This window comes from Bacteroides caecigallinarum, from assembly GCF_021530995.1.
Lineage (GTDB): Bacteria > Bacteroidota > Bacteroidia > Bacteroidales > Bacteroidaceae > Phocaeicola > Phocaeicola faecigallinarum.
The window spans coordinates 1-48095 of record NZ_JADYTF010000012.1; the positions used below are offsets into that span (position 1 = coordinate 1).

At 41.1% G+C, this 48095-nt stretch carries 38 protein-coding genes, 3 pseudogenes and 1 riboswitch; of the genes and pseudogenes, 14 read left to right on the top strand and 27 right to left on the bottom strand.

Going from position 1 to position 48095, the window contains the following annotated elements; translation table 11 throughout:
* Positions 1-429 precede the first annotated feature (429 nt).
* From I6E24_RS03145 to queF, 3 genes are all read left to right on the top strand, one after another.
* Positions 430-1116 (top strand): queuosine precursor transporter, encoded by a 687-nt coding sequence (locus I6E24_RS03145; protein ID WP_235326149.1) that lies wholly within the window; start codon positions 430-432, stop codon positions 1114-1116.
* Between the two features lie 8 nt (positions 1117-1124).
* Entirely contained in the window at positions 1125-1802 is a 678-nt protein-coding gene (gene queC / locus I6E24_RS03150) for a 7-cyano-7-deazaguanine synthase QueC (protein WP_235326212.1), read from the top strand.
* A 157-nt stretch (positions 1803-1959) separates the two neighbouring features.
* Positions 1960-2415, top strand: a complete 456-nt coding sequence (gene queF, locus I6E24_RS03155) for a preQ(1) synthase (protein ID WP_235326151.1) — start codon at positions 1960-1962, stop codon at positions 2413-2415.
* Between the two features lie 115 nt (positions 2416-2530).
* Here the strand turns inward: queF and I6E24_RS03160 are convergent, their stop codons facing one another.
* Together I6E24_RS03160 and I6E24_RS03165 are read right to left on the bottom strand one after the other, a co-directional pair.
* Complete coding sequence (locus I6E24_RS03160) at positions 2531-3850, bottom strand: ATP-binding protein (protein ID WP_235326153.1); 1320 nt, start codon at positions 3848-3850, stop codon at positions 2531-2533.
* A gap of 102 nt (positions 3851-3952) precedes the next feature.
* Positions 3953-5791 carry a DNA polymerase III subunit gamma/tau gene (locus tag I6E24_RS03165; RefSeq protein ID WP_235326155.1) on the bottom strand — a complete coding sequence of 613 codons (1839 nt, stop codon included), beginning with the start codon at positions 5789-5791 and terminating at the stop codon, positions 3953-3955.
* A gap of 136 nt (positions 5792-5927) precedes the next feature.
* Here I6E24_RS03165 and I6E24_RS03170 point away from each other — a divergent pair, with 136 nt between their 5' ends.
* The gene (locus I6E24_RS03170) at positions 5928-6242 is read left to right on the top strand and encodes an FtsB family cell division protein (RefSeq protein WP_235326156.1); all 315 of its coding nucleotides are present in this window, start codon (positions 5928-5930) and stop codon (positions 6240-6242) included.
* Entirely contained in the window at positions 6235-6576 is a 342-nt protein-coding gene (locus I6E24_RS03175; protein WP_235326158.1) for a hypothetical protein, read from the top strand. Before I6E24_RS03170 ends, I6E24_RS03175 begins: the two co-directional genes overlap by 8 nt.
* Before the next feature lie 70 nt (positions 6577-6646).
* On the opposite strand, the gene I6E24_RS03180 is transcribed toward I6E24_RS03175, so the two are convergent.
* The 11 genes from I6E24_RS03180 to I6E24_RS03230 all read right to left on the bottom strand — a co-directional run bounded on the left by I6E24_RS03180 (position 6647) and on the right by I6E24_RS03230 (position 19139).
* Entirely contained in the window at positions 6647-8278 is a 1632-nt protein-coding gene (locus tag I6E24_RS03180; RefSeq protein ID WP_235326160.1) for a B12-binding domain-containing radical SAM protein, read from the bottom strand.
* A gap of 113 nt (positions 8279-8391) precedes the next feature.
* Positions 8392-9333 (bottom strand): ribose-phosphate pyrophosphokinase, encoded by a 942-nt coding sequence (locus I6E24_RS03185; protein ID WP_204402394.1) that lies wholly within the window; start codon positions 9331-9333, stop codon positions 8392-8394.
* A gap of 91 nt (positions 9334-9424) precedes the next feature.
* Complete coding sequence (locus I6E24_RS03190) at positions 9425-10033, bottom strand: thiamine phosphate synthase (protein WP_204402393.1); 609 nt, start codon at positions 10031-10033, stop codon at positions 9425-9427.
* 58 nt (positions 10034-10091) lie between these two features.
* Positions 10092-10784 (bottom strand): HesA/MoeB/ThiF family protein, encoded by a 693-nt coding sequence (locus tag I6E24_RS03195; protein WP_235326161.1) that lies wholly within the window; start codon positions 10782-10784, stop codon positions 10092-10094.
* A 75-nt stretch (positions 10785-10859) separates the two neighbouring features.
* Positions 10860-11996: a 2-iminoacetate synthase ThiH gene (thiH, locus tag I6E24_RS03200; RefSeq protein WP_235326163.1), complete on the bottom strand. Its 1137-nt coding sequence runs from the start codon at positions 11994-11996 to the stop codon at positions 10860-10862.
* Positions 11997-12007: 11 nt separating this feature from the next.
* Positions 12008-13699 (bottom strand): phosphomethylpyrimidine synthase ThiC, encoded by a 1692-nt coding sequence (thiC, locus tag I6E24_RS03205; RefSeq protein ID WP_235326165.1) that lies wholly within the window; start codon positions 13697-13699, stop codon positions 12008-12010.
* Positions 13700-13713: 14 nt separating this feature from the next.
* Complete coding sequence (locus I6E24_RS03210) at positions 13714-14490, bottom strand: thiazole synthase (RefSeq protein WP_235326167.1); 777 nt, start codon at positions 14488-14490, stop codon at positions 13714-13716.
* 102 nt (positions 14491-14592) lie between these two features.
* A complete protein-coding gene (locus I6E24_RS03215) occupies positions 14593-15231 on the bottom strand; it encodes a thiamine phosphate synthase (RefSeq protein WP_235326169.1) in 639 nt (212 codons plus the stop codon).
* 4 nt (positions 15232-15235) lie between these two features.
* Positions 15236-15436, bottom strand: a complete 201-nt coding sequence (gene thiS, locus I6E24_RS03220) for a sulfur carrier protein ThiS (protein ID WP_235326171.1) — start codon at positions 15434-15436, stop codon at positions 15236-15238.
* An 84-nt stretch (positions 15437-15520) separates the two neighbouring features.
* A riboswitch (TPP riboswitch) is annotated at positions 15521-15622 on the bottom strand.
* Positions 15623-15695: 73 nt separating this feature from the next.
* Positions 15696-18263 (bottom strand): carboxypeptidase-like regulatory domain-containing protein, encoded by a 2568-nt coding sequence (locus tag I6E24_RS03225; protein ID WP_235326173.1) that lies wholly within the window; start codon positions 18261-18263, stop codon positions 15696-15698.
* A gap of 60 nt (positions 18264-18323) precedes the next feature.
* Complete coding sequence (locus tag I6E24_RS03230; RefSeq protein WP_235326175.1) at positions 18324-19139, bottom strand: GLPGLI family protein; 816 nt, start codon at positions 19137-19139, stop codon at positions 18324-18326.
* 378 nt (positions 19140-19517) lie between these two features.
* Between I6E24_RS03230 and I6E24_RS03235 the strand changes: the two genes are divergently transcribed.
* From I6E24_RS03235 to I6E24_RS03250, 4 genes are all read left to right on the top strand, one after another.
* Complete coding sequence (locus I6E24_RS03235) at positions 19518-20222, top strand: hypothetical protein (RefSeq protein WP_235326176.1); 705 nt, start codon at positions 19518-19520, stop codon at positions 20220-20222.
* A 268-nt stretch (positions 20223-20490) separates the two neighbouring features.
* Positions 20491-22746, top strand: a complete 2256-nt coding sequence (locus I6E24_RS03240) for an aconitate hydratase (protein WP_235326178.1) — start codon at positions 20491-20493, stop codon at positions 22744-22746.
* 36 nt (positions 22747-22782) lie between these two features.
* Positions 22783-24042, top strand: a complete 1260-nt coding sequence (gene icd / locus I6E24_RS03245; protein ID WP_235326180.1) for an NADP-dependent isocitrate dehydrogenase — start codon at positions 22783-22785, stop codon at positions 24040-24042.
* Between the two features lie 21 nt (positions 24043-24063).
* Entirely contained in the window at positions 24064-25404 is a 1341-nt protein-coding gene (locus tag I6E24_RS03250) for a citrate/2-methylcitrate synthase (protein ID WP_235326182.1), read from the top strand.
* Positions 25405-25474: 70 nt separating this feature from the next.
* Here I6E24_RS03250 and I6E24_RS03255 read toward each other — a convergent pair whose 3' ends face one another.
* Both I6E24_RS03255 and I6E24_RS03260 read right to left on the bottom strand, forming a co-directional pair.
* Complete coding sequence (locus tag I6E24_RS03255; RefSeq protein WP_204402373.1) at positions 25475-26185, bottom strand: response regulator transcription factor; 711 nt, start codon at positions 26183-26185, stop codon at positions 25475-25477.
* A 3-nt stretch (positions 26186-26188) separates the two neighbouring features.
* Positions 26189-27526: a sensor histidine kinase gene (locus tag I6E24_RS03260; protein WP_235326184.1), complete on the bottom strand. Its 1338-nt coding sequence runs from the start codon at positions 27524-27526 to the stop codon at positions 26189-26191.
* Positions 27527-27676: 150 nt separating this feature from the next.
* On the opposite strand from I6E24_RS03260, the gene I6E24_RS03265 reads away from it, so the two are divergent.
* On the top strand, positions 27677-29962 hold the full coding sequence (locus tag I6E24_RS03265; RefSeq protein ID WP_235326186.1) for a TonB-dependent receptor domain-containing protein: 2286 nt from the start codon (positions 27677-27679) through the stop codon (positions 29960-29962).
* Between the two features lie 58 nt (positions 29963-30020).
* On the opposite strand, the gene I6E24_RS03270 is transcribed toward I6E24_RS03265, so the two are convergent.
* The 5 genes from I6E24_RS03270 to I6E24_RS03290 all read right to left on the bottom strand — a co-directional run bounded on the left by I6E24_RS03270 (position 30021) and on the right by I6E24_RS03290 (position 35338).
* Positions 30021-30578, bottom strand: coding sequence for a flavodoxin (locus I6E24_RS03270; RefSeq protein WP_235326188.1), 558 nt, complete (start codon positions 30576-30578; stop codon positions 30021-30023).
* Position 30579: 1 nt separating this feature from the next.
* Positions 30580-31410 (bottom strand): carboxymuconolactone decarboxylase family protein, encoded by an 831-nt coding sequence (locus I6E24_RS03275; RefSeq protein WP_235326190.1) that lies wholly within the window; start codon positions 31408-31410, stop codon positions 30580-30582.
* Positions 31411-31453: 43 nt separating this feature from the next.
* Positions 31454-32422 carry a DUF362 domain-containing protein gene (locus I6E24_RS03280; RefSeq protein WP_235326192.1) on the bottom strand — a complete coding sequence of 323 codons (969 nt, stop codon included), beginning with the start codon at positions 32420-32422 and terminating at the stop codon, positions 31454-31456.
* A 23-nt stretch (positions 32423-32445) separates the two neighbouring features.
* Complete coding sequence (locus I6E24_RS03285; RefSeq protein ID WP_235326194.1) at positions 32446-34353, bottom strand: TonB-dependent receptor; 1908 nt, start codon at positions 34351-34353, stop codon at positions 32446-32448.
* Between the two features lie 145 nt (positions 34354-34498).
* Positions 34499-35338: an aldo/keto reductase gene (locus I6E24_RS03290; RefSeq protein ID WP_235326196.1), complete on the bottom strand. Its 840-nt coding sequence runs from the start codon at positions 35336-35338 to the stop codon at positions 34499-34501.
* 135 nt (positions 35339-35473) lie between these two features.
* Between I6E24_RS03290 and I6E24_RS03295 the strand changes: the two genes are divergently transcribed.
* Positions 35474-36280 (top strand): AraC family transcriptional regulator, encoded by an 807-nt coding sequence (locus I6E24_RS03295; protein ID WP_204507697.1) that lies wholly within the window; start codon positions 35474-35476, stop codon positions 36278-36280.
* Positions 36281-36296: 16 nt separating this feature from the next.
* Here the strand turns inward: I6E24_RS03295 and I6E24_RS03300 are convergent, their stop codons facing one another.
* Positions 36297-37202 (bottom strand): helix-turn-helix domain-containing protein, encoded by a 906-nt coding sequence (locus I6E24_RS03300; protein WP_235326198.1) that lies wholly within the window; start codon positions 37200-37202, stop codon positions 36297-36299.
* A gap of 163 nt (positions 37203-37365) precedes the next feature.
* Between I6E24_RS03300 and I6E24_RS03305 the strand changes: the two genes are divergently transcribed.
* The 3 genes and pseudogenes from I6E24_RS03305 to I6E24_RS03315 form a co-directional block, all read left to right on the top strand.
* Positions 37366-37584 (top strand): hypothetical protein, encoded by a 219-nt coding sequence (locus tag I6E24_RS03305; RefSeq protein WP_235326200.1) that lies wholly within the window; start codon positions 37366-37368, stop codon positions 37582-37584.
* A 187-nt stretch (positions 37585-37771) separates the two neighbouring features.
* Complete coding sequence (locus I6E24_RS03310; protein WP_394800353.1) at positions 37772-38728, top strand: aldo/keto reductase; 957 nt, start codon at positions 37772-37774, stop codon at positions 38726-38728.
* A 195-nt stretch (positions 38729-38923) separates the two neighbouring features.
* Positions 38924-39277: pseudogene (locus I6E24_RS03315) on the top strand (putative quinol monooxygenase); the annotation flags it as partial.
* Here the strand turns inward: I6E24_RS03315 and I6E24_RS03320 are convergent.
* From I6E24_RS03320 to I6E24_RS03345, 6 genes and pseudogenes are all read right to left on the bottom strand, one after another.
* Positions 39274-40026, bottom strand: coding sequence for an SDR family oxidoreductase (locus I6E24_RS03320; RefSeq protein ID WP_235326204.1), 753 nt, complete (start codon positions 40024-40026; stop codon positions 39274-39276). The pseudogene I6E24_RS03315 and the gene I6E24_RS03320 sit on opposite strands and share 4 nt — an antisense overlap.
* Positions 40027-40041: 15 nt before the next feature.
* Positions 40042-40839 carry a hypothetical protein gene (locus I6E24_RS03325; RefSeq protein WP_235326206.1) on the bottom strand — a complete coding sequence of 266 codons (798 nt, stop codon included), beginning with the start codon at positions 40837-40839 and terminating at the stop codon, positions 40042-40044.
* Between the two features lie 262 nt (positions 40840-41101).
* Positions 41102-41806 (bottom strand): TapB family protein, encoded by a 705-nt coding sequence (locus tag I6E24_RS03330; protein WP_235326208.1) that lies wholly within the window; start codon positions 41804-41806, stop codon positions 41102-41104.
* 205 nt (positions 41807-42011) lie between these two features.
* Positions 42012-42191 (bottom strand): annotated as a pseudogene (locus tag I6E24_RS03335) (cell filamentation protein Fic); the annotation flags it as partial.
* Positions 42192-42232: 41 nt separating this feature from the next.
* Positions 42233-42528: pseudogene (gene rhuM, locus I6E24_RS03340) on the bottom strand (RhuM family protein); the annotation flags it as partial.
* Positions 42529-42565: 37 nt separating this feature from the next.
* Positions 42566-47863 carry a DUF4011 domain-containing protein gene (locus tag I6E24_RS03345; protein ID WP_235326210.1) on the bottom strand — a complete coding sequence of 1766 codons (5298 nt, stop codon included), beginning with the start codon at positions 47861-47863 and terminating at the stop codon, positions 42566-42568.
* Positions 47864-48095 lie beyond the last annotated feature (232 nt).

Consider the following 48095-nt stretch of genomic DNA (forward strand, 5'->3'; position numbering starts at 1 on the left):
ATAAACTTATAAAAAATTATTACCGACAACAATATGCTGCCGGTAAATATTTTATTGCCTTTATTCATATGAATATACCAATGGAAGCCTTTGGAATCATTCTACCGTAAATCATTTTAGAGGAAAGGTAATGATAAAACCGGATATTCTGTTAAAATCACTCCATTGATTTGATTACTATGTGTTTGTATCACGATATTTATCAAAATCTCCGGATTTCAAGATTACTATAGCCTAATGCGCATGATTCTGATACAGTTGTTCCCAGTTTTATACCCATATTCATTCACAAACATAACTTTTTCTTGCATATATCGTAAATACTCTGTACTTTTGCGCCCGAATTAAAAAAAGAAACAGAGATCATTAACATGCGATGCCGTGAATAGCGGCCGTGTATTCTAGAACACCACGTAAAAAACAGGAACGATGAAAAAAGAAAATCTCGTATCAGTACCTTTCATGGTCTTGGGTATTGTGTTTTGTGTCTGCCTCGTGGCAGCCAATCTTTTAGAGGCCAAAGTCGTACAATTCGGTCCGATTTCCGTAACTGCCGGACTGATAGTTTTTCCAATCTCTTACATTATCAATGACTGTATTGCCGAAGTCTGGGGCTTCCGCAAGGCGCGTCTTATCATCTGGATGGGTTTCCTTATGAACTTCATGGTCGTAGCCCTCGGTAAAGTGGCAGTGGCTCTTCCTGCGGCTCCTTTCTGGGAAGGCGAACAGGCATTCGATTTCGTGTTTGGTCTTGCTCCGCGTATCGCGGCTGCCAGCCTGACTGCTTTCCTTGTAGGCTCGTTCATCAACGCTTTCGTTATGAGTAAGATGAAGATTGCTTCGCACGGTAAGAATTTCTCTGCCCGTGCCATTGTTTCAACTTTGGCCGGTGAGGGTGCAGATTCAATCATTTTCTTCCCGTTGGCTTTCGGCGGACTGATGCCGGTGAACGAACTGCTGAAGATGATGGCGGTGCAGGTAGTCCTGAAAACGCTGTATGAAATCATCATTCTCCCTGTGACTATCAGGGTGGTGAACTACATCAAGCGTGTGGACGATTGTGATGTGTATGATGAGAATATCTCGTATAATGTACTGAAAATTAAGGAGATTTGATTATGACAATGAATAAGGAGGCCGCACTGGTAGTTTTCAGTGGCGGCCAGGATTCTACTACTTGCCTGTTCTGGGCAAAGAAACATTTCAAGGAAGTTTATGCGCTTAGTTTCATCTATGGTCAGAAACATGTGAAAGAGGTGGAACTGGCGAGAGGAATTGCCGAAAGGGCAGGGGTGCATTTTCACGCAATGGATGTATCGTTCATCGGTCATCTTGGCAAGAACTCTCTTACTGATACTTCAATAGTGATGGACGAGGAAAAACCGGAAGGCTCTTTCCCTAATACTTTCGTGCCGGGAAGAAATCTTTTCTTCCTCAGTATAGCTGCTGTTTATGCGCGCGAGCATGGCATCAGTCATCTGGTGACAGGAGTTTCGCAGACTGACTTCAGCGGTTATCCCGACTGCAGGGATTCGTTTATCAAATCGCTCAACGTTACTCTTAATCTTGCTATGGACGAGCAGTTCGTTATTCACACTCCGCTGATGTGGATAGACAAGGCACAGACATGGGCTTTGGCTGACGAGCTTGGAGTGCTTGACCTGATAAGAAACGAAACTCTGACATGCTATAACGGGGTGCAGGGCGACGGATGCGGACATTGCCCGGCGTGTAAGTTACGTCGCGAGGGACTTGAAAAGTATTTGAGCTCGAAAAATAAATTATCTGCTTTTTATTACTGATTTCCGATAAAGAATGTTTATCTCCACACGAACGTGATGAGATCTCCACACGGCCGTGTCGAGTTCTCCACACGAGCGTGTCGAGTGCTCCACACGAACGTGTGGAGATAATTGTTTGCGGACATTATATCGTATAAAAGGAAAAATTATATATAAAATGGAAAGAAAAGAAGAACTGACGCTGCTTGGCGGTAGCACTGTATATCGTCAGGACTATGCTCCGGAGGTACTTGAGGCTTTTGCAAACAAGCATCCGGAGAATGATTATTGGGTACGTTTCAACTGCCCTGAGTTTACAAGTCTTTGTCCTATCACCGGACAGCCTGACTTTGCTGAAATCCGTATAAGCTATCTGCCTGACGTGAAGATGGTGGAAAGCAAGAGTCTGAAACTCTATCTGTTCAGTTTCAGAAATCACGGAGATTTTCATGAGGACTGTGTGAATATAATCATGAAGGACCTTATCAAACTGATGGACCCTAAGTATATCGAAGTTACCGGTATATTCACTCCGCGCGGAGGTATATCTATTTATCCTTACTGCAACTACGGACGTCCGGGAACGAAGTATGAGGAACTGGCTGAGTACCGTATGCGCAATCACGATTTGTAATTTTATTGTTAGAAATTTCTTTAGAGGGTTTTATTAAATATCAATAAGCAGTATAAAAATCCGGTAAGAGAAGATTCTGTCTCCTCTTACCGGATTTTTTATACTGTATTCTTTATTACATATCTTCCATTGAGAGATCCTTGTAAGATATGTCATATCCCTTGAACTCGCCGGTGGCACGCAGGAAAGCTGCTGCCTTCTGTTTAAGCACCTCCATATCGATATTTGCGGATTTACGTTTTATTTCGAAGAATGTAGCTTTATTGTTTAGCTCATTTTCCGCCACGATGTCAATCTCATTTTCTCCTTTGCGGTCCCACCATCCTCCAATCCTTGTATATATCTGGTGTTCAATCAGTACTCGCCTGAAATAACGTTCAAGCATCAAACCGCTGAATGTTTCGTAGTCTCTGTTTATAATTGTTTTTAAGCTTTCGTAGTTTTCTATTTCCAGCATATAACTGTATTTGTAGATAAAGCGGAACCAGAACATAAAGAAATTGTCTTCTATAGTATAGCGGACATTTTTTGTGGAGCTTTTTTCAAACAGAGGTTGTTTTTTTGCAATTACCTCGTACTCGTTTTCAAGTTTGGTCAGATAACCGCCAATTTCTCTACCTACTACGTTTTCTATTTCTGAACGTGAAGTTTTTCCCCTTGCTATGGCTGATAGTATTGAAAAATAAATGCCATAGTCTTTACCGAATTCCTCTATAAGTATTGCTTTGCCTTCACCTAGAAAAATTGAATCACCCTTTACAATTTGATCCAACATTCTTTCTTTTGTTGTAGCTCCGGCATCTATAAGTAACTGTACATACTTTGCCACTCCTCCAGTGAAAGAATATAGAGCCAAGAGGTCTTCTGCAGTGTAACTGGTGTTATAGTCTGTTAAAATCTCCTTTAGAACTGCTGGTGTAAATGGCCGTAGAGTCATTAAACGTGTCTGTCTGTTATATAGTGGTTCCTTCCTGTCTTTGAAGATTTTTGTCATCATTGAATAAATAGACCCGCAGACAATCAGGTTTATATGGGCTTTCTGGCTGTACATATCCCAGATACGTTGCATGTCACTGTACACAGACTTGTTTACACGAAAGAATTCCTGAAACTCATCGATAAACAGCGTGATGGGACGTTCTATGGAGAGTTTCATCAGAAACTCAAATATATCTGCAAAATGCTCTGTGCGTCCGATAGTTGGGATTCCCAACTTGTTTTCAATTTCAAGCCGATAATCTTCACACAAGTCACTTTCAGCTTTGCGAGCAACGAAAAAATAGAGAATAGGTTCATCTTCATATGCTTTCCATATAAGGAATGTTTTACCGATACGGCGTCGCCCTGTTACAACCGTGAATTGTGCATTATTTTTTGCCATTTCACGAATCTCACGCAGAGATGCGATTTCTTTTGTTCTATCAAAAAATTTCATATCCTTATTTGTTTATTTTCTATTTCCGAAATGACCGTTTCCGAAACAGCCGTTTCGCTACTGCAAATATAACGTGTTTTAATTAGTCCGGAAATGAGATTTCTATGATAACTCCAGTCCGAACTCTTCTTTCAGTTTCAGCAGATTAGGATTTTTCTTGCTCATCATCTGGAAACGTTCCACATGGCTGTAGGCTCTGATATTCTCATCGGCTGCACTTACGCGGACGGTCATCCTGATTTTTCTGTTGTGAAGCTGTTCTCTCAAGTGATTCTCTATCTTCGGTGCCAGCTGCTGCATGTATTTCTGAACCATTTCGTTATCTACCGCCACTTCGAATGTAGTCTGGTCGTCAAGAAGTTTCGGCGACATGTTCATCATTCGTCCTGCATTAGCTTTTTCCTCTTTGGGAAGTCGGGTGGCAAACTCTCTCCAGTAGTAGTTCAGGTCTTTTTCATACACATCGTAGTCTTCCCATTCCTTTTCTGCCTGCTGGACTTGTGCTGCAGGTTTCTGCGCTACGGCCTCCTCCAGATGCTGTGGCCTTTTCTTTATTGACGGTCCGAGTATTCCCGCTTTTACTACAGGTATTTTCTTCTCCTGGGTAACTTTCAGTCCGTCGGGCAGCTTATGCATCTGCTGTTGGGCGGGGTTGTTGCCGTATTGTGGTTGAGGCTCTGAAGTGTTCTGCTGTACCGGTTGCTGCACGTTCTGTACATTAGCCGGTTGCTGAGTTATCGGTTGCTGCTGGGCTACGGGTTGTTGCTGTGTTGCTGCCGGAGCAGTCTGCTGGTTGAAGATAGGTTTTATCACTTTAGGGCTACGCCCATTGCCGGCATCATCTTCTTCGGATGTTATCTGTGCCAGCTGTATCAGTGTCAGCTCTACCAGAAGCCGTTTGTTCTTGCTCTGTCTGTAGTTCAGGTCGCAGTCGTTGCACAGTTTCATTGCCTTGTAAAGGAATTTCTGTTCGCATTTCTGTGCCTGAGCCTTGTATCTTTCTCTGATTGAGGCGCCTACTTCCAGAAGCTGGAGTGTCTGTTCGTCGCGGCTCACGAGGAGGTCTCGGAAGTGTGAACTCAATCCGGTGATGAAGTGATTGCCGTCGAAACCTTTCTTCAAGACCTCGTTGAACAGAAGCATACATTCCGATACCTTGTTTTCCAGAATATAGTCTGTCAGTTTGAAGTAATATTCGTAATCAAGTACGTTGAGGTTTTCGATGACACTCTTGTAAGTGATGTGCCCGTTGGAGAAACTTGTTACCTGGTCGAAGATTGACAAGGCATCACGCATACCACCGTCTGCCTTTTGTGCTATCACGGTCAGCGCTTCAGGTTCGACGTCTATACCTTCTTTCTGTGCCACTCCCTGAAGATGTTCCACTGTATCGGTCACACTGATACGACTGAAGTCGTATATCTGACATCGGCTCAGAATAGTAGGCAGGATCTTATGTTTCTCTGTTGTGGCAAGAATGAAGATGGCATGATGAGGCGGCTCTTCAAGGGTTTTCAGAAAAGCATTGAAGGCTGCTGTAGACAGCATGTGCACCTCGTCGATGATATATACCTTGTATTTGCCTATCTGTGGCGGGATGCGTACCTGCTCTATGAGCGAGCGTATGTCTTCCACAGAGTTGTTTGATGCGGCATCCAGCTCATGGATATTGTATGAACGCTGCTCGTTGAACGCCTTACATGATTCGCATTCGTTGCAAGCCTCTCCGTCAGGTTTCGGGGACAGACAGTTGATGGTTTTAGCAAAAATACGTGCGCATGTGGTTTTTCCTACTCCTCGCGGTCCGCAGAAAAGGTAGGCGTGGGCCAGCTTGTTGTTGGCAATGGCATTCTTCAGAGTCGTTGTGAGTGCACGCTGTCCTACTACGGTATCGAATGTGGCAGGGCGGTATTTACGTGCTGATACAATATAGTTGTCCATAATCAGGATTGGTTTTTCTTGTTTTGTTAAGTTATGACAAAGATAATTATTTCTGCCGACAATTCATTATGCTGTATGAAAGAATTGGGGCTTACAGCATTTATTCTTATATTTGCACCAATAAATATTCTTTATCATGAAAGAGAAGCTGGAAAATATATGGAATTTTGTGCGTCTTCACAAATATGGTGTCACATTGGCTGTATTTGTGCTGATAATTGGTGTTCTGGATGAGAACAGCTGGGTTCGCCGTTTGGAACATCGCGCTGAAATAAACAGACTGAATACAGAGATAAGGCATTACAGAAAGCAGTTTGAAGAGGACAGCAAGTTGCTGAAGGAAATCTCTACCAACCCGGAGGCACTGGAGAAAGTGGCGCGCGAAAAATACATGATGAAGAAGGAGAACGAGGATATATTTATATTTGAGCAGGATTTGGAAGATGAATAAGTTGGATAATATAATAGCAATATCAGGAGCGTTTGTGTTGTTTGTGGGACTGATGTTGCAGTTCGTAAAGTTTGAATACGCACCGTATATTTACATTGTCGGGGCACTGATGTTCGGGTGGATTCAGGCAAAGACAGGAAGATATTTTGGCAAGAACATAGTTCTCAGACGGTTGAAACGTCAGCAGTTGATAGGGGCTATGCTGCTTGTTATAGCAGGTGTGATGATGATTGTCTGGCATCATAACGAATGGATTTTATGCCTGAGTGTAGCAGCTGTGCTTGAACTATATACAGCTTATCGTATTCCGTACGAGGAGAAGAAAGAAGAATAAAATGACATTCAGAAAATATTAAAGAGCCGTTCTATGCAAGTATTGTGTAGAGCGGCTCTCAAATTTTATATCAGTTTGTTGCCTTGAATATAGGAATACCTCCCTGTTCGTCGGGATTGAAGGCATACCATATATAATGGTCGTTGTCATCGACAGGCAGTTTGCAGAGACGCAGACGTTCGTCGTATGTTCCGTAGGCGACTTCCCATGAATCTGGAGATGTGACATGTTTTGTCCTTATCGCTTCTGCAGGTTCTTTCTTGAGCGACATTCCTGCCTCTATCCATGCCTGAGTGGCGGACAGTGTGTATTGCGGATAATTACTCTTGCAGAACTTGTAAAGAATTATTCCTCTTCTTTCCAGTCCCATAGGCTGGTCTATTACTCCGATGTTTGTAAGATGTTCAAGGAAACGATACAGGAAGTCGTCGTTTTCCACTATCAGTCGTCGTGTCAGTTCCTGCCATGCCTTGGTATTGTAGAAACCGTCCAGAAGTCGGGACAAGAGTCTGGCTGTCTGCAGTTCGTCCGATGTAATATCGTTTGTCTCAAGCACCTCGTATGGAGGTAGGGGAGAATATCTTATTCCAAGCTTTTCCGCTCTTCTTCTCATTTCAGTTCCGGGAAGCAGTTTCAGTGATTCCAGTTGTATTTCTCCTGCATTAAGTCCGGCAAGAGTACGAACGTCTTCGAATATCTCGCTCAGATGATAGTGGGGCAGTCCTGCTATAAGGTCTGCATGTGTTTCCATATTCTCCAGTGAGCATAGGAACTTCAGCCCTTTCATCGCATCCTCAAGTTTTCCGGCGCGACGGCTTGTGGTCAGTACTATTTCTCTCAGGCTTTGTATTCCGGCCTCAAGATGCAGAAGTCCTTTGGGCATTGATCTCAATTCTGCTTTCAGTTCCTCTGAAAGTAATGCCGGATGTATTTCAAGATGGAAATTTATATCCGGGTATTCACGGAACAGGGATACCAATGCTTTTGCATAGCGGGTGTTGTAGTTGAAAGTACGGTCCAGCACTCTTATGTTCTTGATTCCGTGACTGTGAATGATTTCTATTCTTTCTCTGATGGTGTCTATACTTAGATTTCGTACGGGTTTGTCGCCACCGCTTACACAGAATGCACAGGTGTTGAAGCAGCCTCTTGTAGTCTCCAGTTGTACGAAAGGTTTGTCCCAGTTGAACAGTTCGCTTTTTTCAGGATATTTCAGGGCGGTAAAATCGCTCACTCTTGCCATACCGTTGTCGTGGTATTCTCCATTATCGTCAATATAGCAAAGTCCGTCAATGTTTTCCCATTCTTCCTTATTGTCGAAATGCTCCATCCATTGCTTGAAACCGGTTTCGCCTTCACCTCTGAAAACCGCTTCTATAAAATCATTCGTTGTAAGGAATTTTCTGTTATCTCCAAGAAATTCCGGACCTCCTAGGATTATCCTGCATTGTGGCAGCAGAGATTTTACGCGGCATGTTATATGCAATAGCGCTTCGTGGTTGAAGAGCCAGCATGTAGATGCTACAATATCAGGTTTGTGTTTATAGATTTGTTCTGCCACCATTCCCGGGTTCTCGTTGATGGTAGCCGAAACCTTTACCCACACAATGCTTTTGTCGTCTGCCATCTGTGCATGCAGAGCCGGAAGTGCAAGTGATGAATGTGCATACGAACTGTTTAAGTCCAACCAGAGTAATTTCATACTATAAAAGATGAGAGTAAACTATTATTACAAAAGAAAGCGAAGAACCACAATAAGCCGTCTGTATCAGGCTTTATGATTCTTCGCTTAATATTTTTATCGTGCGATGAATATTATTGAATCAGATACTGTGAACTGATTGATTCGTTAGTCATCACGCGGCGGATAGTTTCAGCGAACATATCTGCAATTGAAAGCTGTTTAACCTTAGCGCAACGGTTTGCATAAGGAATACTATCTGTGAATACAATTTCTTCCAATTGAGAGTTCTGTACACGTTCAGAAGCAGGACCTGACATTACGCAGTGTGAAGCAATAGCTCTTACTGAGTTTGCTCCGGCTTCTTTCATGATGTCGGCAGCCTTAGTGATTGTACCGGCTGTATCAACCATGTCGTCAATAAGAACAACATCTTTTCCTTTTACGTCACCGATAATCTGCATTGAAGCAACTACGTTAGCTTTTTCACGAGTCTTATGGCAAAGTACCAAAGGAACATCAAGGAACTTGGCATATGTGCTTGCACGCTTGGAACCACCAACGTCAGGAGTAGCGATTACAAGATTTTCCAGATTCAATGACTGAATGTATGGGGCAAATATTGTAGATGCATACAAGTGGTCAACAGGAATATTAAAGAAACCCTGAATCTGGTCAGCATGAAGATCCATTGTAATCAGACGGTCAATACCTGCTACACTTAATAAATCTGCTACTAATTTTGCGCCTATAGAAACACGCGGTTTGTCTTTACGGTCCTGACGAGCCCATCCGAAATAAGGGATTACAGCGATGATGCTTTTTGCTGAAGCGCGTTTGGCTGCATCAATCATAAGGAGCAATTCCATAAGATTGTCAGAATTTGGGAATGTAGACTGTACTATGAACACATGCTGACCACGGATTGACTCTTCGTAAGATACGGCGAACTCTCCGTCAGCAAAGTGAGTAATCTTCATGTTACCAAGTTCGCATCCTAAACTGTTGCAGATTTTTTCTGCCAAGTATCTCGAGTTTGTACCAGAGAATACTTTAAAAGGTGATTGTACGTTCATTGTAAATAGATATATTGCCTTGATTTGTTTGCAAAGTTATACCATTTATACAAGTATGTCAAACGTTTTGTCGGAAAATTACAATAAGTATTTAGTCGGCAAGTCGTTTTAACTTTCTGAAATGGTCTATAAGTTCTTGATAATTGTTGTCAAAACTATGGTTGAATTTGGACCAGAGCCCTCCCATAATGGCTGCGCCTCCGAATCCAAAATCCTTTACTCTAAGAATATTTTCTTCATCAATACCGCCTAAAGCAATTACCTTCTTGTCAATAATATCGGCTTTTACAGCTTCACGTATTGCTTCGGGAGTGAATTTTGAAGAATAACCCTCTTTGGAGATACTGTCGAATATCGGACTGAGAAAAACATAGTCGCAAGTCTTTTTGTCTTCCTGCACTTCTTCGAGTGTATGACAAGAAGCACTTATATGACCGGAGTAATTATCCGGAGCGATAGGATTGCGGCTGTTCAGATGGATACCTTTCAACTTATATTCATTGCATAAGTAGAAATGGTCGTGTATAACTATTTTCTTATGATATTTTTCCGGGATGAGTGTAAGCAGTCTTTCTGCGTAAACCGCTTCTGTTCCGGGTTTGCGAAGATGTAATATGTCTAACCCTTCTTCGAAGAGTGCATTTAGTATTTGGTCCTCCTCTACAAAATATTCTGGAGTTGTTATCAATATCAGTTTCATGTGTGTACCACTAAATCTGAGTGCAAAGTTAGTAACCAAATCGTAATATTCCTAATGTTTATAATAAAATCGTATTTGTTTGCAGTGTTTTCAGGTCTATATACCATAGTTTGCCTGAAAGAGTTTCGCCAAAACCGCAGATTATCTTGATTACTTCGTTTGCCTGCACACAACCTACCAGACCCGGCGTTACTCCGATCACTCCTTTTGGAGGGGCCGGCATTGACAGCATTTCTTCCTCATCGGGAAACAGGTCTCTATAGTTTCTTCCGCCCTGGTAGTTGAACACGGATACCTGCCCGTCAAAAGCTCTAATTGCACCATAGACATATGTTTTCCCCAGTTTGACACAGGTATCGTTTATGATGTAGCGTGTCATGAAATTATCGCAGCCGTCAACCACAATATCGTATTTGCCGATTATCTCTTCGGCATTTTCTTTTGTCAGGCGTGTGTTGTATGCGTCTATTTTAATCTGACTGTTCAGAGCATTCAGCCTTTTCTGGGCCTGAATGGCTTTCGGCATTCCTACTTCGGCTTCGGAATACAGGACTTGTCTTTGCAGGTTGCTCTCGCTTACCACATCATCGTCTATCAGACCTATGTTTCCCACTCCTGCACCTGTAAGATATAATGCTATAGGCGAACCAAGACCACCAACACCTACAATAAGTACCTTAGCATTTTTTAGTTTCTCTTGCCCGCTTTCTCCTAATTCCGGTAGAATGATTTGTCTGTTGTATCTTTCCATCTTTATATTAAAGTAAAAAAATACCGGCGGCATCGGATACATTATATCGAAGCCGTCGGTACTGAATTTGCGTAATCAGACAGCCTTTCCTGTCTTTATGCAGTCGAACGATGCATCCCAGTCTTTCCATACCGGTTCACGTCCCAATGCTTTTAAAGCTTTGTCTATTTCTACGGCTGTGCGTTCATCGCTTACATGGAATTGCTCAAGTGCCTGAGGATATGTGTAATAACCTCCAGGTTCAGTCTTGCTCTCAGCACTCATGGTTGTTACACCGAGTGAGGCCATGTGGTCGCGGATATATGCCGGTTCGCGTGTAGAGTAGGAGATATCTACATCGTGGTCGAATATACGCATGGCGAAAGTAACCTGTGCCAGTTCCTTGTCGCTCATGATGACATTGGGCTGGAAACCTTCATTCTCTGCCGGACGCATACGCGGGAAGTTAACACTGTATTTAGTCTTCCAGTAATGCTTCTGCAGATAGCGTAGATGGTATGCCATCATGGTTACGTCTGTACGCCAGTCTTCAAGTCCGATAAGTACCCCCATACCGATGGAGTGAACACCGGCCTGTCCCATACGGTCGAAACCGTTTACACGCCAGTCGAATTTAGACTTCATGCCTCTTGGGTGGTAGATGTTGTATCTGGCCTTGTTGTATGTTTCCTGGAAACAGATAACTCCGTTCAGTCCGTGTATCACCAGCTCGGCGTATTCCTCAGTCTTTAAAGGCATCACCTCAATCTTAAGATTTGAGAAGTAAGGCTTTGCCAAGTCAAGTGCTTTGGCTATGTATGGGACACCTGCCTTTGCCGGATTCTCACCTGTTACGATAAGCAGATTCTCGAACGGGCCAAGTTTCTTTATGGCTTTATATTCGTTCTCTATTTCCTCCGGTGTAAGTATTGTGCGTGCCATAGGGTTGCTGATGTGGAATCCGCAATACACGCATGAGTTTGTACATGAATTTGTTATATACAATGGTATAAACATAGACATTGTACGTCCGAAACGTTCTTCAGTATATTTCTTGCTGAGTCGCGCCATCGGTTCAAGATATTTTTCGGCAGCCGGCGAGATGAGTGCCATAAAGTCATCCACGTCGCAGCGGCTTTTACCGAGAGCACGTATAACGTCTGCCTCGGTCTTGGAGTAGATGGCTTTGGTTGTTTCCTCCCAGCTTATTTTTTCAAGTTCGTCACTAAACATGTTTCTTAGTTTTAAATATTCTTTAAATCGCGGCTAAGCTTCATCGCGCAGAAGTTAGGACCGCACATCGTACAGTATTCACCGTCTGTATGACGGCCTTCGTTGAAATATTCAAGGGCACGGTCCGGGTCCAGTGAAAGATGGAACTGGTCGCGCCAACGGAATTCATATCGGGCCTTGCTGAGTGCGTTGTCGCGAATCTGTGCTCCCGGATGTCCTTTTGCAAGGTCGGCAGCATGAGCGGCAATCTTGTATGTGATGACACCTGTACGAACATCCTCGCGGTTAGGCAAGCCGAGATGTTCCTTTGGAGTCACATAGCAAAGCATTGCAGTACCCAACCAACCAATCTGAGCAGCACCAATAGCTGATGTGATGTGGTCGTAACCAGGAGCGATATCTGTTACAAGCGGGCCGAGTGTATAGAACGGAGCATTGTGGCACGACTTGATCTGGCGTTCCATGTTCTCCTGTATCTTGTGCAAAGGTACATGTCCCGGTCCTTCGATGAATGCCTGTACGTTTTTGTTCCATGCGCGGAGTACAAGTTCACCCAATGTGTCGAGTTCTGCAAACTGAGCCTCGTCGTTGGCATCGTAGATTGAGCCGGGACGAAGACCGTCACCCAATGAAACTGCTACGTCATATTGAGCAAGGATATCGCAAATCTCGTCGAAATGTTCATAAAGGAAAGACTCCTTATTATATATCTTACACCACTTGCTCATGATACTTCCGCCACGGCTCACGATACCGCAAAGACGCTTGTCGGCAAGATGTACATTGTGCAGACGTATTCCGGCATGGATAGTGAAGTAGTCAACACCCTGCTCGCACTGTTCTATCAGTGTATCCTTGTAAATCTCCCAGTTGAGGTCTTCCACTTTACCGTTTACTTTCTCCAAAGCCTGATAGATAGGCACAGTACCTACCGGAACAGGACAGTTGCGTACAATCCATTCGCGGGTTTCGTGTATATTGGCGCCTGTAGAAAGGTCCATCAGTGTGTCGCCACCCCATTTGCAGCTCCATACAGCCTTGTCCACTTCTTCGTCGATGCTTGAAGTAGTGGCAGAGTTGCCGATGTTGGTATTTATCTTCACAAGGAAGTTGCGTCCTATAATCATAGGTTCCGCTTCAGGGTGATTGATATTTGCAGGCAATACGGCACGTCCGGCTGCAATCTCGTCACGTACAAATTCCGGAGTGATATATGTTTCGATACCAAGTTCGCGGCAGTTCATGTTCTCGCGGATGGCAACGTATTCCATCTCCGGAGTTACGATACCCTGCTTGGCATAGTACATCTGAGTACAGCACTTACCTTCCTTGGCACGGTATGGCAATGCGATATGTTCGAAACGGAGATGGTCTAGCGACTTGTCGTCACGGCGCATCTTTCCGTATTCTGAAGTGATTGAAGGCAACTGTTCCACATCGCCGCGTGATGTAATCCAGCTCTCACGCATACGTGGTAATCCTTTCTTCAGGTCTATCTCAATATTAGGATCGCTGAAAGGCCCGCTTGTATCATATATATATACAGGGGCATTCGGTGTCATCACTTTCTCGCCGTCAACGATGTTGACAGTAGGAGTGAGGTTTACTTTCTGCATACCTACTTTTATGAAAGGGAACATTGTACCTTGCATGTAGGCCTTTTCTGCATGGGCGTATGCTTTTTTATCTTTTTCGTTGTCCATGTAAATTGTAAAGTTTATTCGTTTAAGAATGAAGTTAAAGGAGATGAAGCAGAAGCTACGAGGTTGTCAGCCTGGATACCCAATCCTGCTTCGTAAGCGCGGCGACCGGCGATGACTGCTTCCTTGAATGCTATGGCCATTTCCACTGGATTACGTGCAACGGCGATTGCTGTGTTTACAAGGCAGGCTGCTGCACCCATTTCCATAGCTTCGGCAGCATGGCTAGGAGCACCTATACCGGCATCAACTACTACAGGAACGTTGCTCTGTTCTATGATGATGCGAAGGAAATCACGAGTCTGCAAACCTTTGTTAGTGCCTATTGGAGCGGCAAGAGGCATGACAGTAGCGGCACCTGCTTCTTCCAGACGTTTGCAGAGTGTAGGGTCGGCCTGGCAATAAGGAAGGACTACGAAACCGAGTTTCACCAGTTCTTCTGTTGCTTTAAGTGTTTCTGTTGAGTCCGGCAACAGGTAGCGAGGGTCCGGATGAATTTCCAGTTTCAGCCAGTTGGTTCCGAATGCCTCACGGGCCATCTGTGCCGCGAAGACAGCTTCTTCCGCTGTACGTACACCTGAAGTGTTTGGCAACAGCTGTATATGAGGATGAACGATATGGCGCAACATGTCGTCTTCCTTGTCTTCAAGTTCGATACGTTTCATGGCTACAGTAACCATTTCTGTGCCGGATGCCAGGATGGCTTCTTCCATCTGCTGGTTTGAGTTGAATTTTCCTGTTCCCAGGAAAAGGCGGGAATCGAATTCACGACCCGCAATAATAAGTTTTTCCATATATGTTATGAGTTTTTGAGTTCTTAAGTTTATGAGTTTTTAAGTTTGGAGGATGTCTGTGTGTTGATAAATTTATAGTTTCATATGTCTAACAACTAAAATCTAACAACCAATGACCATCTTCACAATCCTACCTGTCTCTTCCACCGGATTTTCAGCCCTGAGTATAGTTCCGCTCAGTGCGATGCCTGTCACACCGGTTTGCATTATTTCCGGAATGTCATCAATAGTGATTCCGCCTATTGCAACTATCGGGAGGTTGATACATTCGGCTTTCATCTGATTTGTTATGGAACGGTAGCCCTCAAGACCTAATATCGGACTTAATTTCTTCTTGGTAGTTGTGAAACGGAACGGACCGCATCCTATGTAGTCGGCTCCCGAAAGATAATGAGCCTTTACGTCGTCGAAAGTATTTGCTGTTCCACCTATAATGAAATCATTTCCCAATATCCTTCTTGCTTCAGCTATAGGCATGTCGTTCTTTCCAAGATGCACACCATCGGCTTTCAGCTTCTTGACGAGTTCCACACGGTCGTCTATAATGAAAGTCGCGTTATGCTGTCTGCACAACTCTTGAACCTTTACGGCAATGGCTTCCACCTCCTCGTCGGAAGCGTCCTTCATACGTAGCTGAACCCATCGGCAACCGCCTTCGAGAGCCATACGTGCAGAATCCAGATAAGAATACTGTTCGGTGAAATGAGTGATGAACTGAAGTTTGAATGCTTTAGTATCCATGTCATTATCCTCCGCAAGCTGCTTTTATGATGACAAGACTGTCGCCTTCCTTGATTTCCTGTTCAGCCCACTGGCTGCGAGGTATCATACGGTTGTTAAGAGCAACTGCCACTCCCTGCTCAGGAAGTTTAAGCTGTAGTGCAAGCGATGCAACATTATTGCCTTGAGTGAGTTCGGTCTCTTTGTTGTTTACTTGTATTTTCATAAATGACTTGTTTTAAAATGTTAGTCAAAGCAAACACAAAGAGAATGTAAGAATTACAGTTTGAGAGAATATCTTATGACGGATGTCTTTTTTGAGGACAATCCCTTCGTCGGTATTAACCGCATCAGGTTCATAGGGTATAATCTCAGCCCGGGTTTTATTCTTTGGGCACCCCTTTGTCTTTACTTCGGACGCAAAGTTAAACAAAAGATTCAAAAAGCGGACAATAATTTATATTTTTTACGATACCTCTTGATATTCAGAACGTAAATGATACACCTGCTAGGAATTCACGCGGACGAAGTGTGAAGCGATAATAATTCCGCTCGATAGAGGAGACAAACTCACGCTCGTAAACGGATTTTCCTAAAATGTTATTGGCTTTCAGTCGAAATTCCAGTCTTTTATAAGTATAACTGGCCGCAAAGTCAGTAAACCAGGAATTTTCGTTGGTTTCCAGTGATTGGTGACAGGCATTGGAAACACTGAACATCAGTTTCTCTGTAACAGGGAAATTAAGGTCTATGCTATGCTTCAGTTGGTTGACGCGTGAATCGGTAGAAGGTGAGTGCATGCGGTTCTGTTGCCATAAAGAACGCAACTCTACCGAAAACCATGATAGCGGACGGCCTGAATATGAAATGACTGCAGAATAGCTGTCCATGTCATAGTCTGTAAGCGTTCCGCCATAAAGTAGGGCATCCTGATTGCGCATGTATGTACCCGAAAGTGTCAGAAGACTCTTCCATGCACTGAATGATTTGCTGAGCCGTGAAGTAACCAGATACATATCGGCATGGTGAGGTGCAGCAGTCAGGCTACGTACCAGCACTTCATTACCTTCCGTCAGACGGCTTTCGTAGGCTGTTTTCTTTTGTGCTCTTCTGGCCGTTGCAGAGACAGAGAAGAACAGTCCCTTGATAGGGTGGCTGTACTGATAGTTCATCGTGACACGGTGATTGCTGTTGGCTTCCGGAGCATGTGTATTATCTACTATTGTGCGATAAGAGGTAAAAAGATATCCGGAATATAAATCCCTCAAATCTTCCAACTGCTTGCCGTATTGATAAGTCATACTTATAAAGGAAGTACCTGAAAACGTATATTTCAAGAACAGCTTCGCATCAGGATAGAACTCACCCTGGCGCAGTACGTCTTTCGGCTGTCGGAACCTTATATCCATTCGCTGGAGTTTGGCTTCAGCTTCCATCTTGAAGTCAGATGTCTGATAGTTCAATCCTAAACCTAAATGTGGAAGATAGCGGTTGAAGCGTTGTGACGGTAAAGTCTCACTATTGCCTACATGAGCTGAAAGTGATTGGAAAATACCCTGGAAACCAACCTCATAGTTGGCATACATACCGAAGAATCTGTGACGGAAGTCAGCAGTAGTATATGTCTGGAAAGATGTATAGTCCACACGCTGATTCTCACCGGAGTAAAGGGAAAGTTCCTGCGGGTGATAATTATATCCGTTTACTGAAGAAACAGACAGATACCTATCATTCGAAAGTGGGAGCTTTATATCGAGTATATCCGAAAAATACCTTCTGTCCGGAGAAGAAGAAAGTTGCAACCGGTTGTCATTCCATACTGTGTTGCTTCTTGAGTCCAGCCAGTCGAATGAAGCCTTACTTTCATTTTTCAGATAAAGTTCCTTGCGGTTGATTTCCACATTCAGACTTGCATCCAGCCTGTTTCTTCGTTCGTGAAGGGAATGACTTTCAATCAAGGCACCGGACGCATTTTCTGCCAGAAGATAGTTGGTCTCCACCCAGTTGTTACGTTCGGCTACATCATTGAAGTAGCTTACCTGGGCACGTAGCGTACTCTTTGGAGCAAGTTGGAAAAGATGGTTCGTTGCTACCAGATGCGAGCGGTTGAAACGGTATCTGTTCTGGTCTATGTCCGGCCTTTGTGTCGTGACAGAAGAAATCAAAGCATCCTCTTCCGTAGTACGTTTTTCCAACAGATCGGAAAGCCGTATCGGATTGATCTCGTTATACAGGTCGAGACCTGTGTTGTCGTTCTTGTAGAGTGAAAGAGTCTGGTATTTTTTCTTGAAGAGCATGGCAAGCAGACGATTGCTATATAGCATGTCATCGGCATTTGCTCCCAAACCTACATCGGCAGTGCCCACGAGATTCATCTTGCTGTCATCTTCCAGAATCAGGTTGATGGCAGCCTGCTCACTGAAAAGTTTTCCTTTCAAAAGTTCAATTGGTTGATGGTTTTGCAGTACTTCTACAGCTTTCACTCTCTTGCGTGATATGTTATTCGAAGCCAAAGCGTAACGGTCGTTCATCAAGTCCATACCTTCTATGTAAAACTTGTTGATGTTTTTCCCCTGGAAACTGATCATTCCGTCCGGTTTTACCTCTATACCTGGCATCTTGGCAAGAACGTCGGCGATGCTCCTGTCTTGAGGTTGGGCAAATCCTGCCACCGAATATACCAGTGTATCCTGTTTTTGCTGAATCCTCTGTGCAGATACTTTTACAGTTTGTAGCTGATAAACCTCTTCCTGAAGCAACACATTGTATTCAGACTGTCCCGGAACGATTTTCACTGTTTTTCTCTTGAACCCTAATGCCTGAAAAGAAAGTAAAGCAGGTTGCAGCTTTGTTTCCGGTACCTTGATTTCAAACCGTCCTTTCTGGTCGGTAATGGCATAACTGATAATCAGACTGTCGGAAGATAGCACGCAGAGAGATACTCCATCAATAGTCTTGCCGGAGTCCTGATTGACAACGGTTCCCACATAGCTTTGGCTGAAACCTGAAAGAACGTTCAGTATCAGAAAGAAAATGACAGTATATCTTTTCATACAAATCATACCTGCTTACATGGTTATACAATTTTGAGCCAAAAAGAAATTCAAGACTTATTAAGGCTGTTTCTCAAAGAAGTTGATTTGTTTCTTTCTGCTTTTCAGCGGTTTGCCGTCTGCACCCATGATTTGCAGATTTCTGCCTGTTATGGCTTTCAGTCCGCTGTTGGGATCTTTCTCATAATTCTGGCGGAGAGTAAGGAATTCTTTGCGGGTGCAACGTATGATTTGTTTTGTATCAGGTTCTTTTAGGGTTTCATAAAAGTTTTTCAGTTCAATTGCCTTGAAGTGGAAAATTCCTTCTGTATCTACAGCTTCAAGTATCAGCCCCGGCAATCCTCCTAGAAGCCATGGACCTTCGGCAACAGGTATTTGAGGTGTGAACCATACTTCCCAAGTACGACCGTCAATAGTTGCGGTAGCTTTTTGGCAAGTGTATCCCAACAGTTCTTTGGTTTCCGGAACAATGTTCCATTGCAGTGAAGGGAGTTTTTCTTCATAACAATACATTTTCACTACTTTGTCATAGCACTTGTAAGTACCTTTGGCAGGACTGTTTTTATAATATTCAAAATATTGATGTGTTCGTGGCATATCTGCCTGTTGGTTTATTATTTCATTGGCAGTCATACCTATACGTAACATACTGTCGCGCGATGTGCGGATAGCTCTTTCGTAAACACTGTAAAAAGCTGATTTCCCATCCGGGTAAATATCAAGTGCAAATTCATCCTGACGGATATCCTTGGGCTTAGCAGAATCTTTGATATAGTTTTCCAAATATATGCATCGGATAGAATTGTTTGAAGACTGTGCATGCAAGCTGATAGTGTAAAAGGTGGAAAGTAAAGCAAAAAGTAAGTATTTTCTCATATATATATATTAGATGTTAGTGAATATGTGTCAAAAGTAATATTTTTCTTTGTATTTTATATTGAATAGAAAAGAAAATTTTTTGTTGAAGACACAAATTATAGTATAATGAGGAGGGTCCCTTCGTTGCCTTACATAAAAAAGTACATCATGTTTTTATCTAACGCTCTGAAAATCAGTGTGCCGTCGTTTTACAATGTACATCGCTCTGTTTGTTGTAATGTATTGTAATACTATATTTTTGCATTCGAAAATAAGTATGAAAAAAGCCTTTTCAGAAGCTTTTAAAAAACGTGCCAGTATTTTTTTTGAGTATTCTGTAAGCTTGCTCAGATGTTAATTTCAGGAGAATATTAATTGAATAAAATAAATTTGTTTATGAGGTTTATTAAAGCATCAGTTCTAAGATTTACTATTGTTATTTTTCTTTTGTGCGGTTTTGTTTCACTTTATTCACAGGACATGAATGAGAAGCGATTATGGTTAGTAGAACTCAACGGTGCATTGACCAGTCAAAGTTCATGGGAGGTTGAACCTTCGGTTACTTTTCTGCCTATAGACTATGTAGGCCTGGCGGCGGGCTTGGTGTTTATTTCTCCGTATCCGTCGAAATCTTTAGGTGGAGTTGCTGTAAACAAACAACTTAGGTGGAGTGAAACCAATGACAATTCGGTAAGTTACTTTTTTGCTTTCCGTCCTGCTTTGCGTTTGAATTCCCCAAAACTATGGATAGGTAAAGACAATGACTATGCCCTATATCTTTCTGTTTCGCCCGGACTGACAATACCTCTTCCTTCCGACAGAAGATTCACCATTGATTACTTTCCAAACCAGCAGGGAGAATGGTCTGCAATAAAAAGAGAAGAGGTGACAAACAGTGGTGCAAGAAAGGTATATTACAATGTCCGTACAGCCGTATCATTGGAAATAGATGAAAGGTTAGTGTTCTCGGCAGGTTACACTTTCTCTGATTTTGATATTTATGGCGGTAGCAGGAATATTACAGTCGAAGGAAGTAAGCTTTCATTACCTAAAGTCAGTATGATGCATTCGGTATTTGTTGGTATTGGTGTTCGTTTTTAAATTGTATATTTATGTAACTATTTGTACTGTTATTCTGTAAAAATATATCTTTTATCAATTAAATATTGCATATTGCTTGCATATTTCAATTTTTATACCGAATATTGCACAACTTTAATTAAAAACAGTGCTGTAGTGGATTTTTGATAGTCAAATTCTACTATTGATGATAATAGTATAATGAAATGCTTATTTATCTGACAGACTGTATAAAGTTTTGAGCTTTAATTATAAAAGGTATTTACATAATAAATAGGATTTAGTTACTATGATGTATGATTTGGAAATGATGAAACAATTTTATGTTTCATATAACGGTAAAGTACAGGATACACGTAAAAAATTAGGTAGGGCATTGACTTTGGCAGAAAAGATTTTGTATAGCCATCTCTACGATGCGAATTCCATCAAGTGTTTTGAGAGGGGAGTGGACTATGTGAATTTCCGTCCTGACAGGGTAGCCATGCAGGATGCCACTGCACAAATGGCATTACTTCAGTTCATGAATGCGGGAAAGAGTGTTTCCGCAGTGCCTGCCACTGTACATTGTGATCATCTTATACAGGCATATAAAGGCGCTTCTGTTGATTTGCCTGTAGCACAGACAACCAACAAGGAAGTATATGATTTTCTGAAGAGTGTAGCATCGAAATATGGAATCGGTTTCTGGAAGCCGGGAGCAGGAATCATACATCAGGTCGTTTTGGAAAATTATGCATTCCCGGGAGGAATGATGGTAGGTACGGATTCGCATACACCGAATGCCGGCGGTCTTGGAATGATTGCCATTGGTGTAGGGGGTGCCGATGCCGTTGACGTGATGACCGGTATGGAATGGGAATTGAAGATGCCGAGAATAATAGGTGTACACCTTAAAGGAAAACTGAACGGATGGGCAGCACCAAAGGATGTTATCTTAAAGCTGGCAGGAATACTGACTGTCAAGGGTGGTACAAATGCCATAATAGAGTACTTTGGGGAAGGTACTTCTTCAATTTCGGCCACGGGTAAAGCCACTATCTGTAATATGGGAGCTGAGGTAGGAGCGACTACATCTGTATTCCCGTTCGATGGTGAAATAGTGGAATATCTCAGAGCTACTGGACGTGCGGAAGTTGCCGATATGGCATTAAAAGTTTCGGACGACCTGAAAGCGGATAATGAAGTTTTGTCATCACCTGAAAAGTATTACGACAAGGTGATAGAGATTGACTTGTCGGCATTGGAACCGTATCTTAATGGTCCGTTTACACCGGATGCGGCGTGTCCGCTCTCTGAGTTCAAGGACAAGGTCATTGCAAACGGTTATCCTCAACGTATGGAAGTAGGACTTATCGGTTCATGTACAAACTCTTCATATCAGGATTTGGGAAGAGCTGCCTCATTGGTAAGACAGTTGAAAGACAAAGGTCTGAAGATGAAATCACCATTGCTGGTTAATCCCGGTTCGGAACTTGTGTACTGCACATCCAAACGTGACGGAATGATTGCCGATTTTGAAGAAGCCGGTGCCGTAATAATGACAAATGCCTGCGGTCCTTGTATCGGTCAGTGGAAACGTGAGACAGATGATCCTACAAGACCGAATTCCATTGTGACTTCGTTCAACAGAAACTTTGCGAAGCGTGCCGACGGCAATCCTAATACACACGCTTTCGTTGCATCGCCGGAGATTGCTACAGCCTTTGCCATAGCAGGAGATTTGTGCTTTAATCCTATGACGGATGCTCTGATTAATGATAAGGGCGAGCAGGTGAAACTGGATGCCCCTACTGGTGACAAGCTCCCTGTGAAAGGATTTACAGTTGATGATAATGGTTATGTAGCTCCTTCTGCTGACGGATGTAATATTGAAGTTATCATTGATCCGAAATCAGAACGTCTGCAGAAGCTTCAGCCGTTTGCTCCATGGGATGGTAAGGATTTATTGGATATGCCTCTGCTTATCAAGACCAAAGGCAAGTGTACCACAGACCATATCTCAATGGCAGGTCCATGGCTTCGATTCCGCGGACATCTTGAAAATATCTCCAAGAATATGCTGATGGGAGCTGTGAACGCATTCAATGGTGAGACGAATAAGGTTTGGAACTCAGCGGACGGCAGTTATGGCGAAGTGTCGGCTGTAGCCGGCGGATATAAGGCTAAGGGTATTTCATCAATCGTAGTGGCAGAAGAAAACTATGGTGAAGGTTCAAGCCGTGAACATGCTGCCATGGAACCTAGATTCCTCAACGTAAAGGTTATCCTTGCAAAGAGTTTCGCACGTATCCACGAAACAAATCTGAAGAAACAAGGTATGCTTGCGCTGACTTTTGCCGATAAGGATGACTATGACAAAGTGCAGGAACATGACAGAATTTCAATCGTTGGGCTTGAATCATTCGCGCCTGGACGTAATCTAAAAGTGGTATTAACTCATGAAGACGGTACTCAGGATTCTTTCGAGGCTGTACATACATATAATGAAATGCAGATTGAATGGTTCAAGGCTGGTTCGGCACTTAATACATTTAGAAAATAACAATCAATATACAACTAATATAGGAGAAACTAGACAATGAGTAAAGTTCGTATGGAAGAAGGTAAACTTGTTGTACCTTCAAATGTTACTATACCTTTTATTGAGGGAGATGGTGTTGGAGCTGAGATAACTCCGGCTTGTCAGAAAATTGTAAATGAAGCAGTAAAATTAGCTTACAAAGGTGAACGCTCAATAGAATGGATGGAAGTGCTGGCCGGTGAAAAGGCCTACAAACAGGTAGGAGAGTGGCTTCCGGAATCAACTATGGATGTGTTCAGAGAATATCTTATAGGAATCAAAGGTCCGCTTACAACGCCTGTAGGAGGCGGAATACGTTCACTCAACGTGGCATTGCGCCAGACATTGGACTTGTATGTTTGTCTGCGTCCTGTAAGATGGTTTAAGGGTGTAGTATCTCCTTTGAAAGAGCCTCAGAAAGTTGACATGTGTATTTTCAGAGAGAATACAGAAGATATATATGCCGGAATAGAATGGGAGCAGGGTACTCCTGAAGCAAAGAAATTCTATGATTTCCTTTATAATGAGATGAAAGTTACCAAGGTGAGATTCCCTGAAACTTCTTCTTTTGGAGTAAAGCCTGTCTCTGTAGAAGGTACAAAACGTCTTGTTCGTTCTGCCATACAATATGCCTTGGATCATAAGCTTCCGTCGGTAACACTTGTTCATAAGGGAAACATCATGAAGTTTACCGAAGGTGGTTTCAAAAAATGGGGATATGAAGTGGCTGAAACTGAGTTTGCAGAACAGACATTCACCATGAACTATTATCAGCAGTTGAAGAAAGATTTGGGCGAAGAATCTGCAAAGGCTGCCATGGCTGAGGCTATCAACAAGGGAAAAGTGATAATAAAAGACTGTATCGCCGACGCTTTCCTTCAGAATACATTGCTGAAACCGGAAGACTATTCTGTTATCGCAACTCTGAATCTTAACGGTGACTATGTTTCCGATCAGCTGGCTGCCATGGTAGGTGGTATTGGCATTGCTCCGGGAGCAAACATAAACTACAATAGCGGTCATGCCATTTTCGAGGCTACCCACGGAACAGCTCCTGATATTGCGGGTAAGAATATGGTCAATCCATGTTCTCTTCTTCTGTCATCAGTAATGATGCTTGAGTATTTGGGATGGCAGGAAGCAGCCGACCTTATAACATCTGCACTTGAACAGGTTTTTGAAAATTCTGAGGCAACTATTGATTTGGCTAGATTTATGCCGGGTGGTAAAGTCTTGAGTACAGAAGAGTTTACTGAAAGAATAATACAAAGTCTATAATTCAACTATAACGAACTGAACATGAAAAAAGAATATATAGTTTACAAACTTTCCGAATGCGCAAAGCAGGCTTGCAGAATAGACAACAGTCTGTTTACAAGCTTTAATGTTAAGCGCGGACTTCGTAATGAAGACGGAACAGGTGTGCTTGTAGGACTAACCAAGATAGGAAACGTAGTGGGATATGAGAAAACGGAAGAAGGCCTGAAACCTATTCCGGGTAAACTCTTCTATAGGGGATATGATTTGGATGATATTGTTCATGCTCTTTTGAAAGAGAAACGTTTCGGCTTCGAGGAGGTTGCCTATTTGCTTTTGTCAGGTGAACTTCCTGACAAGGAGCAGCTGGCTTCTTTCAAGGAACTGATAAACGACAATATGCCTCTTGACAAGAAGACTACAATGAATATCATCGACCTGGAAGGTCATAACATAATGAATATCCTGGCCCGTAGCGTTCTGGAAATGTACACATTCGATCCTAATCCGGATGACATCTCTCGCGACAATCTCATGCGTCAGTCTATCGAACTTATCTCAAAGTTCCCAACAGTAATAGCATACGCATATAGCATCTATCGCCACAGTACACACGGACGTTCATTGCATATCCGCTATCCGGATGAGAAACTCTCGTTGGCTGAGAATTTTCTTTACATGATAAAGAAAGATTACACACCTCTTGAGGCACGTATGCTTGACCTTCTGCTGGTTCTCCAGGCTGAGCACGGTGGTGGTAACAACTCTACATTCACTGTCAGGGTTACAAGTTCTACACGCACAGATACATATTCAAGTATCGCAGCGGGAATCGGTTCGCTAAAAGGTTCATTGCATGGTGGAGCAAACATTCAGGTAGTAAAAATGTTCCATCACCTGAAAGAAGCCATTTCAGACTGGACTAATGTAGATGAAATAGACACATACCTTATTCGTATGCTTAATAAAGAGGCATACGACAAGACCGGATTGATATATGGTATCGGACATGCCGTATATACCATTTCCGATCCGCGCGCAGTACTTCTGAAGGAATTGGCAGGTGAACTGGTAGCCGAGAAAGGCTGTGAAAAAGAATTTGCCTTCCTTGAATTGATAGAGAAACGTGCCATAGCTTGTTTCAAGAAAGTCAAGGGAGACAAGAAGAAAGTATGCTCAAATGTTGACTTCTATTCAGGATTCATATACGAGATGATGGGCTTGCCTCATGAGATATACACTCCTCTGTTTGCTATGGCGAGAATTGTCGGTTGGACAGCTCACCGTATTGAGGAATTGCATTTCGACGGCCGTCGTATTATCCGTCCTGCATACAAGAATGTACTTAATGAGGTACCTTACAAACCAATATCAGAAAGATAATAGTTAATAATGAAATAATTGATTGGTGAAAACAGCCGGCTGGTTCGTTCTGAACCGGTCGGCTGTTTGGTTATTGTTGAACTTTAAGGCATATCCCCACACCCTTCAGTACATTCAGTGATACATTTGTATCTTTAGATAGATATTTTCTGAGTTTTGTTATGAAAACATCAAGGCTTCTGGATGAATAGAAATCAGAATTACCCCAGATTTCATTAAGGATGTTTTCCCTGCTTACAACTTTTCCTTTTTCGCGGCAAAGCATTTCAAGTATTTTGCTTTCCTTAGCTGTCAGGTTGTGTTGTTCATTTTCGAATATTAGCATGTGCTGTGTCGGGTCGAAACTGTATTTGCCTATTGTAAATATAGTATCTTCATCATTGCCGACTGGACTTTCTGCTTGAGTGTTATGCCTCATTCTTAATACTGCCTGAATGTGTGCGTCAAGCTCCTCAGGAAGGAAAGGTTTCTTTATATAGAAGTCTGCTCCGGCCTGATATCCGTTTATCACGTCACGGGCCGTAGTAAGACCTGTAATAAAGATTATGGCCAATGACGGATGATTCTTTCTGATGTGCTGTACCATAGTCACTCCGTCCATTACAGGCATTTCCACGTCAGAAACTATTACATCGAAGTTTTCCTTTGTAAGCATATCCAATCCGTCTTTACCGTTGGCGACGGATAATACCTCATAACCTCCAATCATCTGTTCCAGACTGCTTTTTAGTATGAAACTCAGATTTTTGTCATCTTCCACCAGTAATACTCTTGTCATCATTCATCAGTTTTTTATAGGTAAGGTCAATATGAATTCACTGTATTCTCCTTCTATGCTGTTTAACGAAACGCTTCCGTTCATAGCTGTTATGACTTTATAGACGTAGTTCAGTCCAAGTCCGAAACCTGATACTTTATTGTCTTTTCTATATTCCAGTCCGCCACGTTGGAACTTCTCAAATATTCGTTTCTGTTCTTTTAGTGGAATACCCCATCCATTATCCCGGACTTTTATAAGGATTGAACTTCCATTTTCTTCTGCTGTCAGTCTCACAGTCACTTTTTCGTCAGAGTATTTCAGGGAATTGTCTATCAGATTGCTTATAGCTTCTTTCAGATATTCCTTGTCTGCCATCAGGTGTGATTTGATACTGACATCTTTTATGAAAGAAACATTCTTGTCCGATTTCAGACTGAATTTCTGTATCAGTTCATCAAACATTGAGTTCAAATCTATTTCCTCGTTATTGAGTTTGAGTCTTGACTGCTCTATCTTGGCTATTGTAAGTATCTTTTCTGCAAGATTCAGAAGATGCATACTCTCTTCTTTCAGTATGGAGAAATATTGCTTTTTCAGTGCCGGATTACTGTCCATCATACCACTTTCAAGTACATGGCCGGCCATCGTGATAGTGTTTATCGGCGTTTTCATATCGTGAATCATGGCATATGTGAAGTCCTGTCTCAGCATGGCTATCTTGTTCTGTTTTATGATGATTTTTATCTGATAGATTATGCATCCGGCTACAAAACAGATAAGCAAAGCTGTAGCAATGAGCAGTACGCTCATTTCGCGGATTGCTATCCAGTAAGGATTTACGATAACTGCCTGCACGCATTCTGTCTTGTCCTTGTTAAGTGCCACGACTGAAGTCTTTACAGTCCTCATGGCATTTATTCCGGAAATCTTCTTTTCACCGTCAATAGGAATGCCTGTGGAATCTACTTTCAGACAGTATAGCTCGGCATTATATCCTTCTTCTTTCATATCAGCCTTGAAGATGGAGTCCAATAATTGGAGGGATACGTGCGACTGGTATAACGAATCGGCATAATTGTTCAGAAAGGATATCAGATGTTCTTTCAGAGTCTTGTCGCTGATGGTCTCGTCATAGTCCATGTCGGTTGACAGGTTTAAGGTCTTGTCCTCACCGTATGATTCTGTTATGATATTGAGCCTTTCCAGCACTTCGTTCAATACGGATTTAGGAAATATACGGTTTCCGGATTCGGTCAATTGCTGTTCTATAAGCTGATATGTTTTCATCAGCCAGACACTCTGGATAATCACAATTACCAGCAATCCGAGAAATGTTATTATTTTGATATACTTTCCGTTCATATATTGATATTTTGAAGCACAAAGATATAACAATAAATTAACATTACTGAATATGATAACGATAATATAACAAAAGCATAACAACCGTATAACGTATTATGACGAGCGTTTAGGCTTACTTTGCATCACGAAAACAAATAACTATGCTTTATGAAAACTTTAGTGATTATTATCTCTTGCATGATTATATGCATAAACAATGTCATGTCGCAGAACGTGAACGGAAAAGTAGTAAATAGAAACCAGCAACCGGTTGAGGCTGTAACTGTAGTGATGCAGTCTGAAGACTCGGTGTTTGTGGATGCAGTGATAACAGATGCTCAGGGAAGGTTTGTGTTCGATACTGGTCTTAAGTCATTTCGACTGATATTCCAGCATATTCTTTACGAAACGGTTTCCAGAGATTTCAACGAACCGAATGTCGGTGTGATAACAATGAAGGAACAGAATTATAGTCTTGATGAAGTAGTTATAAAAGGAGAGCGTCCTTTAGTGAAGGCTGAAAACGGATTGCTGTCATACGATGTATCTGTAATAGCAGAAAAATCATCGGTAAGCAATGCCTATGAGGCTGTAACACGCTTGCCGGGAGTGATGGAACAGGATGGCGGACTGCAGCTCGTTGGAGCAGGCAGCCCAACCATAATATTGAACGGACGCCCATCGTCCATGACTGCCGAACAGTTGGTAAATCTTCTGAAGAATACTCCTGTTTCGAATGTAGAGAAAGCGGAAGTAATGTACAGTGCTCCTGCAAAATATCGTGTAAGGGGAGCTGTTATAAATATCGTATTGAAAAAGAATAAGTCAGAAGAGCCTTTGTTGCGTGGTGAAGTAGGGGGTAACTTCACTCAGGGTATATATTCACGAGGTGGAGGTAATATGAGTATGTCCTTTTCCGGTGAGAAACTGTCGGCAGATGTACTTTATTCAGCAGATTATTCAAAAATCAGATCTTCAAACGATTTTATCTCACATCATACATTAGGCGATAAAGTGTATGATATATCACAGTATAATACCGGTAATCGACAGAGGCTTACTCATAATATGCGCGCTTCCATTGATTATAGAATAACTGATGATGATAATCTGAGTGTGGCATATACATCGGCTATAAGTCCAAATAGTAAATCTACAGAAAATTCTAATGGTACTCTCTCCGAATCTTCAAATATAAGGACGGGAGATGAACAGATGCATAACTTCAGCGCTGATTATACTTCAGGGTGGGGGACGAATGTAGGTATGGATTATACTTACTATGCTTATCCTAGTGTGCAGAACTTTAATGATAAGTCGTCTCTCAAAGAGCAGAAATTTATTCTCAACAGCAGTCAGTATGTAAACCGTTGGAATGTATATGCAGGTCAGACTCACGCATTACCAAAGGAATGGAGCGTAAATTATGGTATCAACTTCTCATTTGCCAATGAAAAAAGCTTACAGAAATATACTCCTACAGACGGAACTGATATGTCAGATATGAATTCATCATCAAATCTTGAAGAAAAGACTTATAATTTTTATGGAGGTTTTGAAAAGTCATTTAATGAAAAACTTTCCTTATCCATGTCGCTTGCCGGAGAATACTATAGACTTGCCGATTATACAGACTGGTCTGTATATCCCACAATGCAGTTAAGTTATGTTCCTTCTGCTGCACACATCTTTCAATTGTCTTTCTCTTCCGATAAGACATATCCTGATTACTGGGATATACAGAATTCTGTAAGCTATCTGAACGGATATTCAAAAGTGTTGGGAAATCCGCAACTGCGTCCTTCTACTGATTATATTGCAGACCTAACTTATGTGCTTAAAAGCAAATATATGTTCAGCGTATATTATACCCATATAAAGGGCCTTTTCGGACAGTTGGCATATCAGAGTCCTGACGAACTGGTCATGATATATCAGTCTGTAAACTATGACTATCAGAGGAATTTTGGAATATCTGCCATAATACCATTTACAATAGGAAGTTTCTGGAATTCGCGTATCACACTTGATGGTTCCTACTTCAGGCATGTGTGTCGTGATTATCATGGTATAGGCTTCGACAACTCCGTATGGCGAGGAGTCGCTATGATTAACAATACATTTACTTTGTCCTCCAAGCCATCCATCAGTCTGGAATTGAATGCTATGTATGTCAGTCCGTCAATTCAAGGCAATTACGACCTGTCGTCAATATGGAAAGTAGATGCCGGCTTGAAATGGATATTTGCAAACAAGGATGCCGAATTTCGTCTGACAGGTAATGACCTGTTTAATACAGCTACGCCGAATGCAACCGTAAATGACAGAGGACAACGCTTTGAAATAATACAGCATGCAGACAGCCGTTACGTTTCGCTGTCGTTTACATACAGGTTTGGCGGATTTAAATCTAAGGAACGCAAGAAGGTTGACACTTCAAGGTTTGGATATTAATAAAAAAGGACTGGCTTCCCTAAAAGAAAGTCAGTCCTAAATCTATATCATAGATATATCATTTTGTGATAATCTGTTTAGCCCATTCTTCAGCCTGTTTGCTTCCTCTGTTGAACAAGCGGCCTTCTTTCCAATCCACTTCTGGATACAGCTTCTTCAGTTGTTTAACACTGTTGTTGATGGAGCTTCCGCCTGACGTAGCAAAAGGAATAACCGTCTTGCCGGAAAGATTATATTTTTCAATGAATGTATTTACCGGACGCGGACATAAATCCCACCAGATAGGGTAGCCTATAAATACAGTGTCGTAGTCATTCATATCAATAGCTTCACCACCAAGTTCAGGACGTGAATTGTCGTCATTCATTTCTATTGAACTTCTGCTGTTTTTGTCTCTCCAGTCAAGGTCGGCAGAAGAATATGCTTTCTTTGGAGTAATTCTGTACAGTGTTCCACCGGTAGCTTTTGAAATTGATTTGGCAACGCTTTCGGTGTTTCCCGTACATGAAAAATAAGCCACAAGGATTTTAGTTTCCGCATTATCCTTCTTTTGCTGTGCGTCTGACTGGCTGTTCAAGCAAAAAAGACTCATAATTATCAGTATTAAAGTTTTCATGTTATTTCAGTTTTGAATAATCTTCGTCATTAACCGGTTCCAGCCATTCGTTACTGCATCCTTCTCCCGGAATTTCCATTGCAAGATGTGAGAACCAACTGCCAGGAGCGGCTCCATGCCAGTGCTTGACTCCTGTTGGAATGTATATAACATCGCCTGGATTCATTTCTATAGGTTCTTTACCCCATTCCTGATAGTAACCACGTCCGCCTACGCAGATAAGAGTTTGTCCTCCACCTTTTTCGGCTTTATGGATGTGCCAGTTATTACGGCAACCAGGTTCGAAAGTTACATTGGAAACCGGAACGACTTCTGTGACGATTGGTGCAAGATAACTTTGTCCAACGAAATATTTTGCGTATGCATCGTTAGGTTTGCCTATCGGGAAAATAATAGTTTGTGAGTATGCGTCAAGAGAGGCATTAGATGTGCTGTCCGCATTTTCTGCCCATACTTCTTTTGCCATACGGAATGCAGCCCATGCCTTAGGCCATCCTGCATAGAATGCGGCATGTGTAAGTATCTCTGCTATTTCAGTTTTTGTCACTCCGTTTTTCTTTGCAAATTCAAGATGGTGTCTGAACGATGAGTCTGTCAGTCCCTGCGACATCAGTGCAACAACGGTAACGATTGAACGGTCGCGCATGGATAGCAAGTCATTGCGGCTCCATACTTCGCCAAAAAGGATATTATCATTAAGATGCGCGAATTCAGGAGCGAATTCTCCCAACACATCATGTCCTGCGGTTTGCTGGACTTTAACCTGTGATTTAGCCATATTCGGAAAAATTAAAAATGATAACGTAATAAGTAAGAATAATTTTGTTTTCATTTGATATGGGTTTTATAATGAATGAAATTATATGTATGATTTATCAATCAAGCTTAATTAATTCATATTTTTGGCTTCCCATTCCAAGTGCTTCAGCATGATCCAAAGTATGCATGCCGTGACGTGAATCGATACGTTCAATCAGGTGTATCTTGCCATGGTCTTTTGACGAACGAACCAAGTCGGTACATGCACGGTCGAGAGCTACAGGGTCAAGCGATGCGAGAATACCTATATCGCCCATTTTAGGATCTTCCGGCGAAGAATCGCAGTCGCAATCAACAGATAGATTATTGGCTACACTTATGTAGAGTATATTTTCTCCGCAGTGGTCTGCTATTGCTTTTGCAGCTTCAGCCATTGATTCCAGGAAATCATCCTGTTTCGGGTTGCCCCAACTTGTGGTACTTTCTCCAGCAGAATGTATCAATCTTTTACCATTGGACGATGCAATTCCTATAGACATGTTTTTGATTGCACCACCGAATCCTCCCATGGCATGTCCTTTGAAATGAGAGAGGATTATTGTGAAATCATAATTGAGAAATTTCTTGCCGACAATATCTTTTGTGAGATGCTTTCCTCCTTTTACTGGAAGTTCAGTTTCTCCTTCGGCATCCATGATGTCAACATTCGCGATTGCGGTGAAACCATGATCGGCAGCAGCTTTCAGATGGCTTTCTGTATTGGAACGTCCGCCGCCATACGCAGTATTGCATTCTACGATTGTTCCATTTACTTTCTGCACAAGGTCTTTGATAAGCTTGGGTTGCAGGAAATTGTGTCCTCCGGGTTCTCCGGTAGAAAGTTTGACAGCCACTTTCCCTTTAGCTTCGCGTCCTAATGCCTCATAGATTTTAATCAGATTCTCGGATGAGATGTTTTTGTACCAGTAAACTTTAGGGGTATCAGTCGTTTCCGTATTGGCTGATTCCTGCACTTTTGGCGAATGTCCGCAACTTGGTGCTACGAAAGCAATTGCCAAAATAATTGTTAGAAAAATCTTTTTCATATCTTTAAGTATTTGTAGATTGTTTAGAAATTGATATTCACTCCACCCATAACGGTTGCTTTAGGCATCGGGTAACCGGCATTGATTTCATATCTTTGTGCAAGCAGGTTCTCTCCGCGCACCCAGATGTCGAGCCATTTTGTTGTGCGGAACGAAGCTCTTAAATTCCATAATACGAAATCTTCCGTCTTCACAGGGTCGGTCTGTGTATATAGTCCTGCTATGTACTGTATGCCTGTTGATATGTTCCAGCGTCCGCATGAAAAGTTTGCTCCTCCGTAAAGCTTATGTTCCGGTGCGGCAATCACAGGCTCTTTCATGTGCAGATAACTGTAGTTTCCGTCAACTGACCATTGTCTGTTTATGCGGTATGCGGCCTGTACTTCGATACCTGTATTGTCTATCTCGCCAGAATTCTGGTTAAGCTTCCCGCTACCGTTAGGATTTGGCAGAGTCATAATCAGGTTCTTGCCGTCTATATAGAAGAGATTTACTCCATAACTAAATTGTCCGTTCATCAGTCGTTGCGAGAATGCAAGTTCGTAAGTCCACATAGACTCGGGTTTCAAATCAGGATTCTGCGGTGGAAACATATACATTTCCCTAAGGATTGGGTAGCGGAATCCTTTTGACGCCGATGCTTTCATTTCTATGGCGTGAGGAAGATGGAAAGCCAATCCTGCCTGTGGCACCCATTCTGTACCTATGCGTGAATGATGGTCGGCACGGATACCGGCATTCAGTGTGATAAAGGTATTTATATCCTGACGAACATCAATGTATCCGGCAAATTCATTTTCCTGCTTGTCAACCAGATCGGATGTAGTTCCTGCCTTTTCGCCGCTGATATACTCATTCCATGCATGGCCTCCATAGTTGAACCAATCGAATCCGGCTGTGATGCGGTTGCCTTTGAAGAACTGCATACTTTGATAAATAGATACTCCCATCATTTTGTCGAATGAGAGGAAACGGTCGTCTTGCGGACCTTCTCCCTCGGATGGAGTATAGCCATCGTTAATCCAGTGGTCTCCCCAGTTGTAAAAGAAACTTACCGCTCCTGAGGTCTTTTCGTAATTGTTTTCAATGGCAAATGAAGTCATTCCGCGTGTAATTCTCTGGTCCCCGTCAAGAAGTGGAGCACTCACAGGTCCAGGGTATGAAGCGTTGAAGTGGGTAATGTTTACGTCTCCTCTAAGATTCCAGTTGTTTGTCATTTCATAACCCAATTTCGCATATCCGCCGTATTGTTCGAAATTCATATCGGCACGGTGTCCGTCAGTGCGGTTGTACGAACCTGATATTACGCTGGAAAATCGTCCTTTACGTACACGGTTTGTAAGTTCCGTCTCAAGTGTATTGTATGAGCCATAACCTGCATGGAGGTTTGTGTTTACTCCGTCTTCCTGCATTTTGCGTGTTACGATATTAACTACACCTCCCATAGCGTTGGAACCGTAAAGCACTGAAGCTGGACCTCTCAATACCTCTACACGTTCTGCGAGGAATGACTGGTAGGCATCTGATATCGGATGTCCGAAGATACCGGCATATTGCGGATGACCGTCAATCATCACCATCAGTCGTCCTGAACCACCGCTCAGTCCACGCAACGAAATACCTCCCGCTGCACCGTTTGACACTCCATATCCCATAATGCCACGTGACGTTACGAAAAGTCCCGGAACCTGTTCGGTAAGTACTGGCAGTAGAGAAGGCTGCATGGCGCTTTCTATATGGTCACGATCTACCACAGATACAGTCTGCGATAGATGGCGTACATCTGTTTCGCTACGGCTTCCTGTCACTACCACTTCATTGATGTTATAAACCCGTGTGGAGTCTATTATACCTTGTGCCGACAGACCGAGTGGGGTAAATAATGCAATGTAAAATATATTTCTTTTTATATTGGGGATTATTGTTCTCATAAAATATTCTGTTCAGTTTCTATAAATTATGTCTCTATAATTTTTAAATTTGTTTTGATGCTACAAAGTTATCATACATATAGTATAAATACGTATATCTATTACTGCATTATTTACCCAAATTACAGATATTTGTATTTTCCTTTTATCTCCATCCCATGAACATGCGTACGGTATCGGCATCATGATGGTCGAAGAAAAGACTTTTTCCTGTGTCCAGTCCAGCTATATTTCCCATGTCTTCCTGTGACAGTGAAAAATCGAAAATTTCAATATTTTCTTTCATACGTTCGATATGAGTAGATTTCGGTATGATGATAACTCCACGTTGTATTAGCCATCTTAATGCTACCTGTGCAATGCTTTTTCCATACTTTGTTCCAATATTGGCTAATATCGTATTATTAAAGAAATTGTTGCGTCCTTCAGCAAGCGGTCCCCATGACATGATTCTAGTACCGAATTCCTCCATGATTTTCTGTGCTTCAATCTGTTGGTCGAAGACATGCGTCTCCACCTGATTCACTGCTGGTATTATTTCCATGTTACTGGCTATATCTATAAAGTGATCAGGATAGAAATTACTTACACCGATAGCTCTGAGTTTACCTTCCTTGTATGCTTTTTCAAGTGCCCGATATGCTCCGTAGCGGTCACAAAACGGCTGATGCAGTAGCATCAAATCAATATAATCTGTTTGTAGTTTCTTTAAACTTTCGTCTATTGATTTGCGTGCATTCTCGTAGCCGTAATTTGATTTCCAAACTTTGCTTACAATGAAAATTTCATTTCGTTTTATTCCGCTGTTTTTAACTGCTTTTCCTACACCTTCTTCGTTATGGTATGCTTGTGCCGTATCAATCATACGGTAGCCACATTCCAAAGCGTTGCTCACACAACGTTCACATTCTGAAGGAGAGACCTGATATACTCCATAACCAATCTGTGGCATTTCGACGCCATTGTTTAATCTTACTGTTTTCATATTTTCAGTTTTAATTTATTTTGATAATTTTGTTCTTTGTGCAAAGATAGATACATGGTAATATAGGACTAAAACAAAAAATGCGGATATAATTACCATTTTTACAGTTCTTGTTAGTAATTGGAGGATATTTATATGGAAGAAAATAAAGAAATATTCATAGCCCATAGACTTGGTGAAATAAAAACAGATTCGGACGAGGAGTATCTTGCCCATATGCTTTGTTTGGGAGGAACATGTAAGTACTGTTTCAACAGGCAGGATTTTGAATTGCATGCAGGCGATCTGTCCATAATACGCAAGCGTAAAATGATAGAAAAGATAGAAGCATCAGATGATTTCCGATGCAGAATTATTTATGTAAAACCGGAATTTGTGACTCTATGCACTCCGCAGAGTAATTATGGAACTAAGGGACAGTTGGCCTTGTTTCTGAATCCTGTCATGCACTTAAATCGTGAGCAACAGGATATATGTCTTCGTGATTTTGAACTGCTTGAGCAAAGGATAAACGACACAAGTCATCGTTTTTATCGTGAGACGGTTATTAATGCGATGCGGATGGCAATTCTTGATTTTTTTGATTTCCATGCCCGTATTTATGGTGAAAATGATATTACCACACAAAATGCATCCATTATGAATAGATTCCTGAAGATGCTGGAGGACGGAGCATACCGCGAGCACAGAGAGGTGACATATTATGCGGATTGCCTTTGTGTCACATCAAAATACCTGTCCGAAGTTTCAAAGAAGGTTAGCGGATACGGAGCCAATTATTGGATCAATAATTATACCATACTTGATATAACTCGTCTGCTCCGCGATAAATCTCTTTCGCTAGTACAGATATCAGATATGTTCGGGTTTTCATCTATGGCCTATTTCAGCCGTTATGTACAACAATATTCAGGTATAAAGCCTTCTGATTACAGAGAGTGATGGGCATGATTAAGTGCTAAATGTCATTCCTTTTCTGTTTTACATACTCTGTCGGGGAACATCCGCAACATTTTTTGAATAATCTGCTAAGGTGTTGCGGGTAGTCAAAGCCTAGATTATATGCTACTTGTGATGCTGTTGCTCCGCTTATAAGTTCATTTTTGGCACGTTGAATAATGTATTGCCTGATATGGTTACTTGCGGTATCGCCTGTAGTCTTTTTTATAAGGTCTCCAAAATAGTTTGACGACATGCATAATTCATTTGCACAATATTGTACAGTGGGTAATCCGAGTGTAAATTGTATTCCTTTCTCATAATAATCCTGTAACAGGGAATTGAATCGCATCAGTATATCTGAATTTTCCAGCTTTCTGGTCAGGAACTGGCGATTGTAGAAACGTTGGCAGAAATTAAGCATCAGTTCTATGTAGCCCACTATAATTGCATTCTGTTGTTCATCGTGTCTTTTTGATAGCTCATATCTCATTTGGTGCATTAATGACACCAAAATGTCATGTTCTTCTTCTGACATATGTAGAGCCTCGTTTATGCGGTAATCGAAAAATGTATAATTCTTTATAGTCTTTTCCAGTGTCGTTCCTTGTAGTATATCAGGATGAAAAAGTAGTGCCCATCCGGTCAGCATAACTCGTTCACCGTTGTCTTCCTTTCCTCCAATCTGCCCCGGAGCGACACAAATTACAGTACCTTTCTTGTAGTCATATTTGCCACACCCGTATGTCAAGTCTATTTCTGCTTCATCGTGAAAGAATATTCCGTAAACACTGTAGTTGGCCAGACAATGACGTATAGGGGAGACTTCCTTGTAGTCAATTACACAAACCTGTTGGTGTTGGCATTCATAACCAAGCCAGTTACAATAATCGTTTACATTTTTTACTTTCAGAATTTTGCTCATTGTGCTATGCTTTTATCCATGTCACGGCAAAAATAAAACTTTTCACTTAATCTTAAAACTCAATAGTGGCATTATCAGTAAAAATGATACAAATGTCCCACTTATTGTTACTTCACTGTTATCTGGTGCAAGTAACTTTGTGATATCAAAAAAACAGTGAAAAATGGATAGGCAAATCATCATTTCTCCCCAATTATGTGAAGACGAGGTCGTTTGTTTTATTGCAGACCGTTATCACATTAATCCACAAACACTTTTGCAGCTTTTTCTGATGCAGAATGGAATTATAAAAGATACAGATAATGTGGAATGTGAACTACAACTAGAAGATAACGAAATAGAAATATTACGTGGTTTGACAGGTTTTGATAATAGTAATTAATAATGATTTATAGAATATGGACAGAAGAAATTTTTTGAAACTATCATCTGTGGCAGTATTATCTACCGCAGGTTCTTTGACTGGCATATCTAAGGTGATAGCCGATGGTACTTCTGAGTCTGAGAATGTAGATAAAGATATAAATGAAGTATCTTCCGGAAGTATAGAACGTAGAAAACTCGGAGGAATGGAAGTATCTGCAATAGGTCTAGGATGTCTGCCAATGGTTGGTTATTATGGTGGTAAGTATGAAAAGAAAGATATGATATCTCTTATTCGCCATGCTTATGATATGGGTGTAACGTTCTTTGATACGGCAGAGGTTTATGGGCCATATACCAGTGAGACATGGGTGGGCGAGGCTTTAGCTCCTTTTCGTGACAAGGTGAAAATTGGAACGAAATTTGGTTTCGGAGTTGAAGAAGGTAAACCGACAGCTTTAAACAGTAGGCCGGAGCATATTCGCAGAGCTGTGGAAGGATCGTTAAAGCGTTTGCGTACTGATTATATTGATTTGTTGTATCAACATCGTGTTGATCCTGAAGTTCCAATGGAAGAAGTTGCAGGAGTGGTTAAAGATTTAATGCGAGAAGGAAAAGTTTTAAACTGGGGTTTGTCTGAAGCCAGTGCCAGATCTATCAGAAAGGCTCATGCTGTTTGTCCGTTATCAGCAGTTCAGAGTGAATATGCTATCTGGTGGCGTGAGCCTGAAACTAAGATATTTCCTACACTTGAAGAGTTGGGTATTGGTTTTGTGCCATACTGTCCGTTGGGACGGGCGTTTCTAACTGGTGTGATAAACGAAAACAGCACTTTTCATAAAGGAGACCGTAGATGGAATTTACCGCAGTTCACTCCCGAAGCTTTAAAACATAATATGCCACTAGTGAAGCTAATTCGTAAGTGGGCTATGCGAAAGAATATGACTCCGGCACAATTTGCCCTTGCGTGGATGTTGTCGCGTAAATCGTGGATAGTTCCTATTCCCGGTACAACAAACCCTCAACACCTGGATGATTTACTTGGAGCTGGAACAGTACGTCTGGCTGCATGGGAAGTTGAGGAGTTTGATCGTGAATATGCAAAGATAGACCTTATGGGACATCGTGCAGATCCGTTTACTGAAAGTCAGATAGATAAATAATGACGATGCAAGGCTTCGGTATTTTTTAGTTATCATATAATAATCGGTATTTTTTTAAGATTTAAAAGTTAAAAAATGAAGATATTATTTTGTCGTTTGTTGTTACCTTTATTTATGCTTCTGAGTGTAAAATCCGAAGCACAGGAGAAGAGTATAAATATATGTGATTCTTATTATATGGAAAAACAAATTATATGTCACAAATTGCCGATGGAGGCAGACGGCATAGTCCGTCTATCGAAAATAGAGGTATATCCGGAATTCCTTGATGAATATATTAAATATGCTGTAGAAGTAGGGGAGATTTCCTTGCTTACTGAACCAGGGGTGTTGACTATGTATGCTGTGAGTGAAAAAGATAATCCTTGCAAGGTTACCATTCTTGAAACCTATGCAAGTAAAGCCGCTTATGAACAGCATATAGCTTCAGAGCACTTTCAAAAGTACAAGCAAGGAACACTCCACATGGTAAAAAGTCTTTTACTTTCCGACCAAATACCTCTTAATCCGAATAGTCATATCGATAATGTTATCCGGCGGCTGTATTAAAGTTCCATTTTCCAACCGTTATCATTATGATATACCATCAGTCTGCCCATTCCTCCGTCTATCGTGAGGTTTGTTCCGTTGATGAAACTGTTCTTTTCGTCACACAGGAACATAACGGCTCTGGCAATATCTTCAGGCTCGCCTATGCGCTGTGACGGATGTTGCATGATGTCGGCTTCCGAGTAATTAGGAACTTCTGTATCCTTGTGGAAACGTGCGGTCTCAATCCATCCTGGAGCAATGGAGTTCACTCTTGCCATACCGCTGAGGCTTACAGCGAGAGCATGAGTAAGTGCTGCTATACCGCCCTTGGCCGCCGTGTAGCTTTCTGTATCGGCTTGCGACTGGAATGCCCTGCTTGAAGATATGTTGACGATGGACGCACCTTTGGAGAAATGTTCCTTGAATAATACAGTCAGCCAGTAAGGGGCAGCCACACCGACTTTCTGCACATACATGAAATCTTCGTATGAGCATCCGCTTAATATACCTCCGTTCATCAGACATGCATTGTTTATAAGGAAGTCAATTCTCTCTTCTTTTGACAATACCCATGCGGCAAAACTTTCCAGTACTTCTTTCTCTGAAATATCCCCTTTGTAGCAGAATATATTTTCGTCAGTATAGTGGTAAATGTCTCTGTCTATAACATATACTCTGGCACCTTCTTTACTGAAACTCTCAGCAATACATCTGCCTATACCGGCATTACCTCCGGTTACTATACATACTTTGTTGTCGAACTGCATAACTAATATTGAAATTTATCTTCCCGGCATTATTGTAGGGTTGCCGCCCTGATTTTTAAATTTTGCGCTTCTTATTATCTCATAAAGAATACCTCCTACGTCAAGTCCTATTTTGGTCTTGTTGAATTTGTAATAAGGTATTGCAATAGGGCGTGTGTCCCATCTTCCTCTCATAGGGTCATATATCCTTTCTGCACCAACTTCCATTCCCCATCTATCGTTGAACTCATAGCCTATGGTTCCTCCGAAACTGCTCATTTGAAATCCGTAAGCATTTGCAGGAGCGTATGAACCGAAAGCCCTCAAACTTAGTTTCTCATTCGGTTGGTAAATTACTGCTCCAGATGTTCCGAAAACCTGACCGGTACTGAACGGGAAATTAAACTTGGTAGCATTCAGTCCTGCCTGTATTTCCCAATAATCATTTATATTGTATTGGTACATCAGTGACGCTTCGTTTATTCTTCCAATCCCGGGCAACGTTGATTGCGAGCCGTAACCATACAGATTGGGAGCCATCATTCCGCCGGTACTGTAATCACCGTAGAACATAGGAGAGGGGTTCGTATAGTAAGGCATGTAGAACGGGCGGCGCAACTTTATTTCCTGTATTTCCATCTGTTGTATTTCCGTTTCAGCCTTTACTTCAGGCTTTTTCATACCATTGTTGGCAGGTGATATTTTCGGTATGCCAATACTTTCATCAGTTATGGCTCTCAGGCTGTCCTTTCTCAACTTTGAGTTGTCTTCCTGGGCATAGATACCCGCTGTAAAGAGGCAAAATGCAGATAGTATGATAATCCTGAATTTCATATACAGATGTTTTTTACAAAAGGATATAAAGTCTGTTATTCATATCAAAGTTAGCCAAAGCTTTAATAATTACAAAGTATCTTCTGTATCTTTATTATTTGTTTTTCGTTTTTTACAAATCAGCCATAGTGAATACCGTTTAAACAGCATTTAAATACTGCTTGAATGGTATTTAAACGGTGTTTGATAAACAAAAAGTAGCACCCCTGTTGAGAGTGCTACCTTCATAAAAATATTTTTACTTTTCTGTTCCTTTTGAATTTTATTTTACAATCTTGGTCAGCAAGGTCTTTCCGTAGGCATTGCCTTTTGTATCGTGAGCCTCAGACTTTACGAGCCCTACACCTTTTGCATACCATTCAGTGATTCTCAATGTAGTAGTCTTCAATACAATCTTTGTACGTTTCAGATATGATATTTTAATACAGTCGAATTTCCCAGCTGTGGTGCTTACAGTTTCATTACCCATATATGCAGCCCCTGAAATGTTTATTTCGTTTTTCAGCATATTAAGAATAAGTTTATATGAGCGGTCAGGCATAGATTCACCTGCTTTTGCATTGTCCGACAATGTAAAAGAGTTGTCTCCATCGAACTTTCTGTCCTCTTGCAGGGCCGCTTTAGCTGTAGGACCGTACTTATCAGGGTCGGAGTCCGAAGCTATATAAAGTTCGTACATCAGGTCTTCTGTACAAACGGTATTATTACCATCGTAGCTCCATTGTGTCAGTGAATAGGAAGTGTTGTTTTTTGTCTTGGTAGTCACTGTCTTGCTGTAATAATCTGCAAAAGTCTTACCGTCTTCACTTGTAACGTTTTTTACAGTGGTAGTTACGTTAGAAATACTCTGGCCCACTTCATCATAGTTTACGTAATGCAGTTCCGTACCGTTCTTTGTGCAGAAATACTGTGCTTCAGCCATTCCGCAAATGAGTAATGCACTGACGAATAATGCTATTTTTTTCATAATGGAATTGTCTTTTATTTGTTTAATAAATCAAGTTATTTCCAAAAACGATGCGAACTTACAAAAAATAAAATTAATCATCTACAGGTATGAAAGAAATGTATATAAAAAATGAATATAATGTAAATGTCAGCCGATTAAACCTTGTTTTTGATTTTTACTATCCAACTTCATTTATCACTTTTCCTGTTTACGCGTTCAAGTAATCCTCTTTCTTCAACTTGTTTTTCAGATACTTCCAGTAGTTCCTGTTCTTGGTATAATCATCTTGGGCATTTAGCACGCCTACAATATCTAGTACAGAAAACCACCATTTGGAATTCTTGTCATCCCAAATGGCACGTACTTCTCTGTCATCAAAGAAACGGATGGATATTTTATTTATTTTGGTTATAATTAGAATCGTTTATCTGCCTTTCTGTCTCATATTCTGAACTGTACTCCACGGTATGACTTTACACGATAACCTACACTGATTATCATGTCAAGGTTATAGTAAGCTACTTTATATTTTTTATTGTCAGAGGCAGTTGTTGCAAAAAATGCAACAACTGAGTCCGGATTCACTCTCCGTCTTCGAATACATTATTAATATGTCGGGAAATGGTAGATTTGTTTCTCTGGAACAGTTCTGCCATTTGTTCGGCTGTAAGCCAAACCGTATCATTGCATAGAGTAACTTCTATCCTTGATTTGCCATCCTCCGTCTGGTAGAGAATTATATTTCCATAGTTTTGCTCTCATTCATGGTCGATTCTTTTATTTTAATCGGATATTATTTCCAATATACTCAATCTTCCCTTGATTTCTCAGTACTTCCAAAGCCTTTTTAAAAGCTGTTTCAACATTTGTTCCACGTCGTGTGAAACCAAGTTTTTTGGCTGCAATCAGTGTCAGACTGTCTTCGTCAACAGCTACCTGTTCAAATAGCGATTCTTTAATTACATTCAACAACTCTATCTGTGGAATATCTATAATGTCACGATTAGAATTAGGTCTGTATATCTGATAATTATGACTGTCTGATTTGCTTAACCACATTATTCCATTATCATCTTTATAAAAAGATGGCTCATACATACTAAGAGTTTTCTGAAGGGTTGGAGTTACTCTTCCACTACCACGCAACGAACAAACTCGTCGGCAAAGAAGCATAAAAGTAATAGGTTGTTCAGTTGAAATAATATTTTTCATAAGTGTTTCATCTGATAAACTTATAGCTTCTGCCTTGTTGGTATTATAGCAGATATATTCCCGTGCATTTAGAGAACAATCTTCCAACTTTTCTTGAGAGATGTCAAAAGACTTAATCTGAGATCTCTGTTCAGTTTCAGATTCAGAAGAAAGACGTTCTATGATACGATTTATCACTCTTTCTTTATTATTAAACCAATCTACACTCCAAACACGCATCACTTGCCAGTTTAATGCCGAAAGGACAGAAGGTTGTACTACCTCGCGGTCGCGTGTAGTATGAGTATCGCGATATCCCTCACCGTCCAAAAGAATACCGAGACGATATGTGTCAGCTTTATTTTCATCGCAAATTGCCACATCTACCTTGAATTGTGAGCGACCAATATTTGTTGCTACTGTATAGCCTCTTTTCTTCAGTTCTGTTGCAATCTGTTCAGCCAGTAGGTTATCATTAAAATACTTGTCATTATGTTGTGAAGATGAAGGCAATGACTGTGTTTCGGCATATTGTAGAAAATGTTTCAGTCCCTCCACGCCGCGAGCTTTTGAACGACGCAAATCAATATCAGATGATTTCAACGTAGAGAATACATACATCTCCTGACGTGCACGGCTTACTGCAACATTAAGACGGCGCTCACCACCTGAATTGTTCAACGGGCCAAAATTCATGGAAATTTTTCCATCTTTATCTGGTCCATATCCGATAGAGAAAAGTATTACATCTCGTTCATCTCCCTGAACATTCTCCAGATTTTTCACAAAGACGGGTTCATACATTTGCTGAATGATATCCTGTAAAGTATTGTCTTTTTCCAGTTGTTCCTGCAACAAATCTTCTATCAGACTTTGTTGAACAACACTGAATGCAATCACACCTATACTTTTCTTTTGTAATTCTTCGTCTCTAAGTCTGCGGACGATTTCTTCTACAATTACTTTTGCTTCTGTCAGATTGCAACGTTTTCCGCCTTTGTCATAATAACCCGAAACGTGAACATAATGTACTTTGGTATGCTGGTCATCAATAGAGGGGAATGTAATCAGAGAACCATCATAATACTCGTTATTCGAAAAAGCAATCAAACTTTCGTGACGTGAACGGTAATGCCATGAGAGCTGTAAGGATGGAATCTCAAGAGTTCGACAATCTTCAAGAATACTTTCCATGTCATCAATGCATGCTTCTTCAATATCTACATTAGTAGAAGAGAAGAAACTGGTTGGCGGCATCTGCTTGGGGTCACCTACTACGACAAGTGATTTTCCACGGGCTATTGCACCAACCGCTTCGCTTGTTGGCATCTGGGAAGCTTCATCAAATATTACTAAATCGAATTTATCCTGACAGAGATTAATATATTGTGCTACACTCATCGGACTCATCAGCATACACGGACACAAACGTGGTAGTAAGGTCGGTATTTGTTCAAATAAATCGCGTAAGGATAATCCACGTCCCCCATTACTGATATTGCGATTGAGTAAACCTATTTCACTACCACTGCTCGCATTGTCGATAACACGCGGTATTCTGGTCGCTAATTTAGCATAAAGTTCTTTTTGTGTGAGTAATTGGAATTCATCTGTCATGCGTTTATAGGTAGCTACTTTGTCGTCAAAAAGCATACCTTCGAATGTAGCTAAAATTTCTGATTTACGGATTTTTTCTTCTGCTTTATATTGGAATAAAGCTTTTAGATAGGTATTGCGCACAACAGTTGTATCCATACTTTGTGTTTGCATGACTTTAACCACACACTCCAGTCCATTCACTTTAAGTTCATTACAAAATTCAGACCAATGAAGCCAGTCGCGCATCAGGGCAGAATTTTCTGCCCATCGTTTCATTTTGCCCATGGCAGTTTCGATGATACTGTTTTCCGGCATTTCATCTGTTGGTGTTTCAATATCAAAGTATTGCTTCAGAATTTGTCTGATTTGTTCTATTTCCTCATGCTGTTTTTGATAAATGGCAAACTGGTTTATTAGTGAATCAACTTCTTGCTCCCTAATGTATTGGTTGTATTGTTTCAAACGCCTAAGGAAACTGCGTTTGGCAAAGAAACGTGGTATGAACCATTTAGCTTTGATTTCACGCCATGAAATACGTAGCTCTTCGGCATTTTCATTAAAGAATTCTAAAGAGTTGTCACGTAATAGCAGTTCATACAGTTCTTTTGTATGAGATAATTCATGACTTTTCGACATCAGTACCTTCAGTACCTGTATTTTTTTATGAAGGTTCATGACTGTTTCTTCACTATGCTGTAACATATCCCGATTAATCTGGAATCCATTCAACGGGTGACATGATGGATGTCCTATCAATTTGACAACCGTATCAAAGCGTGTTCCTAGTAAATTCTCAACTCCTTTTATACCTTCTTTGGTTAGTAGTGAGTCCAGTGAAGAATTAAAACTGAAATTGTTCATAGGAGCAACGGATAAAGCTTCATATCGCAAGATGCAATCATAGAGAGATAATCCGTCTTTAGGCTCTTTTTCATGAAGAGCATTCATATATGCAATGAGTGCTTTGCGTTCTTCAAATATTTTGTTTGCCTGAAATTCGAAATTTTCAGGAGATTGGATGTGGGTAACTTGAAGAGCTTTTTCCAATTGTTGCAGTACATGCCGTTTAGTAGTTTTATTGGAATGAAGTTCCAAGCAGAAAGGATCAAGACCAATCTTTGCCAATCGGCTCTGTACTACACTAAGTGCTGCCATTTTCTCGGCAACAAAAAGCACACGCTTCCCTTGATAAAGGGCATTTGCTATCAGATTTGTAATTGTCTGCGATTTTCCGGTTCCGGGAGGACCATACAGGATAAACGAGTGCCCCTTACCTGCTTCTATTACAGCAGCCATCTGTGAAGAATCTACAGGAACCGGTAAAGCTATTTCTGCTGGTGAAATCTGCTGATCAATATTTCTTAAATTGTCAGTAATAGGTTCCGGAGTCCAAGTAAGTTTATTCTCTACCAGACTATTTATAATATCGTTTTTGCGTAGCTCTTCTCTATGGCTATGTATATCATTCCACATGAGGAACTTACTGAAAGAGAAAGTACCTAACAAACATTCCTCCTCGACATCCCAGCGTTTTTGCTCTTTCAGTGCTGCGCGAATAGCAGCAAAAATTAGAGGTACATCAACTCCACTCTCATCCTTTGGCAAAGGATCTAATCCATTTACCTGAATCCCATAATTTTGCCTGATGAACTCTATTAGGGTTACATTTAGTGATATTTCTTCATCTCTTGTGCGAATATAGTATCTCCCCTTTTTATAGACCATCTCTACAGGAAGTAATAATAAGGGGGCGTAACGCGGAGTTTCACTTTGTTGAGTTTCAAACCATCGAAGAGTACCTATAGTAAGAAATAATGAATTGGCTCCTGTTTCTTCAATTGCATTACGAGCTGCACGATATATATTCTTCAGCACATCTCGAGTTTCATTTTCGGTCTGATAAGTATGTAGCACATGATGCTCTATGTCGCTACGAATCAATTCATGTAATTGTTCGTGTAATTTTGAACGGACTAAACGTTCATTGTTGTCAAGCTGAAATTCAATATTTGGTTTTGAAATAATGCAATATTCTTCACCATCCTGAAGATGATCTTCTATACGGTCTATATCAAAAGAAATGAATTGTATGGCTTTACGGCGTAAATAAAGGTTTAGTAAGGAATTTCGTAAGGAGAAGTCAAGCAATTTTCGTTCCCAAATATCAAACTTCGTAAGCTCTTTTTTCTTGTCTGTCATCAGGCTGAGGTCGTATCTGTCATGCTCTTTTATTTCGAACAGGCATTGTTCATGTCCTACGCCTGTCTCTTCGAATGTCCATTCTCCATTAGTCAGTACTCTGGTCGGTAAAGGGAAAATCCGTTCCAGACGGCTTCTTTTAATGTCGATAAACAACTCAAAAACACTATGGTCTGCTAAATTCTGTTCTGCAATCTTTACAGCATTTTCAAATGAAGTCGTTTCCTGGGCTACCTGCGTACATTCAACGACAAGCATTTCATCAATGCCTCGTGAACATTTTTTTTCTATGTAAGAAGCATCATCGCATATACTACAGGAATAACAGTCATCAACGAGCCATACCCCAAGATAGGCATGCCCTTTTTGAATTATCACAACAGTGTTGATTCCAATGCTTTCTAACACTGAAGCCATAAGAAGGGTAAGCTCAATACAATTTCCAATTTTGATAGATATTACTTGGTCTGGCATTGTAATACGTTGGCCGATATCTTCATAACTTGCTGGCACACTGCGATAAACAATTCCAAGCTGATGTACGGCTGTAAAAACGGCAGCAACTTGCAAACGCACATCATTACTGTTGCAAGTCTGATAGGCAGTCAGTACAGAAGAACCTGTTACTTTTTTTAAGGCTTCAGCTGTTTTGACTACCAAACTGTTGATAGCCGGATGATTAGGAGTTACAAACGAAACAAGAGTTTGTGGCAGAATAGTAATCCCCAACCAATGATCGTATGGCATTAATTCTATTTCGTACTGTTTCTCTTCTATAATTTCGTCCTGACTTGTTACTGTTAAAGTAAAATATGTTACAATCCTTTCTGTTAATACCGCCAGTTTTGACGCATCAGGAGATATTTCAAAAGACATTACACGCACCGTTTCTCCTGCGTTAATTCGTCCTATTAGATAGCTCTCGTACTCTTTGATGAATTCCCCTTTACAGCATACCTTTACATCATTCAAATGTTGAACCGAAATATTGGTTACATTAACCGATTGACAAACAGGTATTCGATTATGAAACAATGCATAGTTTACCGTTTTTATATAATCTATATCTATATTAACTGATTTCATTGTATATGTATTTTTCTTTTTTTATCATGTCAAAATCAGGAATTTCATATACCTTCATTTAATCCATACATAAAGATGATGTAAGAGAAGTAATACTCATTAAGTGTGTTGATATATTTCTTCTTTTATATATTATAAAGTTTTGTCTTATTCGAAAGTAATTACTGTTTATTTGTATTTCCACTGCATATTAATTACTTTAAATAAGCGTGTTATTTCTACAATACAAAGA

Coding starts and splice junctions, on each gene's coding strand:
- I6E24_RS03145 (WP_235326149.1), top strand. CDS start 430: ATGAAAAAAGAAAATCTCGTATCAGTACCTTTCATGGTCTTGGGTATT.
- queC (WP_235326212.1), top strand. CDS start 1,125: ATGAATAAGGAGGCCGCACTGGTAGTTTTCAGTGGCGGCCAGGATTCT.
- queF (WP_235326151.1), top strand. CDS start 1,960: ATGGAAAGAAAAGAAGAACTGACGCTGCTTGGCGGTAGCACTGTATAT.
- I6E24_RS03160 (WP_235326153.1), bottom strand. CDS start 3,850: ATGAAATTTTTTGATAGAACAAAAGAAATCGCATCTCTGCGTGAGATT.
- I6E24_RS03165 (WP_235326155.1), bottom strand. CDS start 5,791: ATGGACAACTATATTGTATCAGCACGTAAATACCGCCCTGCCACATTC.
- I6E24_RS03170 (WP_235326156.1), top strand. CDS start 5,928: ATGAAAGAGAAGCTGGAAAATATATGGAATTTTGTGCGTCTTCACAAA.
- I6E24_RS03175 (WP_235326158.1), top strand. CDS start 6,235: ATGAATAAGTTGGATAATATAATAGCAATATCAGGAGCGTTTGTGTTG.
- I6E24_RS03180 (WP_235326160.1), bottom strand. CDS start 8,278: ATGAAATTACTCTGGTTGGACTTAAACAGTTCGTATGCACATTCATCA.
- I6E24_RS03185 (WP_204402394.1), bottom strand. CDS start 9,333: ATGAACGTACAATCACCTTTTAAAGTATTCTCTGGTACAAACTCGAGA.
- I6E24_RS03190 (WP_204402393.1), bottom strand. CDS start 10,033: ATGAAACTGATATTGATAACAACTCCAGAATATTTTGTAGAGGAGGAC.
- I6E24_RS03195 (WP_235326161.1), bottom strand. CDS start 10,784: ATGGAAAGATACAACAGACAAATCATTCTACCGGAATTAGGAGAAAGC.
- thiH (WP_235326163.1), bottom strand. CDS start 11,996: ATGTTTAGTGACGAACTTGAAAAAATAAGCTGGGAGGAAACAACCAAA.
- thiC (WP_235326165.1), bottom strand. CDS start 13,699: ATGGACAACGAAAAAGATAAAAAAGCATACGCCCATGCAGAAAAGGCC.
- I6E24_RS03210 (WP_235326167.1), bottom strand. CDS start 14,490: ATGGAAAAACTTATTATTGCGGGTCGTGAATTCGATTCCCGCCTTTTC.
- I6E24_RS03215 (WP_235326169.1), bottom strand. CDS start 15,231: ATGGATACTAAAGCATTCAAACTTCAGTTCATCACTCATTTCACCGAA.
- thiS (WP_235326171.1), bottom strand. CDS start 15,436: ATGAAAATACAAGTAAACAACAAAGAGACCGAACTCACTCAAGGCAAT.
- I6E24_RS03225 (WP_235326173.1), bottom strand. CDS start 18,263: ATGAAAAGATATACTGTCATTTTCTTTCTGATACTGAACGTTCTTTCA.
- I6E24_RS03230 (WP_235326175.1), bottom strand. CDS start 19,139: ATGAGAAAATACTTACTTTTTGCTTTACTTTCCACCTTTTACACTATC.
- I6E24_RS03235 (WP_235326176.1), top strand. CDS start 19,518: ATGAGGTTTATTAAAGCATCAGTTCTAAGATTTACTATTGTTATTTTT.
- I6E24_RS03240 (WP_235326178.1), top strand. CDS start 20,491: ATGATGTATGATTTGGAAATGATGAAACAATTTTATGTTTCATATAAC.
- icd (WP_235326180.1), top strand. CDS start 22,783: ATGAGTAAAGTTCGTATGGAAGAAGGTAAACTTGTTGTACCTTCAAAT.
- I6E24_RS03250 (WP_235326182.1), top strand. CDS start 24,064: ATGAAAAAAGAATATATAGTTTACAAACTTTCCGAATGCGCAAAGCAG.
- I6E24_RS03255 (WP_204402373.1), bottom strand. CDS start 26,185: ATGATGACAAGAGTATTACTGGTGGAAGATGACAAAAATCTGAGTTTC.
- I6E24_RS03260 (WP_235326184.1), bottom strand. CDS start 27,526: ATGAACGGAAAGTATATCAAAATAATAACATTTCTCGGATTGCTGGTA.
- I6E24_RS03265 (WP_235326186.1), top strand. CDS start 27,677: ATGAAAACTTTAGTGATTATTATCTCTTGCATGATTATATGCATAAAC.
- I6E24_RS03270 (WP_235326188.1), bottom strand. CDS start 30,578: ATGAAAACTTTAATACTGATAATTATGAGTCTTTTTTGCTTGAACAGC.
- I6E24_RS03275 (WP_235326190.1), bottom strand. CDS start 31,410: ATGAAAACAAAATTATTCTTACTTATTACGTTATCATTTTTAATTTTT.
- I6E24_RS03280 (WP_235326192.1), bottom strand. CDS start 32,422: ATGAAAAAGATTTTTCTAACAATTATTTTGGCAATTGCTTTCGTAGCA.
- I6E24_RS03285 (WP_235326194.1), bottom strand. CDS start 34,353: ATGAGAACAATAATCCCCAATATAAAAAGAAATATATTTTACATTGCA.
- I6E24_RS03290 (WP_235326196.1), bottom strand. CDS start 35,338: ATGAAAACAGTAAGATTAAACAATGGCGTCGAAATGCCACAGATTGGT.
- I6E24_RS03295 (WP_204507697.1), top strand. CDS start 35,474: ATGGAAGAAAATAAAGAAATATTCATAGCCCATAGACTTGGTGAAATA.
- I6E24_RS03300 (WP_235326198.1), bottom strand. CDS start 37,202: ATGAGCAAAATTCTGAAAGTAAAAAATGTAAACGATTATTGTAACTGG.
- I6E24_RS03305 (WP_235326200.1), top strand. CDS start 37,366: ATGGATAGGCAAATCATCATTTCTCCCCAATTATGTGAAGACGAGGTC.
- I6E24_RS03310 (WP_394800353.1), top strand. CDS start 37,772: ATGGAAGTATCTGCAATAGGTCTAGGATGTCTGCCAATGGTTGGTTAT.
- I6E24_RS03320 (WP_235326204.1), bottom strand. CDS start 40,026: ATGCAGTTCGACAACAAAGTATGTATAGTAACCGGAGGTAATGCCGGT.
- I6E24_RS03325 (WP_235326206.1), bottom strand. CDS start 40,839: ATGAAATTCAGGATTATCATACTATCTGCATTTTGCCTCTTTACAGCG.
- I6E24_RS03330 (WP_235326208.1), bottom strand. CDS start 41,806: ATGAAAAAAATAGCATTATTCGTCAGTGCATTACTCATTTGCGGAATG.
- I6E24_RS03345 (WP_235326210.1), bottom strand. CDS start 47,863: ATGAAATCAGTTAATATAGATATAGATTATATAAAAACGGTAAACTAT.